General features: G+C 35.4%; 48 protein-coding genes (1 of these 48 running past the window's edge). 16 read left to right on the plus strand and 32 right to left on the minus strand.

Annotated elements, in window-relative coordinates:
• The first annotated feature begins 262 nt into the window (after window positions 1-262).
• A complete protein-coding gene (locus LB465_RS13140; protein WP_224470328.1) occupies window positions 263-649 on the plus strand; it encodes a hypothetical protein in 387 nt (128 codons plus the stop codon).
• A gap of 117 nt (window positions 650-766) precedes the next feature.
• Here the strand turns inward: LB465_RS13140 and LB465_RS13145 are convergent, their stop codons facing one another.
• The 5 genes from LB465_RS13145 to LB465_RS13165 form a co-directional block, all read right to left on the minus strand.
• The gene (locus tag LB465_RS13145) at window positions 767-3865 is read right to left on the minus strand and encodes a P-loop NTPase (protein ID WP_224470329.1); all 3099 of its coding nucleotides are present in this window, start codon (window positions 3863-3865) and stop codon (window positions 767-769) included.
• 194 nt (window positions 3866-4059) lie between these two features.
• Window positions 4060-4272, minus strand: a complete 213-nt coding sequence (locus LB465_RS13150) for an AAA family ATPase (RefSeq protein WP_224470330.1) — start codon at window positions 4270-4272, stop codon at window positions 4060-4062.
• Window positions 4247-7129: a DNA methyltransferase gene (locus tag LB465_RS13155; protein ID WP_224470331.1), complete on the minus strand. Its 2883-nt coding sequence runs from the start codon at window positions 7127-7129 to the stop codon at window positions 4247-4249. The genes LB465_RS13150 and LB465_RS13155 overlap by 26 nt, the downstream gene beginning before the upstream one ends.
• Complete coding sequence (locus LB465_RS13160) at window positions 7119-7691, minus strand: recombinase family protein (RefSeq protein ID WP_224470332.1); 573 nt, start codon at window positions 7689-7691, stop codon at window positions 7119-7121. Before LB465_RS13160 ends, LB465_RS13155 begins: the two co-directional genes overlap by 11 nt.
• A gap of 188 nt (window positions 7692-7879) precedes the next feature.
• Window positions 7880-8101, minus strand: coding sequence for a helix-turn-helix domain-containing protein (locus tag LB465_RS13165; RefSeq protein ID WP_224470333.1), 222 nt, complete (start codon window positions 8099-8101; stop codon window positions 7880-7882).
• A 67-nt stretch (window positions 8102-8168) separates the two neighbouring features.
• On the opposite strand from LB465_RS13165, the gene LB465_RS13170 reads away from it, so the two are divergent.
• The 3 genes from LB465_RS13170 (at window position 8169) to LB465_RS13180 (ending at window position 16345) form a co-directional block, all read left to right on the plus strand.
• A complete protein-coding gene (locus tag LB465_RS13170; RefSeq protein WP_224470334.1) occupies window positions 8169-8741 on the plus strand; it encodes a hypothetical protein in 573 nt (190 codons plus the stop codon).
• A 526-nt stretch (window positions 8742-9267) separates the two neighbouring features.
• A complete protein-coding gene (locus tag LB465_RS13175) occupies window positions 9268-15714 on the plus strand; it encodes an NACHT domain-containing protein (RefSeq protein WP_224470335.1) in 6447 nt (2148 codons plus the stop codon).
• The gene (locus tag LB465_RS13180) at window positions 15668-16345 is read left to right on the plus strand and encodes a hypothetical protein (RefSeq protein ID WP_224470336.1); all 678 of its coding nucleotides are present in this window, start codon (window positions 15668-15670) and stop codon (window positions 16343-16345) included. The genes LB465_RS13175 and LB465_RS13180 overlap by 47 nt, the downstream gene beginning before the upstream one ends.
• A 160-nt stretch (window positions 16346-16505) precedes the next feature.
• On the opposite strand, the gene LB465_RS13185 is transcribed toward LB465_RS13180, so the two are convergent.
• Entirely contained in the window at window positions 16506-16997 is a 492-nt protein-coding gene (locus LB465_RS13185) for a DUF4251 domain-containing protein (RefSeq protein ID WP_224470337.1), read from the minus strand.
• A 250-nt stretch (window positions 16998-17247) separates the two neighbouring features.
• Here LB465_RS13185 and hpf point away from each other — a divergent pair, with 250 nt between their 5' ends.
• Window positions 17248-17553 (plus strand): ribosome hibernation-promoting factor, HPF/YfiA family, encoded by a 306-nt coding sequence (hpf, locus tag LB465_RS13190; RefSeq protein WP_224470338.1) that lies wholly within the window; start codon window positions 17248-17250, stop codon window positions 17551-17553.
• Between the two features lie 130 nt (window positions 17554-17683).
• Here the strand turns inward: hpf and LB465_RS13195 are convergent, their stop codons facing one another.
• From LB465_RS13195 to LB465_RS13260, 14 genes are all read right to left on the minus strand, one after another.
• Window positions 17684-19705: an aconitate hydratase gene (locus tag LB465_RS13195; protein ID WP_224470339.1), complete on the minus strand. Its 2022-nt coding sequence runs from the start codon at window positions 19703-19705 to the stop codon at window positions 17684-17686.
• 272 nt (window positions 19706-19977) lie between these two features.
• Window positions 19978-20694 carry a hypothetical protein gene (locus tag LB465_RS13200; RefSeq protein ID WP_224470340.1) on the minus strand — a complete coding sequence of 239 codons (717 nt, stop codon included), beginning with the start codon at window positions 20692-20694 and terminating at the stop codon, window positions 19978-19980.
• A 73-nt stretch (window positions 20695-20767) separates the two neighbouring features.
• Window positions 20768-21331, minus strand: coding sequence for a 4'-phosphopantetheinyl transferase superfamily protein (locus LB465_RS13205; RefSeq protein ID WP_224470341.1), 564 nt, complete (start codon window positions 21329-21331; stop codon window positions 20768-20770).
• Entirely contained in the window at window positions 21328-21582 is a 255-nt protein-coding gene (locus LB465_RS13210) for an acyl carrier protein (RefSeq protein ID WP_224470413.1), read from the minus strand. Before LB465_RS13210 ends, LB465_RS13205 begins: the two co-directional genes overlap by 4 nt.
• Before the next feature lie 155 nt (window positions 21583-21737).
• Window positions 21738-23006 (minus strand): beta-ketoacyl-[acyl-carrier-protein] synthase family protein, encoded by a 1269-nt coding sequence (locus LB465_RS13215; protein WP_224470342.1) that lies wholly within the window; start codon window positions 23004-23006, stop codon window positions 21738-21740.
• A gap of 12 nt (window positions 23007-23018) precedes the next feature.
• Window positions 23019-23465: a 3-hydroxyacyl-ACP dehydratase FabZ family protein gene (locus LB465_RS13220; protein ID WP_224470343.1), complete on the minus strand. Its 447-nt coding sequence runs from the start codon at window positions 23463-23465 to the stop codon at window positions 23019-23021.
• A 7-nt stretch (window positions 23466-23472) separates the two neighbouring features.
• A complete protein-coding gene (locus LB465_RS13225; protein ID WP_224470344.1) occupies window positions 23473-24267 on the minus strand; it encodes an enoyl-ACP reductase FabI in 795 nt (264 codons plus the stop codon).
• Window positions 24261-25313 (minus strand): type III polyketide synthase, encoded by a 1053-nt coding sequence (locus LB465_RS13230; protein WP_224470345.1) that lies wholly within the window; start codon window positions 25311-25313, stop codon window positions 24261-24263. The genes LB465_RS13225 and LB465_RS13230 overlap by 7 nt, the downstream gene beginning before the upstream one ends.
• The gene (locus tag LB465_RS13235) at window positions 25310-26029 is read right to left on the minus strand and encodes a methyltransferase domain-containing protein (RefSeq protein WP_224470346.1); all 720 of its coding nucleotides are present in this window, start codon (window positions 26027-26029) and stop codon (window positions 25310-25312) included. The genes LB465_RS13230 and LB465_RS13235 overlap by 4 nt, the downstream gene beginning before the upstream one ends.
• The gene (locus tag LB465_RS13240; RefSeq protein WP_224470347.1) at window positions 26026-27153 is read right to left on the minus strand and encodes an NAD(P)/FAD-dependent oxidoreductase; all 1128 of its coding nucleotides are present in this window, start codon (window positions 27151-27153) and stop codon (window positions 26026-26028) included. The genes LB465_RS13235 and LB465_RS13240 overlap by 4 nt, the downstream gene beginning before the upstream one ends.
• A 75-nt stretch (window positions 27154-27228) precedes the next feature.
• Window positions 27229-27927 carry an OmpA family protein gene (locus LB465_RS13245; protein ID WP_224470348.1) on the minus strand — a complete coding sequence of 233 codons (699 nt, stop codon included), beginning with the start codon at window positions 27925-27927 and terminating at the stop codon, window positions 27229-27231.
• A 15-nt stretch (window positions 27928-27942) separates the two neighbouring features.
• Entirely contained in the window at window positions 27943-28422 is a 480-nt protein-coding gene (locus LB465_RS13250; protein ID WP_224470349.1) for a lipocalin family protein, read from the minus strand.
• 96 nt (window positions 28423-28518) lie between these two features.
• Window positions 28519-28680: a DUF1328 domain-containing protein gene (locus LB465_RS13255; RefSeq protein WP_070055250.1), complete on the minus strand. Its 162-nt coding sequence runs from the start codon at window positions 28678-28680 to the stop codon at window positions 28519-28521.
• A gap of 129 nt (window positions 28681-28809) precedes the next feature.
• Entirely contained in the window at window positions 28810-30816 is a 2007-nt protein-coding gene (locus LB465_RS13260) for an alpha-ketoacid dehydrogenase subunit alpha/beta (protein WP_224470350.1), read from the minus strand.
• Window positions 30817-30943: 127 nt separating this feature from the next.
• On the opposite strand from LB465_RS13260, the gene LB465_RS13265 reads away from it, so the two are divergent.
• From LB465_RS13265 to LB465_RS13295, 7 genes are all read left to right on the plus strand, one after another.
• Window positions 30944-31894: an isopenicillin N synthase family dioxygenase gene (locus LB465_RS13265; protein ID WP_224470414.1), complete on the plus strand. Its 951-nt coding sequence runs from the start codon at window positions 30944-30946 to the stop codon at window positions 31892-31894.
• 3 nt (window positions 31895-31897) lie between these two features.
• Window positions 31898-32248: a translation initiation factor gene (locus LB465_RS13270; RefSeq protein ID WP_224470351.1), complete on the plus strand. Its 351-nt coding sequence runs from the start codon at window positions 31898-31900 to the stop codon at window positions 32246-32248.
• Between the two features lie 26 nt (window positions 32249-32274).
• A complete protein-coding gene (locus LB465_RS13275; protein ID WP_224470352.1) occupies window positions 32275-33204 on the plus strand; it encodes a DUF1835 domain-containing protein in 930 nt (309 codons plus the stop codon).
• Window position 33205: 1 nt separating this feature from the next.
• Window positions 33206-34075, plus strand: a complete 870-nt coding sequence (locus tag LB465_RS13280; RefSeq protein WP_224470353.1) for a nucleoside phosphorylase — start codon at window positions 33206-33208, stop codon at window positions 34073-34075.
• 135 nt (window positions 34076-34210) lie between these two features.
• Window positions 34211-36265, plus strand: coding sequence for a polyphosphate kinase 1 (ppk1, locus tag LB465_RS13285; protein ID WP_224470354.1), 2055 nt, complete (start codon window positions 34211-34213; stop codon window positions 36263-36265).
• Complete coding sequence (locus LB465_RS13290) at window positions 36262-37113, plus strand: substrate-binding domain-containing protein (protein ID WP_224470355.1); 852 nt, start codon at window positions 36262-36264, stop codon at window positions 37111-37113. Before ppk1 ends, LB465_RS13290 begins: the two co-directional genes overlap by 4 nt.
• A 41-nt stretch (window positions 37114-37154) precedes the next feature.
• Window positions 37155-37730 carry a hypothetical protein gene (locus LB465_RS13295; protein WP_224470356.1) on the plus strand — a complete coding sequence of 192 codons (576 nt, stop codon included), beginning with the start codon at window positions 37155-37157 and terminating at the stop codon, window positions 37728-37730.
• Between the two features lie 2 nt (window positions 37731-37732).
• On the opposite strand, the gene LB465_RS13300 is transcribed toward LB465_RS13295, so the two are convergent.
• Window positions 37733-38398 carry a uracil-DNA glycosylase gene (locus LB465_RS13300; RefSeq protein ID WP_224470357.1) on the minus strand — a complete coding sequence of 222 codons (666 nt, stop codon included), beginning with the start codon at window positions 38396-38398 and terminating at the stop codon, window positions 37733-37735.
• A 47-nt stretch (window positions 38399-38445) separates the two neighbouring features.
• On the opposite strand from LB465_RS13300, the gene LB465_RS13305 reads away from it, so the two are divergent.
• Together LB465_RS13305 and LB465_RS13310 are read left to right on the plus strand one after the other, a co-directional pair.
• Window positions 38446-40632 carry an endonuclease MutS2 gene (locus LB465_RS13305; protein ID WP_224470358.1) on the plus strand — a complete coding sequence of 729 codons (2187 nt, stop codon included), beginning with the start codon at window positions 38446-38448 and terminating at the stop codon, window positions 40630-40632.
• A gap of 2 nt (window positions 40633-40634) precedes the next feature.
• The gene (locus tag LB465_RS13310) at window positions 40635-41048 is read left to right on the plus strand and encodes a thiol-disulfide oxidoreductase DCC family protein (protein WP_224470359.1); all 414 of its coding nucleotides are present in this window, start codon (window positions 40635-40637) and stop codon (window positions 41046-41048) included.
• Here LB465_RS13310 and LB465_RS13315 read toward each other — a convergent pair.
• Both LB465_RS13315 and aroC read right to left on the minus strand, forming a co-directional pair.
• Window positions 41045-42391, minus strand: coding sequence for a dicarboxylate/amino acid:cation symporter (locus LB465_RS13315; RefSeq protein ID WP_224470360.1), 1347 nt, complete (start codon window positions 42389-42391; stop codon window positions 41045-41047). The two genes, LB465_RS13310 and LB465_RS13315, sit on opposite strands and share 4 nt — an antisense overlap.
• 28 nt (window positions 42392-42419) lie before the next feature.
• Window positions 42420-43484 (minus strand): chorismate synthase, encoded by a 1065-nt coding sequence (gene aroC / locus LB465_RS13320; protein ID WP_224470361.1) that lies wholly within the window; start codon window positions 43482-43484, stop codon window positions 42420-42422.
• Window positions 43485-43659: 175 nt separating this feature from the next.
• Here aroC and LB465_RS13325 point away from each other — a divergent pair, with 175 nt between their 5' ends.
• Window positions 43660-44454, plus strand: a complete 795-nt coding sequence (locus LB465_RS13325; RefSeq protein WP_224470362.1) for a UDP-2,3-diacylglucosamine diphosphatase — start codon at window positions 43660-43662, stop codon at window positions 44452-44454.
• A 2-nt stretch (window positions 44455-44456) separates the two neighbouring features.
• Here LB465_RS13325 and LB465_RS13330 read toward each other — a convergent pair whose 3' ends face one another.
• Window positions 44457-44675: a hypothetical protein gene (locus tag LB465_RS13330; protein ID WP_224470363.1), complete on the minus strand. Its 219-nt coding sequence runs from the start codon at window positions 44673-44675 to the stop codon at window positions 44457-44459.
• A gap of 408 nt (window positions 44676-45083) precedes the next feature.
• The gene (locus LB465_RS13335) at window positions 45084-48002 is read right to left on the minus strand and encodes an FAD-binding and (Fe-S)-binding domain-containing protein (RefSeq protein ID WP_224470364.1); all 2919 of its coding nucleotides are present in this window, start codon (window positions 48000-48002) and stop codon (window positions 45084-45086) included.
• A 139-nt stretch (window positions 48003-48141) separates the two neighbouring features.
• Between LB465_RS13335 and LB465_RS13340 the strand changes: the two genes are divergently transcribed.
• A complete protein-coding gene (locus LB465_RS13340; RefSeq protein WP_224470365.1) occupies window positions 48142-48642 on the plus strand; it encodes a hypothetical protein in 501 nt (166 codons plus the stop codon).
• Window positions 48643-48693: 51 nt separating this feature from the next.
• Here the strand turns inward: LB465_RS13340 and bshA are convergent, their stop codons facing one another.
• The 7 genes from bshA to LB465_RS13375 all read right to left on the minus strand — a co-directional run.
• Window positions 48694-49827 carry an N-acetyl-alpha-D-glucosaminyl L-malate synthase BshA gene (gene bshA / locus LB465_RS13345; RefSeq protein ID WP_224470366.1) on the minus strand — a complete coding sequence of 378 codons (1134 nt, stop codon included), beginning with the start codon at window positions 49825-49827 and terminating at the stop codon, window positions 48694-48696.
• Window positions 49828-49931: 104 nt separating this feature from the next.
• The gene (locus LB465_RS13350) at window positions 49932-52775 is read right to left on the minus strand and encodes a glycoside hydrolase family 3 N-terminal domain-containing protein (protein ID WP_317198441.1); all 2844 of its coding nucleotides are present in this window, start codon (window positions 52773-52775) and stop codon (window positions 49932-49934) included.
• A gap of 83 nt (window positions 52776-52858) precedes the next feature.
• Window positions 52859-53344 carry an ABC transporter ATPase gene (locus LB465_RS13355; protein WP_224470368.1) on the minus strand — a complete coding sequence of 162 codons (486 nt, stop codon included), beginning with the start codon at window positions 53342-53344 and terminating at the stop codon, window positions 52859-52861.
• Between the two features lie 175 nt (window positions 53345-53519).
• Entirely contained in the window at window positions 53520-54311 is a 792-nt protein-coding gene (locus LB465_RS13360) for a (Fe-S)-binding protein (protein ID WP_224470369.1), read from the minus strand.
• A gap of 79 nt (window positions 54312-54390) precedes the next feature.
• A complete protein-coding gene (locus LB465_RS13365) occupies window positions 54391-55731 on the minus strand; it encodes a (Fe-S)-binding protein (protein WP_224470370.1) in 1341 nt (446 codons plus the stop codon).
• A 6-nt stretch (window positions 55732-55737) separates the two neighbouring features.
• Window positions 55738-56694 (minus strand): MlaD family protein, encoded by a 957-nt coding sequence (locus LB465_RS13370; RefSeq protein ID WP_224470371.1) that lies wholly within the window; start codon window positions 56692-56694, stop codon window positions 55738-55740.
• A gap of 53 nt (window positions 56695-56747) precedes the next feature.
• On the minus strand, window positions 56748-57671 hold the 3' portion of the coding sequence (locus LB465_RS13375) for an N-acetylmuramoyl-L-alanine amidase family protein (RefSeq protein WP_224470372.1). 186 nt of this gene lie beyond the right edge of the window; only the last 924 of its 1110 coding nucleotides appear in the window; the start codon falls outside the window, past its right edge — the gene reads right to left on this strand; it ends in the stop codon at window positions 56748-56750.

Consider the following 57671-nt stretch of genomic DNA (forward strand, 5'->3'; position numbering starts at 1 on the left):
AAGACATCCGGAATCTCTACCCTCAGAACTACAAGAAATTAAAGCAAGCTTAGATCAAGTTTATCCGAGGGGACCCGATAAATAAAATTATGCTAAGTTAGAGGATGTGGTTGGTGGGCCGGATACGGGTGAATGACCTAAAAAAGAAAATAAGTAATTTAGAGAAGGCTATTAAAATGTCTCCCACACCTATCCCTCAACAGGTCTTTCCCGATGGGCACGAAGTAACAAAACCATTATTTTTAAGCAAAAAAAGTTCTGTATGAAAAAAGTTAGAGGAAAAGAATTGGATCTTCTTCTTATAGAGGAATTAAATAAAATGATAGAATCCGGTTATAATATTGCTCCTATCTCCAGATCAACCGTTCAAAGGAGGCTAGGACTAACCAGTAGAGGAACTTTAGCGCTTCCAGAAAGATCGCTACTAATTGAAAATGCTAAAAATTTGCAAATGAAAAATGCCGGTCTAAGCTTAGACGGTAAAAAGAAGCGAAATGGCCTTAAGGAACAAAATGATAATCTAAAACGAAAAATTGAGATTTTAGAAAAAGAGAGGGATGCTTTAATAGAAAAAATGGCGATGATTATAAATGGTGCCCAGGCAAGAGGGTATGATGTGGAAGAGATTATGATGCCTCTTATTAATTAGAATAATATTTATTTTCAAAAAAAAATTCATTCTAGCTCGCTCTGTAAATTAAACTTCTATGTTAAAATTTAGGTACGCAAAACTCTATATATTGTGTATGCAGTAATAATAATTCATTTACTGAGCAATAATAGAAGCTACAGCTCCACTATAATTAAACAATTTATTAAATTTTACGCGAGAATTAAATCTAAGATCTTTTAAATCATTATCTCTATAAAAATATATGGTTTCACCATTTATATCTTGCTTTACAAAACCGAAATAGTTTTCTAGTTTAACAATTGTACCTTCGTAAACTTTTGGAAGACCGCTAATTGTAACTATGCCCTGTGGCTTCTTCTTGAATCTAGAATCTAGTGGTACATCTTTTAAATATTCAAAATAATCTGCATTTTCTTCTTCTTCTAGTAAATATAAAGTTCTAGCATACCAAAACTGAGCTTCATATCTTTTGTCCTTTTTTACAAAAGATTTTCTTAAATAGTGCTTCAGATCTATATAGTTATCTGCGTCCTTCTGCATTAATAATTTGGCATATTTAAAATTTAAATCTTTACTATTAATATTGATATTAATTGAATCTTGCAAAATTGTTAAAGCATCATCTATATTTCCGTTATCAATATAATAGTTCGATAATCTTATTGCCAAATATGGACTTCGTTTGTTCGCTTCAAAAGCAGATTTTAAAGAAGATAAGGCTTGAGGAGAATTATCTAAAAGTTTATTAAAACTAGCTTCCGCATCAAATAGAAAACTTTCATTCGGATAATTTTGCATTGCTTTTGATAAAGTTTTTTCAAACTCTTGAATCTTTTTCTCTATCAAATCAATATTTTCTTCTTCAAGGAAGTTTTCTAATTCTAGAGTATATATTTTTAGTAATGTATGATAAGCGTGTACAATATTTCTATTTTTTTTATTACCAATAATATTTTTACAAATATCTTTAGATGAATTTAATAAAGTTTTTACAACCAAAGGCTGAGTGGTATTAATTGCTTTTCTTAATAAAAATTCAGCCTTAGAATGAGAAATAGAAGTGTTTTTAGGTTCTATTTCGTGAGCTCTATTTAATAGTGTATTGGCTTTTTCTAAATCTCCCTTTTTATGGCTCATTTCAAATATTGATTCTTGCTGCATTAGAGCGGCTTGCTCTCCTATATTTTCATAAGCAACATTATAAAGTTCCCTAATCTTTTCAGGGTCTTTAAATGTTTCCATTAACTTTTTAGCATTTGTTAAAGCAATAAAAACTTGTCTATCGCTGTCATAATCTATATCTAGTTTTGAAATAATAGAAATGTATTTTTCGAATCGAGATTCTTGATCAACCAATACTTGTTCAAAAACCAATTCAGCTATATGTTGATGCCTTGTTGTAAATACATAATCATTTATCACATAATTTCTTTGATTATAAACTACAGATTCTAGTGGCTTAAAAAGTTTATCTTTAAAATAGGAAAAATTAATTTGGTGTAACCTAGAAATAATTCCTGCTCTTGCATAAGCTCCTATCCTATGGAAAACACATATAGATAGATATAAGTTTTGAGCTTCTTCACCAGGTATAGATTTAAATTCATTCATTACTATATCTGCAAATGGTTTGCCAGCTGTAGCTTCATATAAAGCTACTAACAGTTCTCTCCCAGACCTTTCGGAAAGTGCGGTTCTTTGCTCTTCAATACTTTTTCCTGTTAAGTAACCTAATGATTTATGTTTTTGCAATAAACTGATTAAATCATCTATCTCTTTATCATTTAGATATTTCAAAGTATAATCCTGGATTAAAAAAGTATTCAATCTGTCTCCGCCTACGTTCCATACATTTGTTCTTTCAGAGCAAATAATTGTAATCAGGATATTATCCTTTTTTGCTTTATTCAATAAATATTCAATATCTTCCGATCTATCTACAACTCCATCTACGAATAAATAAATACGCTCTTTAACTAATTGATATAATTCAGCAAACCGATTGTATTCTAAAGGAACATCCGATTTATAGTACAGGCATAACTTCTCAAAAGTTATAGCAGCATCCCAAGCAATCCTATGCATTAAAACAGTTTTTCCAGAGCCGGCATTGCCTTTAACCAAAAATAGTTCTTGTTTAATTAGTCTCTCTTCTTCTTCTACTAAAAAGACATCGGACAAAATAGAATCGGTTACTTTTCTAGTTACATCATAATTTTTTAGGATTGGATCCCAGCCATTAAAATAACCTTTATAAAATACTTTTGGTTCTGTATCTTTTTCCGCAAGGTTCGAATGCAAAAATGTCACATCTCTATTTAGAAACTCAATTAATCCTTCGGTTGGCTCACTTACGTTTGCTTGAAATTTTGCCATGATTGGATGGGTAAACTCTTCCCTAACAATACTACTTAAAATTCGTTCATTTTCTGTAATACTATTATCAAGCTGCTCCATGAAATCCTTGAATGAAAGCTTAATAGAAGATATTTTTTTCCCATCCCAATATCTAGCTTCCTCATCGGTGATATATGGTCCGATCATGTAAGACCTAGGTCTGGCATCACCTTTTTTATTCAGTCCTTTTAATGTATATCTAATATCCAAATCAGCAAAACTAAAACCAACGTATAAAATTGGATATTCAAATGAACTTTCCTTTAAACGATCAAATAGACGACTTCTGTTCTCTCGATGGTCAACATATTGATCTGGTGTTAAGATAAGAGGTAAGTTTTCGTCAGAAATATCTGTAATTGACCCGTGTAATTTGTTATACATTACTGAATTAGGAACGCTCATTTTATCTTGTATTCTTTCTCCATTTTTAATAAATGTGGCAAGAACTTGTTGTCTATTCCTTATCTTATCATATGAGTCTTCAATCAATAAATCATAATTAGTTGTATAGATTGAATGCCATTTATATAAAGGAATTCTTAAATGATGATCACCTGGTTTAAACTTTTTAAATATTTCAGAAACAAACTTTTGAACTGTAAATAGATCTGTTTCACTAATTGCTAATTCCGAAACATATTGTAAATCGTTATCTACATAATTTGGGCCTAAAAATTTTTCACTTATTAAATTTGCTAACTGCTTGCCAGTTGGTGGTTTTTCGCCTTTAGGATGTTTAGAATCAAAAGCGGCTCCAGCTCCTAAAAACAATATTACTTTCCCTTCTTTAATCTTATCTAATAGAGGCTTTGGTATTTTTGCTTCCTGCATGTTATGTTTTTATTGTCAAATTCAAATTTAACATATTATTGTAATTTTAAATTATGGAAAACCTCAATCCGGATTGAAATCCATCATTACGCGACTGATATTCGCAAGATTATCAGAAATATAATATTTAATGAGCAATTGTATTTTAATTCCTAAAGGAACAAAATCCTCATAGCGAATCTTTTCGCCCGTGACTAATTCCTTGATATATTTTTTAGGTTAACATTGAAATCATCAAATGAAAACTTCATTTGATTAGAACTGTTGAGAAACTTGTTCATAACAGTCAGAATAGATGTTTTTCCTGTGTTATTTTTTCCAACAACTAAAGACAATTCATCTTCAAAATCCATTGAAAAATCTTTCAATAATCGATAATTCTTAACTGATATTTTCTCTATTTTCATCGATAATCATTTTAATACAATCTTTACTCACAAATTCTTTTTTATTTTTCACACATCCAGGTAAACCTGGAGATTCCACTTCATCTCCTCTTTCTATTTTCTTCGCTACGTCGAAATTGAGCTCCAATAATTGGGTTAGTATATCTTTTCGTTTTCCAAAGCCGTAAGCACCCAAAACTGCTTCATCCAATTTTTGGTGAGCATTTTTCAACGGATTGGCTCCTGGTTCTTCCAAAATTTGGTAAATCTTACGTAATGTATAATTGTATTTGTTCATCACTTCATTTCTCTTATCCCTTAATTCCTTTGCGGCATTAGCTATCTTCTTGACCTCTGTCAGTTTTGGGTTTTGGGGAAAGGGAAAGGTATCCCATATTGTGTTTGGTGTATAACTTGGATCGCCTTTCAAAGTAGCTCCTTTTTCGTGATACCAAGCAACATGAATAGAAGATTGAATTATTCCAAAGGTATAGTCGTCTTCATATGCAAAGACCATAACTGAGTCGTTAGGATTAATATCTGATGAAACAAATTCAAAAATGGGTCTTGCGGATACTCTTGAACATGCAACAAATCTGCTAATTTTTAAAAGTTCATCTTTCATATCTTTTCTTCCATAGGAAAGTTGCCACCAACTTTTAAGAAAATTAATATGATGTTTGTTTATTTTAGCTTTAGGATTTTTTTCTTTTAACTCTTTATTTATTACCTCTTGCTCATTTGCCCTTTTTTCTCTGTCAGGAAGTACAGCCGCTTTAATCCTATTAAAAGGACCAGAATAAGTTGATGCTTCCAGTATGTCGACTCCCGTAAAATCAATCACATAACGCTTGGGTTGACTTCTTTTCGAAGAAACAAGCTCTCTACCAATAAGAATTGGTTTTAAAACATTATTATTTTCAATAGATTCCTGTAAAATCGTTTTGGCTTCTGCTACTGATAATAAAAAACCAGCATGTCCATGTGTTTGACCCTGGAAAACTCTTTTAGGCTTTCTATTAGTTTCCAAAATCTTTGCTGCTGACACATCAAAATTTAGAGAAAGACTACTGTTAATTATAGGAACTTCATATTCAATCTGTTCTCCGTTTTTATCTTCAACAAAGAGTTTTTTCTTACCGTCAAATTTTCCTTTAGTCCAATTTACTATAGAAATAAATACTACTGCATCACCAGACCATGGTTGTGAAGAAACGGCATTAAAAATAATTCCGTTATTTTTAGTGATATAGTCCAAACCACCTTCTCTACTATAATTTTGTCTTATTGTATTTGTTCCAATTAATCCAGCAAATCCTCCTTCTTCTAATAATTTGTGAGCCTTATAGAACCAATACACACAATAATCTGCACGTCCAGGTACTTCGGGATATGCACTATGAATTTTATTTACATATTCCCCTCCATATTCTTCCTGCATATTTTTATTAGATTGATAAGGTGGATTACCTATAATAACATTTGCTTTTATCCAATCTGTAAATAGAGCGTCTGCAAAGAATATATTATCATTCATATTATCCAATGGCAAAGTCTCCTCCATTTGGAAACCAATTCCAATTTGCATAGTGTCTACCCATTCGCGTGTTTCTTTGATTGCAATTTCCTTTGCGAGCATTAGAGTTACTTTTGCTAATTCTACTGCGAAATTATTATAATCTATACCGTGAAACTGTTTAATACTCACAATAGATTGAGTTCCAATTTCAGAAGCACTTTTTGGAAATTCTATATGTATTTTGTTGAGCAATTCCATTTCAATTCGCTTCAATTCACGAAAAGCGACGTAGAGAAAGTTTCCACTACCACAAGCAGGATCAAGTACTGTAAACATTGACAACTGCTTACGTAGTTGCTTCATATCCTTTAATGTTTTTGCCTTTTCAATCTTTTCACGCCATGGTTGAATAATTGTTGGATGAACAATTTTTAGAATATCAAGTTCGGTTGTAAAGTGTGCGCCAAAGGCATGTCGGGCTTTTTCACCCATACTACTCTGAAAAATAGTTCCGAATATGGCCGGGTTAACCTTATTCCATTTCTGCGAGGCGGCATTATGTAACATAAAAAGCTCATCACTAGTTAGCTCTATTGCTTCAGGTTCAGTAAATAATCCTCCATTGAAATATTGAACCTCTTTAAATCGTCCACCCCTAGCCTTTTCTTTGCTATTCATTTGTTGAAACAATGAATGAATCAAATCATAGGAATTACCTTGACCATTTTTACAATCTAGCAAAATTTGAGTGAAAATATCTTTTGGTAAAAGCTGGTAATCTTCCGCAAACATGGTGAAAATGGATTGGAGGATAAATTTTTGAGCACGGTCTCTGTCCTCACCTCTTTCTAGTAAAGAATTGAATAATTTAGCGACTAGATCCGCAGTTTCTCTAGTAACTTCCTCAAGATTATTCTCAAAAATTGGTGTTGCTGCCTTTGGTAACATAAAATTAAAGGCAGTATAACGGTCTGGAAGCTCTTCCAGGTTTATACGATCAAGCGGTTCGTCCTGTATAGCAAAATCATAAATAATAAACTCATTGAAGTTACAGAGGATGGAATATTTTGGCTGATTTGGTCTTAGTTTCCACCAATAATCAAAAATCTGTGTTCGGTGACTTGGAAGCTGTGCACCTTTTTTCTTCATTTCAATCAATACCCTGTCACCCCAGAGCAGATCTGCAAAATTAGTTTTCTTTTTTGATTTCACCCTAAATTCAAGAGTAGCACCAGCCTCTTTGTAACCATCGTGTCCAAATGCTTGAAAAAATCTATCACAAAAAACTTGTGCTTCTCCCTTTTCATCACCATCTAAGGATTTAGAGTATTCAATAAACGATTTTAATTTATTTATCATGCAATTTATTATCTATTCTATAAAATGTTGTTTTACTCACTCCTGCCCTTTTACACGCCTCTTCTATCGGTAAATTCTGGTTATCATATAAATGCTTTGCATATTGATATTTTTCAATTGTATTCTTTTTAAAACCTTTCGGCCGACCTAGAAGCTTTTTGCGTTTTCTGGCGTTGTTCAATCCCACTTTCGTACGCTCGCTAATAAGATTTCTTTCAAATTCTGCTACAGCAGCAAAAATTTGTAGAAGAAATTTACCATTTGCAGATGTAGTATCAAATTCAGGTTCGCTAATACTTTTAAAATGAACACCTCTTTCATTAAAGGTATCTATGAGGTCTATCATATTCTTCAAAGATCTGAATATTCGATCATTCTTATAAGTTACAACTGTATCCCCTTTTCGTAAGAATTCAAGCATTTCTAATAAACCCTTTCTATCTTCCCTAACACCACTACCTACGTCCGAGTAAATTTTATCACATCCCTCCTTCTCCAATAAATCTATCTGAGATTCTAAATTTTGATCTTGAGTAGAAACTCTTGCGTAACCAACCAGCATATCTTGTTCCGAAAAAGGTTATTTTATAAAACTATTAAATAAAACGGAAAATAGTACTAATATCAGATAGTTTTCGACCAATGACTAACATACCCGAAAAACGACCGTTTAAAAGAACTGGAAAATTAAGTTTTTTAGTAACCGTATTAAAGATTATGAAAGGTGAGAAAAGCTGATGTGATTAAATTTTATAATTTTTCGAAAAATTCGGAAAGATTGAGATCAAAGTAGTCGCAAAGTGCAGCAAGAGTACTAACAGTAATATTTACTTTACCGGTTTCAATCCTAGATATATGAATACCAGTATCATTATAAACATCTTCTTGGGTAAGTTCCTTCTTTTCTCTATGCCGTTTTAACTGGATAGAAATTTGTTGTAGTAATTTTTCATTTTTTAAACGACTTCCCATAAGATTATGAAAAGTCCAAAGAATTCATCATTTTTGTAATGACTTAAATGTCATTATTTATGCAGGTATGAACTATCAAATTATCATAGGAAGTTCTACACCAGAAGAACTGCTGGTCCCAATATCTCAGTATTGGTCATACAAAAATGGCTGTTTTTCACCCTTACCTTCGGAATTTTCAGATAAATGGAATTCAAATAAAATTGATATTACAGATATACTAAAAAACTCCCATTGCGTTTTGCACTTAATGCCCTGTGTGTTATGCCAAATGACGATTAAAAAGGAAGTCAATAGTAGGAATGAATTTCGAGAGGCAGTATTAACCTCTAAACTTGTTTGTGAAAATTGTAATGATTTTTCACCTTATTTAGAAAGAGGACTTCCCCTACCCGATTCTCCAGAAAGCAGTATTAATAAACTGAATATTGAGGAGTTAAGAGTTCTTAGCGGAATAGTTAAGCTAAAAACCAAATTTAAAATTTATCGCCATATATTCAATAATAACCTAAATGATTATGATACCTGGGCTATTATAAATAATCTACAGAAAATGAAATTAATTTCGATTGAGAGGGATGCATCCTGGAAGATAAAAGCGTTCAATTATGATCCATCAATTGTTAGTTTTCTTGAATAATTCTACAAAATTGTGTAATTATCAGATACGATATTTTTACACAAAAAACTCGTTCATATATACATTATGATAAATCTTAACTGATTTTGTCTTTAAAATACGACCTGTTTTTTAATCCTCAACAATTTTCTTTACTGAAAAAATGTTTCTATTAGTGGTTTCAAATTGTAATCTTGTCATCTACCGATAGGTTTACGAAGTATAATTACTACTGACATAATTCTTAAATTGTCTAGTGTTTTTATTATTAAAAATAATATTAAAAGCACAAGGGATTCAGATACTAAAAGAAACTAATAATAACTCAATACGTTAACTTGCAAAAAATTAATAAGTATTCAACCATGCTCAGGAACTTGGAACGTGGTGAGGGATTCTTTCGGAAACTTGAACTAGATGCTTTGGTAAAAAATTGTTATTCAACATAATAGAATTTTTATACAAACCAATAAAAGTTTTAAGAAGAATAACCATAAGACAACAAGATTAAAAAGAAGCTATATAGCAATCCATACTGTTGAATATCATGGAAATTAAAAAAAGAAAAATACAAGACGCAGACATATCCAGTGCAGGTGACGATTTTCATATCCTCTGGACAATAAAGAAATCTCTAGAACTATTAAACTTTGATGATTTTGGAATAAAGGCAATAAATATTGAAAGTGTTGAATTGTCCGAATCAGAGCAGTTGGATCCAACAGGAAAAAATTTGCTAGGGGTAGATTTAAGTGAATATTATGGCGCGGATAATTATAATGAGGCAGAAAAGGTTGTTATTTCACAACTAAAATACAGTACTCTTAGAAGAAATAAGAATTACACAATTGGCGAATTATATATAGGTAAAAAAAGTAAATCTACCGAAGGGTCTTTAATACATAGATTAGCTAATATATTTAAGCTTTATTTGGACGAATTCGGTAGAGAGTCCGTTTTGAATAAAGTACGTATAAAGTTAGTTACTAATAGGAGTTTTAACCCGAATCATCTCAAGTCTATTAATAATATAAAAACTTATCTTCTTAAAAAGAAAGGGAAAATAAGCTTTAATGTTGTGCTTAAAGATAATCCGCAAAATAGTACCTCACTAGAAAAGTTATTTTTAGCTTCAAGACTAAAAGTGACAGAGTTTACCGATTTTATTCGATTACTTGATCTTGAAGATTGTGGGACAGATTCGAGACTTAATTTAAAATTTCAACTATACGAAGCTATTTCTAGAACAACATACACATCGAAAATTCAGTACAATCAATTACGAGAGTTGGTTTCTGATAAAATGATGCCTGAAGCTAGAAGTAGAAGAAAAATAACAGTAACTGATATTATTGCAAGTCTAGGCTTTAACGACGGCAGTATAGAAAATTTATTTCCTGTTTCTCAAAATTTAGAGGATAATAAGAATAGTATTATAAGAGAACAATTAGAATCAATAATATCTAAAATAGCAGTAAATACAGATTTTATTCCCATATGTCTTCACGGCGGTGCTGGTATTGGAAAATCAACTATAGTTCAACAAATACAGAAATATTTACCAGATAGTAACGAATGTTTGATCTTTGATTGTTATGGTTCAGGTTCATATCAAAACGCTGAGGATAGAAGACATTTACATAAAAATGCGCTTTTACATATTTCCAATGAAATTGCAAAAAAGGTAGGCACAGACTTTTTAATAATAAATATCCCCCAGCAAAGTGATGTTTATATAAAAGAATTTAGAAAAAGAATTGTAAGTGCTATAGAAATTCTAAAGCAAAGAGATGTTAATGCTACTCTTACCATAATTATAGATGCAGCTGATAATAGTATAACAGCAGCTACTAATAATGGAGATAAAAGTTTTGTTCAAGATATTTTAGATATGAACATTCCAGTCGGATGTAATCTAATAGTGACCACTAGAACACATCGAAAAGAATCACTCAATTTACCCGAAGATTACATTGACATTGAATTAGAGCCATTCAGTCTAGCAGAAACAACTCAGTTTATTAAAAAATATTTTCCGAATATTTTAGAAAAAGAGATTAAAGATTTCCATAAGTATACTCACGGTATTCCAAGAGCTCAGTTTTATTCAATTGATTTAAAGAAAAATGGAATAAAAGAGGTTATAAATTTTTTAAAACCAAATGGAAAAACTGTTGAGTCGTTAATTCTTGATAAAATAAAAGAAGCCAAAAGAAAAGTATCTAAGGAAGAAAAAATCATAATAGATGATTTTTTTAAACTTCTTATTGCATTACCCAGACCTGTTCCTATAAATTACTTATCAGAAATCCTAAATGTCAGTCAAAGTTTCTTGTTCGATATTTCTTCGGAAGTCTGGAATGGTTTGATATATGAAAATAATAGTTTTGAATTTCGTGATGAAGATTTTGAAAATTATATTAGAGATAATTATTTATTAAGACAAGAGAAGTTAAAAGAAGTAACTGAATTTTTTTTTAATAATGCAGAGAATGATAGTTATGCTTCAGTTAATTTAGGAAGCTTACTTTTTCAATCGAAACAAAATCAATTATTAAAAGATATAGTATTAGAAAGAAAGTTTTTGTTACTCCCAGAGGATCCGATAAAAAACAGAGAAACTTATATAAGTAGAACGAGATTAGCAATGAAGGTTGCTAACAGTGGGGATGATAATTTAACTTATTTTAAACTAATATTTATAGCTGCTGAAGAAGCTAAAAAGGAGAAAGCACTAACAGAATTATTAATTAATTATCCTGATTTAGTAGCTGTGTTTGGAGACGATACTTCACTTAATAAACTAAAGCTTAATTCAGACGAAAAATCATGGGCAGGCTCATTTCATATGAAATTAGCAGGTGTGTATTCAAGAGAATCAAAATGGCATAAGACAGCATTAAAGCATTTAAAAACAGCTAAAGAGTGGCTTAACTGGAGAAGAGACTCAGTTAAAAAAGAGGATTTACATAAATATCCTATTTCAAGTAAGGATATAGCTTTTTTTACAGAAGCTGTTTTAAGATTAGTTGGTGCTGATGAAGCCTTAAGATCTATTAATAGTTGGAGGCCTAAAGATGTCCGTTTATCTGGAGGAAATTATTTAATTGAAAACTTATTTTTATTTAGTCATAAAACAGAAATTGATAAACTGTTCCAAATAGAGTTATTAAGAATTGATGCCAAGATATTTGTAGTCACTAAAGCCTTCAAGCATAAAGTACCTCAGGATTTCGAACTAAATATAATCGCTAGTGAAATTGAAAAAATATTATGCAAAAAAATAATTAAGTTCAATATTGCGTTTAGGCTAATAATAGTGGATTTCTGTGAGATATTGATATTTAATGATATTGATAAAATATTGGTGAAAAGTATTCTTAACCATATTAAATATGAATCACCAAAATATGTTCCTAGCTTTTATCGTACGCATGGTAACGATGATGAAGCAAACAAATTAAATTTATATTTAAAGGCTAAATCTTTAAAAGCTTTTCTTGATAATGAATTAATATCAGTCGAAAATATACTTCCAGATAAATTTCTTGAAATTGATAAAATTAAAGATCGAGAGAAACAAAACTCATTAGAAAGTGAGAAAAAAAAGTTCTCTAGTTTCTATAATCATATTCTACCCATATTTCAATTAAACATAGATTTTATATCTAAAAAAATAACGATTGACGAAGCAACTAAAAAGTTTACTGATATTTGTGAACCTTTTTCTAAAGATTACAGCTTTAGATACGAAAATGGTCATAGTTATAAAGAGAAACTAAATTATTTTGCTAGTCTATTAGCAAATTTCGTTGTAAAAATCAACAGAGATGATTTAATAGAAGTACTGATAAAATCATTTGATATTAACGCCGCCAAAATAGCAATGAGATTTTGGATTCTGGAAGAAACAATACACGTAAAAGACTTTCTAAATAGAAATCTCAAAATACTTAATGAAATAGAAGAACTGATTAAAACCGATTCAAATCCTTCATCACAAATAATTGAAAGTTATATAAAATGCGCATTAATAAGCAGAAAAATAGACTTTAATTCTGGCAAACATTACTTTAATGAAGCTATAAATGCAACGGAGGAAATCGATTTTGAAGCATTTTCTAAAATCAGTTGTTTATCAGACTTAGCAAAGGTAGGTTTTGAAAAAAATGATCCCAAACTTGCTCATCAATATTCCAGGTTTACAGAGTACAGCGATTTCATGTTGGACGGTTATGATAAAAAGCATTTTCCATATAAAGATGCTTTGCTTGGAATTGCAGATATACACTTTAATTCAATGTTTACTACAGCGTCTAGATGGCACCATAGAGATGTAATTAATATATCTAAACACATCGTGGCAATTTTAAAAGTTTCCTTAGAAAAAGGGAATATAGACCATAATGTGGCAGCTTCATTAATCCCGATGTATCAATATAAATACTATACTGATGAATTGATGAAACTCTATGATTTGATTTTGAGTAAATATGATGAATCAAGAGATTTATTGGGTAAAACTAAATTTATTGAACTAGTTTATAGAAATTGTTTGCTGCATAAAGATAAAGACACATTGAACCATGTTTACAATGCTATTAAGTCAGGAGCATTTGTGGAATTACAGATAATTCAAAAAATAGAATCATACTTAAACTTTAGGAAAACGGTAGAAAAAGAAAAAGAAGGCAAGTATACAAATGATTTCAATAAGGAGAAATTTAGTCATGAAATAGACCTTAATAGTGTTAATCTTAATTCTACAAGAGATTTAGAGAAAGCTATTAGTACTATAATTGAAAATAATGATAGTTATTCTAATAGATGGAAAATAGATAATTTTCTGTCAGAGATAAAAAATAATTGTTTGCCTAAGGATTATGTAAATCAATTGGATGCTATTGTGGACATAGATTCTGAGCTCTTAAGTTTTTATTCATTCGAAGATGCAATAAGAGAACGACTAGAGGAATGGAGTTATTATCCTTCTCTAAAGCAATGGAAAAAAGAGAGATTTAGATATGTTGTTTTAACATGGTTTGAAAACTTTGATTACGGTAATTCTCTTAGTATAGGCAAATTACTAGAGTTTGCTAAAATGTTTGATTTTGATGAAATTCAATTAGGAGAAGTTATTCTCAGCGTTTTACCAGAAAAAATTGAAATTTTAACTGATGAATCTATATACAGCGTGTTTTTCTTGATTAAACATAGATTAACAAAAAAAGATAACACCGAAATTTTTAAATGGGTTTTACCTAAATGGAATAAAAACATAAAAGTTGATTTTAGAGATGGTTTATGGAATGAAAAGTTACTACCACCTTCCCATACTGATGAAGCTATTGCTAATATATTAAGACTGTATTTGGGATTACCCGATAAAGAATTAAGATGGGAAGCAATTCATTGCATAAGGAGACTAGTAAATCTCGACAATAAAAACATTCTAAAGAACCTTATTGAACTTCAGAATAAAACGAACTGTATTCCATTTCAAAATGAAGAATTTATTTTTTATTGGATTTCGGCTAAATTATACCTTTGGATTGCAATAGATCGACTAAGCGCTGAAATTCCTGAAAAGCTAATTGATTTAAAGGAGGAATTTTTCAAAGAACTTCAAAATAATAAGTTGCCTCATGTATTAATCAATTTTTTTATAAAACGGACATGTCAAAATTTATTGAAGTATGATGAGAATGTGTATAATGAGGAGGAATGCGAAATAATTCAAGATATCCTAGTCAGTAAACTTGATAAAGTTAAAGAAGATTCATATTCAAGAGAACAGAGAAAGTACAATCCAAATCCGGATAAAAATTGGAGATTCGATTTTGATAGTATGGATGTACTACCTTATTGGTATAGTAATCTCGGAGATATTTTTAATTTATCTCAATATGACATTGCGGACATTGCTGATAAATATATCGTTGAAAAATGGGGATACACAGGAGACATAAATAAAGATGATTACACTCGAAATTATGATTGGGGCTTAAGAGATAAAAGGCATGGAACTAACCCACAAGTTGAAAGTTTAGACACTTATTTTGAATATCATGCCATGTATTGTGCTGCAAATGAGTTGTTGGAAAACGAACCACAATTAGTAAATTATTATGACGATGAAGATGATTGGGATTCTTGGCTTAAATCGAAGGCAATAACATGGGATGGTTTTTGGATTTCAGATTTACGAGATCCTTTGCCTCTATTGGATAAATTTTGGAAAAATGAATACAGAGAATTTAACAAAGGTTGGAGAGATACAATAAATGAGGAAAAATTTGATCGTGAAATAGGTTTTTCAGAATTTTATAATGATAGATTTATAATACCTCATGGTGGATTTACTCGCTATATAGGGGATAACAGTGAATCGGTCTATATTCGTTCAGCTTTGGTCTCACTTAAAGGTTCAGAAGCTCTTTTGAGAGCTTTTCAAAGCGCAGAAGACCAGCATGAGTATGGATTCCCTATTGAAAATGATAGAGAGCGTTTTGAAATTAATAATGATGGTCTAATCTATAAAAGCTGGTTAAAAGAAAATAGAACAGATTATGATGGTTTAGATGTACATGATTCTCTAGGAAAAAATGGAAGTAAAAGTATAATCACATTAGGTGCTGATTTACAAAAGTCTTTCCAAATAAAATTCAGTAAAAATTTAAAGATAGGTAAGCAAAATCACAAGGAAATATCGTTATTCGAACTTTGGGATGAAACAAATGACAGCAGATATAGAAATATTAAAAATATTGAAAGTTCCGGCGAAATACTTAAAGTTGATATAAATTTCATATTAGAAATGTTGAAAAATGAAAAGATGAATATGATCTTAAAGTGCCAAATAACCAAACAACTAAAGGATAGTGAATACAGAGTTGATAACAGAAAGCAGCCTTGGGAGCATACAAAAATTTATTTATTAAAAGCGGATGGAACAGTCAAAACACTCAGAGGAAGAAATTTTAAGATTAGGTAAAAAAATAATAAAAGAATTAGAACTAGTCTATACCGTAAATACATTAGCTCGATGGCTGGGTCACTATTTGGCTGAATTAATGGATAATATAGATAATTGCGATTCAGAAGTAGAAAAAAGCGAGCTTCAGAAGGAGTGTTGCAGTGTAATATTAGAAATATGGGAAAAAAGAGAAAGAATACCAATTGAGAAACCTACTGAAAAGTTAAAGCCAATAATTGATGTTATATCGTTACTCAAAAAAAACGAACACCCTTTTATTAGTCATAGATTTTTAAGTAATAATAATTTAAGAAATAAAAATTCAAATTGGTTTAGCTTTTTGGAGATTGTAAAAAATAATTCCGAAAGAATATATCGCAAATCATTAATCTCCATGATAAGTGAAGAACTTTTGGAAAAGGATAAAAAATGGATTGAGGAACATGGCGTTTTTTTATCTGACGACGAAAAAAGCGTAGTAGAATATCTAGATTCAATAAAAGAAATTGAAATTTCATTTGGAGAAAAAAAAGATAAGGACTCTTCAGAAAATGAAAAATTAAAAAAATTATTTAATGAAATTGAAAGTCTAATAGATGAGCAGAAATCATTTTTAATGAGCCTGAAAAAAGAATTTTTGAAATCGTAATTTTTTTAACTAAATATGAACATTCGATATGAACACTTTTTTTTCGTTTTTACTTAGTATACAATATTAATAGTGCTTTAAAGATCATATGAACATATTACATTGGATACTTGTAAAATAGAATATTTTAGAATCGGAAGAATGCATTATCATTTTGAGTTTATTCATTTTCTTTTAGCTCACCTATTTCTCCCTGATAAGATATAAAAGAACGCTGGCTGCTATTTACCCGAGTACTTACATCTCCTTCAGGATAAATATTTATAATAAAGTCAAGACTCTCTGTATTCTGGTCAGTAGAAAATTTTAAGACCTGCGAATTATTCTTACCGCTACTAATTTCAAAATCCTGTAGCGGACCCTCGTAAACAATGCCTCCTTCGCTATTATAACCACCGCCTGAAAATCTTTCACCAAAAAACGGCAGGAACAAATTCACAGAATCCTTCTTAAATCGAATAAAATTAGGATTTCCTATTAGGTTAATTCGTCCGCCAGACATTGGGTTTAACCAATCGTGTTGAATTTCAAATTCCTTGCTTTCAATTAATGCTTTTGTTTCAGCTATTCTCGCAGTATCGGCACTACTACCGCAACTTTGCATTAAAAATAGCGCTATAACAGTATATAGGTATTTGAGTTGTAGTTTCATTGGTGTTTTGTAAGATTCTTAGCTTAAGATACAATGTTTAGCTTGTGTTTAATCTTAAAAGACCTTTAAATTCCCGAAACGAAATAAAATTATGAAGATTTGCCCGGTAATTGTAATGGAATAATCCTTTCAACTAAAAAATAAGTTTGATTGCTTAAAAATATTCTTAAAGCTTTCCTAAGAATCACTTAATTGATTTGGGTAATAATAGAATTATGGGTTTCTTGTCAGTACTAAAATAAACTTATTTATGGAAGCAATATATCAGTTCGTAAAACTCGATAAAAGTGAACAACTACAAGATTTCGCTCAAAAAAAATTAGATAAACTGGAAACAAAATATGACTGGATCGTAAAGGCTCAGGTATATTTCAAGAAGGAAGAAGCTCAGGATCCAAAGGGTTATATCTGCAATATTAAACTGAGTGCTCCCGGTCCTCAAATTTTTGCTGAATCTAATGAGAATTCTTTTGAATCGGCGACTGCAGAGACCGTTAGAGATCTAGAACGCCAGTTATCTAAAAGAAAAGGCCAAATGAAAACTCATTCTAATTAAGAATAATTTTTCAGTTTAAATCATAAAAACCCTGATGTCAATAACATCGGGGTTTTTTGTTTAGAGAATCCCGAAGTAAATTCGGGGATAAAGTCTAAAACAATCCCAAAGTCTGGGATTGCTTTATATTTTATCTTCTATCGGCTTCTTCCGCATCTTTGGCCTGGCCTTCACCAAGTTCGTTGGCTTCAATACGTTCTTTAAATTCATTAATTATTCCACCTTTCAATAAAATATTAATTTGCCTGTCACTCATACTGTGTTTGGTTTCAAATTCCAATTTGTCACCATTCGCTTTTTTGACAATTACCTTAATATTATTTCGGTTTATAATGTCTTCACGCAGGTTTCTAAAAATCACCTGATCATCCTGCTCTATTTTATCATAGTCGGCAATATCTATAAACTCTAAAGGAAGAATTCCGAAGTTCACAAGGTTTTGCCACGCAATCCTTGCATAACTATTGGCAATTACCGCAACCTGACCTAAGTATTTTGGTGCGATTGCCGCGTGCTCCCTACTAGAACCCTGGGCATAATTATCTTTTGCAACTACAATATGGCCGCCGTGTTCGCCTTTGGCTTTCATAGCACGATCATAAAATGTCTCGTCAATAACTGTATAAGAATATTTACTGATTTCTGGCAGATTACTTCTAAAAGGTAGCACCTCTGCTCCTGCTTTCAGGATTTCATCGGTAGAAACATTATCTCCCATTTTCAGCATAACAGGTACACTATATTTATTCTGCATAGGTTCAATATAGGGAAGCGATTTAATGTTTGGACCTTTTTGAAGTTCAACTTTAGAACCATCTTCTGGCGGAGCAACCAGCATATCTTCTTTAATAATTTGAAATTCAGGATATTCAAACTTAGGATATTTCATATTGTACAATTTCTCCATATCCCTTGGATCTGTAATTTTTCCGGTTAAAGCTGAAGCTGCAGCAGTCTCCGGGCTACACAAATGCACCTGATCGTCTTTTGTACCTGAACGATCGGGGAAATTTCTTGGCATAGTACGTAAACTAATAGTGTTGGATGCCGGTGCCTGTCCCATACCTATACAACCCATACATCCTGATTGGTGAAAACGCGCTCCTGCCTTAATTAAGTTAGCAAACGTCTTGTTTTCAATCATATTCTGGATAATCTGTCTTGAAGTTGGATTTATATCAAAAGAAACATCACTACTAATAGCTTTATCTTCTACCATAGCTCCCGCTATCCAAAAATCACGTAAACCGGGATTTGCCGAAGAACCAATAACCACCTGGCTAATTGGTTTTCCTGCTACTTCACTCACCGGAACAACATTCCCGGGACTGGTTGGCAGTGCAATTAATGGAACAAGTTCGTCTAAAATAATTTCTTCGTGAAGATCGTATTCGCAACCTTCATCGGCTACTAATTCTCTCCAGTCGTCTTCACGTTTCTGAGACTTCAGGAATCTCTTTGTTTCTCCATCACTTGGGAAGACGGTTGTGGTAGCACCAAGTTCGGCGCCCATATTTGCAATTACGTGGCGGTCCATAGCGCTTAAATTCTTAAGACCGTCACCATAATATTCTATTACTTTTCCTACTCCGCCTTTAACATCATGGCGGCGTAGCATTTCCAGGATCACATCTTTAGCACTTACCCAGTCTGGTAAATTCCCGGTAAGTTTTACTCCCCAAACTTGTGGCATTTTCACGAAATATGGTTGCCCGGCAATTGCCGCCGCCACATCAAGTCCGCCGGTTCCAATGGCCAGCATTCCTAACGAACCCGCTGCGGGGGTGTGACTATCTGAACCAACCATTGTTTTTCCTGGTTTCCCGAAGCGTTCCATATGCACGGGGTGGCTTACTCCATTTCCGGGTCTACTATACCAAAGTCCGAATTTTTGTGCTGCCGAAAGTAAAAACAAGTGGTCATCGGCATTTTTAAAATCGGTTTGTAGGAGGTTGTGATCTACATACTGTACGGCTACTTCAGTTTGAGCTTTCTCCAATCCCATGGCTTCCAGTTCCAACTGTACCAATGTTCCAGTAGCATCCTGAAGCAAAGCCTGATCTATTTTTATTCCTATTTCCTTTCCGGGAATCATTTCTCCCTTGAGCAAATGTTCTTTAATTAATTTTTGAGTTACGTTTAATTTAGACATAGTTGGTTGCTTTTAGCCATTAAAATATTACAATTTATAATAACAAGGAGTGTGTTTAACAATATCTTATATCTTAATAATTAAGCTTAACTCCTTATGGATAAAATGATAATGCAAAATTATAGCATAAAAAAAGCCACAAATACAGAAGCTTCTTCTTCCTTATTTATGGCTTCTTCTAAAAAAGCTGTTTGAAAAATAACCTTTACAATATTCTGAACCTTAGTTGGGAATATTCAGCCAGTTACTTTCGAAACAGCTTAATTAATCTTCTAACTTCTGCTTAATGCATTTAAAATATCGGTTTGTTGACCTTCTTCAATATTGAAACCTGGTTTTCCTTTTCGCGGAAATAAATAAGTAAATTCTTCATCAAAAGCGCTCCAGCTTCCTGCCAATCCAAAATCGTCATTAGATTTATCCATTTTTGGCCTTTTGAAGGTATTCAAATCAGAATCGTATGGAGAGCCTTCTGCATCTTCACCCGGGAATAACATTCCATCATTAATTTCAGAATAAATTACTACTGAAGCTCCGCCGTTTCCGGGCAGATCAAATACTTTTAAACCGAAATCTTTTAGAACTCCTTTTCTTTCGGTAATATCTTTAGTTTTAAAACTGTCTTTAAAATTGTTTCGTGGATGTGCGAAAACCGGTGCTCCACCGGCATCTTCAGAAATGGTTTTTAAATCGGCATAGGCATCTTTTAAAATACCATCACAAGTAATTAAAATACCTTTTATTTTATAGCCATCGGTTACCAGTTTCTTTACGGCATCTTTTGTAGACTTTTCTACTACATCTATTAGTAGAATATCCTGCCTGTTTATATGTCTTATGGCATATCCCTGGTTAAAAACACCATCTTTTTCTTCTCCCTTAATAATAAATGTGTCGGGAATTAACTTTAAAAATTTACCGCTTTCACCTTTTTCAACAAATTCGGCACTTTGGCTGTGTAGCACTTCCATCTTATCAACAGTCTTCATAATCAAAATCGTTTTAAATTAGTTGATTCAAGATACAAATAAGGCTAAGCTTTCACAATACTGAAATCGGGTTTTAGGACATATTTAACGAGACTGCGTAAGCCGAATAATTTCCGTGATGGGAAAGGCTAAACGGAATTTGCAGATTATCACCACGGTAAGTTAAAAATGGGATTCCCTGCTTGTCTTTACTAATGTTAAGGGATTCTAATGGAATGTTTTTCTGCGCAGCAATTTTCTGAAGTAGCCTGAGTCTCGAATTTTTATTTTCTGAAATCAGTGAGAACTCAGTGTTTGCAGTAGAAGTATGGATCATAGTTGGAAAAAAGATCGAATTGATTTGAAAAACGTCTTCCTCGAAACACACTACTCCCCTCGCCTTTCCCAGTTTAATTTTAACCTGCTCGCAAACAAATCGTTTAGGATTATAAAACCGATCCAGCTTGTATTTACGCTGAACTGCTTTATAAGCCGCTTCTTTCATACTCCACAATAACCAGACCTTCAGTTCAGGATCCTTTGAATTCAGAATAAAAGCCTGTTCTTTTTCTGTAAACAGTTTTTGAAGAAATCCCTGCCTTTGCCAGTTACTCTGGTTGCGAATCAGGTTTAGGTCTATGATATCGTTTCCAATCACGCTGAGGCCAGTTTACGCTCAATGATATTCTTTGCATCGCCAACGGTTAACATCCCTTCCATAGAATCGTTGTCAATTTCAATATTAAACTCGTCTTCCACATCAAGGATCACATCTACCAGGTTAGCTGAATTTACTTCCAGATCTTTAATAAAATCGGTTTCTTCGTTAAAATTCTCCAAACCTTCCTTTCGCTGTGTGTAAGGCGTCACAATCTTTTTTATGGAATCTAGTATTTCTTTATCGTTCATCATTTTTATATAGTACTATATTTATTTTGAAAACCTAAAGTTTTCTATTTTAATCGGTGCACAGTTTTCTGTAACAAGGTGATCTTATAACGGGGTTACGTTGTTTTATATTTACACAACTCTGTTACATCTTCACTGTATTACTTCATGCTTGATCACTTCATTACTCGTTTAAAAATAACCACGGAATTCACATCTCCAAAGCCAAAACTTGATTTAGCTAAAATATTAATCGGTTTTTTTAACGTTTTGCGTGGGATTTTCTCTTCGGAAACTAACTCAGAAATTTCCGGATTCAATTCTTCGCAATTCACATTTCCGAAGATAAAGTTTTTATCCATCTGAAGCACGCCTGCCACGCATTCTATACTTCCCGAAGCAGCCAGGCAATGCCCCGTCATTCCTTTTAAAGAATTTATATACGGAAAATCCTCCCTTTTGAGCGCTTTTTTCCAGTTTTCAATTTCCAGGGCATCTTTAGTGGTAGCGGTAAGATGCCCGTTAATCGCATCAATTTCTTCCGCTGAAATTTCAGAAAAACGAAGTGCTTCTTTAATACATCTAACCACTGCTTCGCTGTTTGCGGCTGTCATACTGCCACCACCTCTTTGGCCGCCACTATTTACAGCGCCTCCCAAAACTTCAGCATAAATTTTAGCTCCTCGCGCTTTAGCAGATTCATATTCTTCTAATACTAAAGCTCCTGCTCCACTTCCCGGGACAAAACCACAGGCCGTTGTACTCATTGGCCGGGAAGCTTCGGTTGGGTTTGCATTATATTTTGAAGGCAAAATTCGCATCGCATCAAAACCGCCCCAAATATATGGTCCATGATCACTGCAGCTGCCAACCAGCATGCGTTTTGCTTTTCCGGCAGCAATTCTTTCAAAACCCATCAATAAAGCTTCGGTTCCCGTAGTACAGGCCGAAGAATTGGTAGTCACCTGATTTCCACAACCTAAAATACCGCCTAAATAAGCGCTAATTCCGCTTGCCATAGTTTGCATAACGCTGGTGCTTCCCAACCTTCTGGTTTTCCCCGCATCAATAAGATTGATGGCTTCTCTAAACTTATCTACACCCAGAATTCCGGTGCCAAAAATAATCCCGCTATCCCAATCTGGTGATTCGTTTCCTTGAATTTCAAGTCCGGCGTCCTTCCACGCATCAGTACCGGCGATTACGCCATAAACAATTCCGCTGGAATTAAGACCTCGTAGTTGCAAGGGAGTAAAATATTTAGCAATTTTTTCTTCTGAAACTTGGGGTTTTCCGGCAATCTGACAACTAAATTTTAAATGTTTCAGTTCTTCTTCAAACCTAATTCCGCTTGTTCCTTTACGAAGCGCATCTTCAAAATCGGCCAGGCCTACTGCATTTGGTGCAACGACTCCCATTCCGGTTATGACTATTCGTTTTTTCATCAAAAAAGCTTTCTAAGCAGATTCATTTTTTATCATCCCGGCGATCTTTCCGCGGCAAATCAGTTTGTCTTGCTTATCATACATCCTTACTTCACATTTCAATTTATTAAATCGATAAAACAGTTTTTCGGAAACTACTTTTACCGTTTCCCCGGGAAAAACCGGCAGATAAAAATCTATTTCCGAAGAACTTAACGCAAGTTTTATATCATTTGATTCGGTTTTTTCATTTTCAAGAAGAAAAATTCCCAAACAAACCACACCAATTTGAGCCATACATTCGGTTAAAATAACTCCGGGTGTGACGGGATTGTCTTTAAAATGGCCTTTATAGAAAAAGGAGTTTTCTGGAAATGTATAAATCCCTTCCGCAGACTTTTCGTTTACTTTCAGCAATTCATCCACAAATAAAAATGGAGATGAATAAGGCAGCTTTTCGAGTATATTTTTGAAATCCAAATGCTAATTACTTTAAATGTTCCCCACCATTTACTGGAATAATAGTTCCTGTAATCCATCCGGCTTCGTCTTTACTTAACAGGTAAACCACGTTAGCTACATCGTTAGGAACGGTAAGCCTTTTAAACGGATTATGTTTTAGCGCGTGCACACGCAAGGTTTCGTTGCCGGGAATCATCTGGAAAGATCTCGTAACAGTAACTCCTGCCTGTATACAATTCGCACGAATACCGTGTGGTGCAAATTCCAGGGCGATGCTTCGGGTTATAGATTCCAGCGCAACTTTTGCTGCAGAAACCGCCGCATAATTAGCCCAGGCTTTTTTATTGCCTTCGCTGGTAAAAGAAATAATTCGGGCATCTTTAGCAAAAATTTTAGCCTTAAAAATGGCTTTTGTCCAGTCGTAAAGACTAATCGCCATCGCATCTATAGTGATTTGAAAATCTACGTTGTCTAATGTAGGTTCCTCACCGGTCATTGGTTTCAGGTTACCTTTAGCAATACTATGCACCAGCGTTCTAATTTTACCTTCTGGTCCTATAATTTTAGAAATTTCTTCAATTAGATTTTGACGTTTTTCAGCATTGGTAGCGTCTACATTAAAACTTTCAAACTGAACATCGTGTTCCCTAATATCTTCAAAAGCTTCTTCTATTTCAGCAATATCGGTTCTTCTATCACGATGTACAATAATTATATTCATCCCGTGATGGGCGAGTTTCCTGGCAGTAGCAAACCCAAGGCCTGTACTTCCGCCTAAAATAATTGCCCAGTAATTGCGATCTTTAAATTCTGTTACCATTCCAATAAAATTCTTTGTGCCGAAAATCCGGGCCCAAAACTCAACATTAAGCCTTGTTCGCCGGGTTTTGGCTGTTTTTTCATAAACTCCTCCAATACATACAATACGGTGGCACTGCTCATGTTTCCGTAGCGCCTAAGTACTTCACGGGTTTCGTCTATATTCTTTCCTAAGTTACCAAAAAGATCTTCAACTGTTTGCACAATTTTTTTTCCACCGGGATGAAATATTAGGTGATCTACCTTTTCTATATTGGAGTTAAGTTTTTGCAGGAATGGATGAACAATCTCAGGAAAATGCGAGGCGATGGTTTGCGGTACAGCTTCATCTAAGATCATTTTGAGTCCGTGGTTGGTGAGATCAAAACCCATTAGATGGGTAGCTTCATAAAAATGATACATTTCTTCTCCCAGTATTTTTGGGCCGGTTGAATCTTCTTCCGAAGAAAGCAATACACAAGCAGCACCATCACCAAAAATAGCCGCGCTTACCATATTGGCCATAGAAAAATCGTCTAATTGAAATGTAGCCGTAGGGCTTTCAACAGCGATTACTACTGCACGTTTCCCGGGATTGGCCTTAAGAAAATTTGCCGCATAGATTATCCCAGATATTCCTGCCGCACAGCCCATTTCGGTAATCGGGAGTCGGGTAATGTCCTGGCGCATTTCCAGCTCATTTATAAGGTATGCATCTAAAGAAGGAATCATAATCCCCGTACAGCTCACAGTGATTATAAAATCTACCGAATTTGCTTCCCACCCATTACTCTGCAAAGCTTTCTGTAGAACATTTTTACCAAGTTTCTTGACTTCCCGAACGTAAATATTGTTCTTATCTTCAAAAGAAGTCGCGGTAAAAACTTCTTCGGGGTCCATAATGGAATAACGTTTATCCACACCGGCGCCTTCAAATATCTTTAGCACTTTTCTCCGATAGCGATCGTCCTGATCTGCCAGCCAACTTTCTACCATCGGCAGAATATCTTTGGTTTCCCTCGCAAACTCAGGTAATTCTTTTTCTACGCCTACAATTTTTACACTCATATTTTTTCTTTCTGAATAATCCATCGGTAGCGAAAAGCCCACTTCCAGGTTATTTGATGATTTGCTTGCGGAATTTCCCCGGCAAAATCCATTAATTCGTCTTTTTTGAAACCTCGTAATATGGAAGTCAGTCCGTCTTTCCTGGCAATCTCATTATTGATAAAAACCGCACAAAAAGCCTGAAACAATCTATAAGCAAGTTTGGAGCGATGCAAATCGTTAATCACCACGCCTAATCGCGATTGGCTGTTGAATAAGTTTAATAATTCTAAAATTTCCCGGTTTTTAAAGTGATGTAGCGTCAAGGTACACAATATGATATCACAATAAAAACTCCTGAAATCTTCGCTAAAAATATCTAAAGCTCGAAATTCTATTTCTTGAAACCCGACGGACATTTTTTCACCAATTCTTACAGCGTGGGTATTGGCATCAATTCCCGTAAGTTTAAGTTTATAGCCATTTTTTCTTCCCCATCTCGCGATTTCCCGAAGTACGGCGCCATTCCCACAACCCACATCTGTAATATGAATCTCCTGTGTTTTAGGCTGATTTCTTACAATACTTTTTACACCCTCTAATGTGATCTTGTTTCCACCGAGCCATTTATTAATATTATCCAGGTCACGCAGGGTTTTGTCCAGTTCTTTTCCCTGGAGGTCAAAATCGTCCATAATCTCAACTGCGCTTGTTCTCTTTGAGGTATCTATTCTCATATAATGGGTTGCCCGTGGGTTTTACTGATAATTTTCTCTAACAAGTACGGGAATTTTTTGACCAGATTTTGTGAAGTTGAAGCCAAAAAGGGATTGATGAGAATTTTTTGTAAAATTCGTCCCGTTCTTAGTCTATTCCTGAAATTATTATTCCAGTGCTTTCGGTATTCATTTTCAAGATTTTTCCGGTCTAAATTATTTCCGCGGAAATTACTTAAAACAGCTTCTGAAGCGATTTTTGCAGAATGAATAGCCATTGCCATTCCATTCCCGCAAAGCGGATGAATTAAGCCGGCCGCATCACCCAGCATTAAAATATGATTATTGATAACCGATTTTTCCTGAAAAGAGATTTGGGCAATACTCAAATCTTTTTCAAAAATTGGTTTAGCGTTTTTAAAAAATTCTTTTAAGTAGGCATTTTGAAACATTACTTTCTCTTTGAATTCTGCTGTATTCCTATACTTTTTAAAACTTTTATAAGAAACCATATAACAGGCGTTCACTGCCCCGGTTTCAGTTTTTGATAAACCACAATAACCTCCTTCAAAATTATGAAGCGCCACTAAATCCTCCGGAAATTTAGGATTTTCATAATGGCCTTTTACCGCAAGCCAGGAAGATTTTTCCTGAATAAATTCCCGTTCCAGGTCTTTATCAAGATTAGAGCGTTTTCCAAATGCTCCCAACACTAAAAATGCCTTTAATTCTTTGCCCGAAGAAAGTTTCAGCTTAAAACTATCATCTTTAAAATTTATATTTTCGACTGAATCAATTAGAATTTCAGCGCCGTTTTCTTCAGCTTTATTGAAAAGAAAATCATCCAAGGCATAGCGGCTTAGTCCCATTCCTCCCAGGTGTAGAGGAGTTTCATTAGATTTAGCATTCTGGGTGCTGTAAAGTAGTTTGTTAATTTTTACCGGTTTTAAATCTTTTTCAAGATCAATGTCAAGGGAATTCAAATAAGGAACTATTTCGTTGGAAAGGTATTCCCCGCAGACTTTATGCCTTGGATAAGCCTTTTTTTCTATAAGCAAAACTTTTTTCCCTTCACGGGAAAGATGAATTGCAGCCGTTAATCCCGCCAGGCCTCCACCCACTATAATTACTTGAAAATCTGCCATCCGTTGAAGATAAATAAAAGCATAAAAAAATCCCGGAAAATTCCGGGATTTAATAATTGTTTGAATGGTTAAAAGTTAATTTTTTTCTTCTGCCTGTTTTTTGGCTTCTTCTACCATTTCCTCGCTTGCAACAATCGCCAGCTCTACCCTACGGTTTTTAGCACGGCCTTCAGCAGTTGAATTATCATATTTTGGCTGAGCTTCGCCATACCATTTCGTATTAAATCGTCCGCTGCTTAGTCCCTGGCTTGTTAAATAATTAGTCACGGCCTGAGCCCTGTTTTTAGAAAGCGTAAGGTTATAAGTTTCACTACCGGTATTATCGGTGTGTCCCTCTACAAGGATATTAGAATCTGGATATTCTTTAAAAATATCGGCCAGCTTATTTAAAGTTCCCTGAGATTTAGCATTGATATTATATTTCTCTGTATCAAAATATACCCCGCTACTTTCATCAAAAGTTACGTTTATACCTTCACCAACTCTTTCAACTTCAGCACCAGGAATTTCCTGTTCTATTTCTTTGGCCTGTTCGTCCATACGGTTACCAATAATGGCTCCGGCGGCTCCACCTACAACTCCACCAATAATGGCACCAAGTGCGGTATTTCCATCGCCGGTATTGTTTCCAATAACACCGCCAATAACCGCTCCACCGGTTGAACCAATTACGGCTCCTTTTTGTTTATTATTAGCATTTTTTGTGGCTTCACAACCAAAAAGCAAGGTAGCCGCAAAAAGTACCGCAAACATTCTATTTATAATAGTCTTCATAGTAAATTTATTTATTTAAAGTTTAGAAAAATTCATTCTTATCACAAACGGAGAACCTTCAAGCATCACAGATTGCTCCCAAACCATTTGGGTTTCTGAAAGTGATTTTAAATTCATTCGGAAACCCTGGTCTCCGGTTGTTGAGTTATAATCTTCATCGGTTGGTTTCAATAAAAAGTCAAAGATTCCTTCCGGTGTATTTTCTTCATCTATAGACCAGATAAAATAACGTTGCCCGCCACTGCAGTTAGTTCCCTGAACGTTATATGCTCCTCTATTATTATTAGAAACGAAATTCCAGGTACTGTTCTCAAAACAGGAAGCATTAGCATCATTTAATAAGGTTACATCAAACTCACCAGAACTATTTGGGTAAGTTACACTGGTAAGTGTCCAGTTACCATTAAAAGTTTTTCTGGCTTCTTTTGCAGTTTTACTGGTTCCGCAAGCTGCTAAAAGCACGGCTACAAAGCCAAGAATAAATAATTTTTTCATTAGTTAGTTATTTGGGTTATACATAAAAACCCAATGTTTGCCGATTATCACCTGGCGCAATACATTGGATTTTGTCCTTTATATTTATTAAGTTTTTTATCTTCTAAAAAGCCTGCTTACTAATGAAATCACTAATAATACCAGGAAAATGTAGAAAATTATTTTTGCAATATCTGCAAAACCTTCGGCAATTCCACCAAAACCAAAAATGGCAGCGACCAAAGCAATGATCAGAAAAATAACGATTAAACGTATCATAATAGTACAGTTTTTGATTAGTTAAATCTAAATTACAGTAGGTGTAGTCCTAAGACAAAAGATTATTAATACTTTAACAGCAGAACTGTTAAGGATTCTTAAAATCTGTAATTTTTGGGCGACTTATTATTAATAGTCTATTAATTGCTGTAATTTTTCCTTTAATCTATTCTTCGGAAGGTAACCTTCTTCGAGTGCTGAAGCAAACGGAATTGGAGTTTCCCCACTGCCTAATCGCATTACTGGAGCATCTAAATACTCAAAACATTCTTCTGAAATAATTGCTGAAATTTCTGAAGCCAAACTGCCAAAAAGGGAATCCTCAGTTAATACCAGTACTTTCCCTGTCTTTTTAACCGAATTAATTATGGCCTCTTTATCTAAAGGTTGCAGGCTGCGAAGATCAATTAACTCTATGTTTTCTAATCCTGTTGCTTGTAAAGTCTCTAAAGCCCAGTGAACTGCTGCGCCATAGCTAATAATGCTGAGTTTTTCTCCTTCTTTTAATACGGAAGCCTTCCCGAATGGCAAGGTGTAATAATCTACCGGTACTTCTTGGCGAATGCTTCGGTAAAGGGCTTTATGTTCAAAAAACAATACCGGGTTTGGATCGTTAAAAGCGGTATTCAACAAACCTTTGGCATCATACGGAAATGCTGGATAAACCACTTTTAAGCCTGGAACCTTGGTAAACCAGGCCTCGTTTGTCTGACTATGAAATGGACCTGCTCCCACTCCTGCGCCGCAGGGCATTCGAATGACTACATCGGCATTTTGATTCCAGCGGTAATTGCTTTTGGCCAGGTAATTTACGATAGGATTAAAGCCGGAACTCACAAAATCTCCAAATTGCATCTCTACCATAGCTTTCAATCCACCAATAGAAAGTCCCATTGCGGTTCCCACGATAGCAGATTCACAAATGGGTGTATTTCTAACCCTATCCTTGCCAAATTCTTCTAGCAATCCTTCGGTGATTTTGAAGACTCCACCGTATTCTGCAATATCCTGTCCCATTAAAACCAGGGAATTATGCTGTTGCATAGATTGTTTTACGGCTTGCGAAATAGCGTCTATAAATCTTATATTTTCAGTTTCTGAATTGTATTTAAATTCCTGATATATAAACTCTTGATAAACATCACTTAATTCTTTAGTTTCATCGTATTCTGAAGCAGCTTCTTTATTTACCTTTCTTAAATTCTCGTCTATTTCAGTTTTAATTTCATTTTTAAAATGAGCATCCTGCTCTTCAGAAAGTATATTTTCATCTACTAAAAATCTCCTGTAGTTTTCTACTGGATCTTTTTGTTGCCAGAATTGCATTAATTCTTCAGGAACATATTTGGTACCGCTAGCTTCCTCGTGGCCACGCATTCTAAAAGTTTTAAATTCCAGTAAAACTGGCCGTGGCTTTTCTCTTATACTTTTAGCGATCTCTGATACTTTGGTATATACTTCTATAACATTATTCCCGTCTATAATATGAGATTCCATTCCATAACCTTGAGCACGATCAGCTAAATCATTACAACGATATTGTTCGTTTGTTGGTGTGGAAAGTCCGTAACCGTTATTTTCTATGCAAAACAAAACCGGCAAATCCCAAACCGATGCAATATTAAGGGCTTCGTGAAAATCACCTTCACTGGTTCCGCCTTCCCCGGTAAAAACTGCGGTAACTTTGTTTTCTTTCCTCAGCTTATGGGCTAAAGCAATTCCATCGGCTACACCAAGCTGAGGGCCCAGATGAGAGATCATTCCAATAATCTTATATTCCTGAGTTCCAAAATGAAAACTACGATCACGCCCTTTTGTAAATCCGTTTTGCTTGCCCTGCCATTGTGAAAACAGGCGGTCTAAAGGAACGTTTCTCGATGTGAACACTCCCAGGTTTCGGTGCATCGGTAAAATATACTCGTCGGCATTCAGAGATTTGGAAACCCCTATAGAGATCGCTTCCTGGCCAATTCCGCTAAACCATTTTGAAATTTTTCCCTGTCTAAGCAGAATTAGCATTTTTTCTTCAATTAAACGGGGCTTTAAAAGCGCTGCATACAGGTCTAATAACTGCGCTGAAGAAAGTTTATCTTTTTCAAAATATATGGATGATTCTGTTGTAGAATTTGGTTGCATAATATGTGATTGTTCACCAAATGTAACCAAAAATATAAATGCTAAGAAATATAAAAACCCTCGTCAACTCCGTATTTTTATTTAACTTTGTGTGTTAAATTCTCAAAAAACAAAGCATATTATGGCGATGAATAATATTCCCAGCGTAGATCTTGCCGATTTTCTATCTGGAGATCCAAATAGAAAACAAAAATTTGTTGATGAAATTGGTAAGGCCTACGAGGAAATTGGTTTTGTAGCCTTAAAAAACCATTTTCTTGATAGTGAGCTGGAAGAAAATCTATATAAAGAAGTAAAAGGTTTTTTTGGCTTACCATTAGAGGTTAAGAAAAAATATGAAATTGAAGGCCTTGCGGGCCAGAGAGGTTATATTTCTTTCGGAAAAGAACACGCTAAGGGTAAAAAAGAAGGTGATCTTAAGGAATTCTGGCATTTTGGTCAGGAACCGGCTGAAGACGCTAAGCTTACCGAAGAATATCCTGAAAATGTTCAGGTTTCTGAACTAAAGGATTTTAATAAAGTTGGAATGGAAGCCTATAGAATGCTGGAGAAAACCGGTATTTATGTATTGCGGGCTTTAGCTTTATATATTGGTCTTGAAGAACATTATTTTGATCACTGGGCCAGCAACGGGAACAGTATTCTAAGACCTATCCACTACCCTCCAATTACCGAAGAGCCTAAAGGCGCGGTTAGAGCAGGCGCTCATGGAGATATAAATCTTATTACTTTGCTAATGGGAGCTTCTACCGGTGGTTTACAGGTGTTGAGAAAAGATGGTGAATGGATTGATGCTGTACCACAAGAAGACGAGTTGGTGATTAATGTGGGAGATATGCTAGAAAGACATACGAACAATAAGTTGCGTTCTACGATTCACAGGGTAATTAACCCACCAAAAGAAGAATGGAGCAAACCCAGATATTCCATACCTTTCTTTATGCACCCAAGAAGTGAAATGCGACTTGATTGCCTGGAAGAATGTATAGATGAAGAAAATCCAAAACAATACGAAGATATTACTGCCGGTGATTTTTTACACCAACGCCTGGTAGAAATCGGACTTCTAAAAAAATAAATTATGGCGAAGAAAAAACTCGGGCTTGAAGATTTAGGCGGTTTTGTTTTTTCTACAAATGATGATTTTGAAGGAAATGAACACCAGGAAACCGATGAAACTTTAGATCCCGAAGATCAACAACTTGAAGCACATTTTAGCAGTAAAGGTCGCGGTGGTAAAACCGTAACCATTATTAAAGGTTTTCAGGGTACTAATGATGATTTAGTGGTGCTTGGAAAAAAGCTAAAGAAGAAATGTGGTGTTGGTGGTTCGGCTAAAGATGGTGAAATTATTATTCAGGGAGATGATCGTGAAAAGATTATGGAACTGCTTAGAAAAGATGGTTATAATGTTAAACGTGTTGGTGGTTAATTTACACCTACTTTTAAATTCCCCCAATGGATAGAGCCCTGCATATTGTAAATGGTGATAGTTTAACCGAACAGGTTGAAGAACTCGACCTTCCCGGTCAAATTATTGTATGGAGGGAATTACTATGCGAAGGGCCGAGTATTAAAGAAGTTGGATCTTCAGAATTTATTAAACAACGTGAGAAGTTTTTAAAAGAGACCTACGATATTTCTGCAGAAAACTATCAGGAGCGCTTTGTTTCTCAGCTTAAAAAATTAAAGGCGGCTAAAGATTACGATCACGTGGTACTCTGGTTTGAATTCGATCTTTTTTGCCATATAAATATGATAGCGACGATAAGTTTTTATCATGAACATAAACCAAAGGTTCCTTTTTATCTGGTTTGTAGTAAGCGATTAAAAGGCGAAGACGAATTTTTACCACTTTCCAGACTTTCGGAAAAGCATTTGCTAAACCATTTTAAGCATAAAATTCAGTTACAGGAAAAAGACCTGGAGATTGCCACTTTAGTTTGGGAACTTTATTGCGGTAGCGATCCTATGAAACTCAAAAAACAAATAAAGAAAACTTCAAATTTTGAATATCTTTCCAGTTGTATCAGGGCTCATATAGAACGCTTTCCTAATAGTAAAACCGGTATTAATTCGCTGGAGCGAAATGTACTTAAACTGGTAGAAAATCAGAAAATCACCTCAAATAATCAGTTACTGGGCTATGCCTTGCAATACCAGGGTTATTATGGATATAGTGATTCTCAAATGGAAAGAGTACTTAAAAAATTAGCTATTTTTTATACCCTGGAAGGCGAGCGCGTTGTATTGACAGCTAAAGGCCAGGATGCTTTAAATCAAAAGAAAAATTTTTACCAGGAACTTAAAAACGACGATTGTTTGGGAGGAGCTCGAGTTTTTGATTTTTTATATGATGCAGAATCCCATAAAGTTTTAAAATTATAGTATGCCAATAGAAGCTTCAGAATTTATACAAAACAGTGATGGTAGTGTCTATCATTTAAATTTATTGCCAAAACATCTCGCTAAAACCGTGATCTTAGTCGGCGATCCCGATCGTGTTGAAAGAATTACAAGACATTTTGATAGGATTGAATTCAAAATAAAAAAGCGGGAATTTAATACTCAAACCGGATATTATAAAGGGAAACGCATTAGTGTAATGTCTACGGGTATTGGTCCCGACAACATTGATATTGTGTTAAATGAGCTTGATGCGCTTGTAAACATAGATTTTGATACCAGGGAACTTAAAGAAGAATTAACAAGTTTAGATATTATAAGAATTGGAACCACCGGCTCTATTCAGAAGGAAATTCCGGTAGATTCATTTTTAATTAGTGAAAGTGCTATTGGTTTTGACGGACTTCTACATTTCTACGAGAGCGAACATATTCAGAATTCAGAATTTGCCCAAGCTTTTAGTAAACATTTAGACTGGTTCGAAAAGAAAGCCGCGCCTTATGTAATTGACGGGAGTGAGAATCTTATCTCCCATATGGAATCGTCTCGAGTTCATAAGGGTGTTACCGCCACTAATATTGGTTTTTACGGTCCACAGGGAAGGATTTTGCGCTTAGCGCTTCAGGATAATAAAATGAACGATAAACTGGCTTTATTTTCTTTCAATAATAGAAAAATCACGAATCTTGAAATGGAAACTTCAGCAATTTACGGCTTGTCTAAATTACTTGGGCATAATGCGATTTCAATGAACGCAGTAATTGCCAATAGAGCCGCCGGAACATTTTCTGAAAATCCTAAGAAAACCGTAGATGGGCTTATTCAATATAGTTTAGAACAGTTAGTGAAGTAGATTATTTCAGTATTTATAAAACAGAAAATAGAACATATTACTTTAAAGCATTAAATTCTCCTTATCGCATTTAACAGAAAATTAAAAGCAAACCTTTGCTCATATTCGTATTTTTAATTAAACCACTAACCAATAATGCAGGAACCACAAGAAATTCCATTAAGGCATAGAGACCTTAACTGGTTGAGCTTTAACGCAAGAGTCTTACAGGAGGCAGAAGATAAGATCAATCCGCTTTACGAGCGGATTCGTTTTTTAGCTATTTTTTCTTCCAACCTCGATGAATACTTTAGGGTTAGGGTTGCGCAACTTCGCCAAATGAAACGCGTGGAGAAAAGCATTCGCAAAAAACTCGCTTTAAAACCCACAAAAACCACAAAAGAAATTCTTGAGGAAGTTAAGCTTCAGCAACATAAATTCGGGGAGATTTATAAAATGCAAATCTTACCGGAATTAGCCAAAAATGGTATCTATCTAATAGATGCTGAACATTTTAATAAGGTTCAAAAAGAATTTGCGGGAAACTATTTTCAGCAGGAGGTAAAAGATCATATTAAACCTGAAATCATAGATCTTGAGGAAGAAAACGAACTGTTCCTACAAAACGCCGAATTGTATTTGGTGGTTAGTTTTACTAACAAGGAAAAGCTTGGGATTGTAAATATTCCCGTTGATGCCTGTGGAAGATTTGTAAAGCTGGAGGGCGATGGGGAAGAAAATTCAATTACCTATCTGGACGAAATTGTAAGGAGCCAGGTTAGTTCTATATTTAAAGATCAAAGTATTGAAGGGGTTTATGAAATTAAACTTTCCCGTGATGCCGAGCTTTATATCGAAGATATTTATGAAGGGGTTTTAGCTGAAAAAATCTACGATTCACTCGCCCAAAGAACCGATGGGCAACCCACGCGTTTGCTGTACGATGCTGAAATGCCCGATTTTCTTCATAAAAAAGTTAGAAAACTACTGAAGTTGGGCAAGATAGATATGATGCCGGGAGGAAAATATCACAATTTCAACGATTTCTTTTCTTTTCCCGATCCTACCAATAATCCCGAGCTACATTACGAAAAGCTTCCTGCAATAGAACATAAAATTTTATCGCAATCAAAGAATTATTTCGATACAATTTCAGAAAAAGACCAGGCGGTGCATTTTCCTTATATGTCTTTCTCCTATTTAGAAAATTTCCTGGAACAAGCCGTAAGCGACAAAAGCGTAACGGCAATAAAGATCTCTTTATACCGCGTTGCAGATGAATCCCGGTTAACAAGTTTACTTTTAAAAGCCTTAGAAAACGGAAAACAGGTTACCGTTTTTGTAGAAGCAAAAGCCAGGTTTGATGAGAAGAACAATATTATTTGGGGTCGAAAATTTGAGGAAAAAGGTGCCAATGTAATTTATTCATATCCAAAAATTAAAGTACATTCCAAAATTATGCTGGTGCAGCGTATGGAAGGCGAAGATTTGGTTAACTATTCCTATATAGGGACTGGAAATTTTAATAGTGAAACTTCAAAAATATATTGTGATCACGCTATTTTGACTTCTAACAAACAAATAACGAAAGAATTATCACGATTATTTAAAGTCCTGGAAGGAGAATTGATTATTCCGAGGGAAAAAAACCTTTTGATCTCCCCATTTTCGACACGACAGGAATTTATAAAACTTATCTATAACGAAATTGACTACGCACTGAAAGGTAAAAAAGGGAAGATCACGGCCAAAATGAACAGTCTTGAAGATCCCGAAATGATCGATCTACTTTATAAAGCCAGTAAGGCAGGAGTAGAGATAAGATTACTGGTTCGAGGCTTTACCTGTTTAATTCCGGGAGTTGAAGGTTTAAGTGAAAATATTTATATTACCAGTATTGTTGACCGCTATTTAGAGCATGGAAGAATTTACATTTTTGAAAATGGTGGCGATGAAAAAATGTATTATGGAAGCGCCGATTGGATGTCGCGTAACCTTTCCCGCCGTATAGAGGTGCTCTCCCCTGTCCTCGATAAAGATGTGGCGCAGGAATTTAAAGAGATCCTGGAGATTCAATTAAACGATAATGTAAAAGCAAGAGTCCAGGATGCCGATGAAAATAATGTTTACGTAAAGAGGAAGGAAACCGAGAAACCGGTGCGATCACAATACGAAATTTATAATTATTTAAAGAAAAAACATAGCAAATGAAAACTATAAAAGTAGGCGGTGTACCGGAACATTTTAACCTTCCCTGGCATTTATGTATAGAAGAAAAACTTTTTGAGACTCGTGGTCTAAACGTTATTTGGAAAGATTTTCCCGGTGGCACTGGTGCTATGAATAAAGCGTTGCGATCTGGTGAAATTGATGTGGCAGTAATTTTAACCGAAGGGATTTTAAAAGATATAATTTCCGGAAATGAAAGTAAGATTATTCAAACTTACATAGGTTCTCCTTTGGTTTGGGGAATTCACGTTGCTGCCGGTTCTAAATATAAATCGGTTGAAGAGCTTAAAAATACTAAGGCGGCGATTAGCCGTAAAGGGAGCGGCTCACATCTTATGGCTTATGTAAACGCTCAAAATCATCATTGGAATACCGAAGAGCTTCATTTTGAAATAGTTAAAGATCTAGATGGCGCGGTAGAGGCTTTACGAGATGATAAAGCCCAGTATTTTATGTGGGAACATTTCACCACCAAACCTTTAGTAGATAACCATACTTTTAGAAGACTTGCCGACTGCCCTACTCCCTGGCCGTGTTTTGTAATTGCTGCCAGAAATGAAAGTCTAAAGAATGAGCCGGAACGCATTAAGACAATGCTTGAGATTCTAAATACGGAAACCAGGCGTTTTAAAGATCTTCCGAAAATTGCCGAAAAATTAGCCGAAAAGTACGATCAGCGAATAGAAGATATCGAAAAATGGTTGGATATTACACATTGGAGTCAGGAGCAAATTTCTGAAGCTGAGGTAGAAAAGGTGCAGGACAAATTATTGGAGCTTAATTTAATTTCGAAAAAACAACGATCTTCCGAATTAATTCATAATTTGTAAGCCTAATAATCATCAATCATTACTCATCAATTTCTACTTTAATGAAAAAACTATCATTATTATTTTTAGTATTTATTTCGTCAGTTACTTTCGCACAAGACTCTCAAAACAATCAAACGACCGCACCCGATAAAAGGGATATTACCCAAAACGAATTAAGTATTGGTGCACTTAATCTGGTTGCTTTTGGTGCTTTAGACCTCACTTATGAGCGTATTATAGACCAAAATTCCAGCTGGGCAGTAGAAGCTTTTATTAAAGCATTAGATCGCGACAACGAGAATATCGACGATGCTTTTTATAAAGATTTCTCCTTAACCGGAAAATACAAATATTTCTTTGGTGACCGTTATGCCCGTGGATTTTACGTACATGGTTTCGGGATGCTTTCCAGTGGAGAATACGACGATAACTGGGTTGTAGATTCTGAAGGTTATGGCTATTACGAATATGAAGATTACACCGATTTTGCCCTTGGATTTGGCGTAGGTGGAAAATTTGTGTCTAGCGGAGGTTTCTTTTTAGATCTCGGTGCAGGAATTGGTAGAAATTTATTTAGCGAAAAATCTCCTACCATTGTCGGACAGTTTAATGTAAACCTTGGATTTAGATTCTAAACTTACCAGTCTATAGGCTGTTTCCCGTTTTCCTTTAAATAAGCATTGGCTTTACTGAAATGTTTATTGCCAAACCAGTAACCACGGTTTGCACTTAATGGTGAAGGATGCCCACTAGTTAGAATAAGATGTTTAGAGGAGTCAATTTTGGCTCCTTTCTTTTTCGCATAACCGCCCCAAAGCAGGAAAACCACGTTTTCTTTTTCTTCAGAAATAATTTCAATCACTTTATCAGTAAAATGTTCCCATCCTTTTTTTTGATGTGAACCCGCCTGGTGGGCTCTAACTGTTAGCGTGGCATTCAGCAATAAAACGCCCTGATCTGCCCAGCGTTCTAAATTACCGGTATCAGGAACCGGTTTACCTAAATCTTCCTGAATTTCTTTAAAGATATTTTGAAGGGATGGCGGAGATTGAATTCCATCATTTACCGAAAAGCAGAGTCCGTTGGCCTGCCCTGGACCGTGATAAGGATCCTGGCCTAAAATTACAACCTTTGTGTTGGGAAAAGTGGCGTGTTCAAATGCCGAAAAAATATCTTTGCCTTCGGGATAGCAGGTGTTTTCGGTATATTCAGTTTTTACGAATTCTGCCAGGTTTTTAAAGTAATCTTTTTCAAATTCTTCGGCCAATTCTTTTTTCCAGCTGGGGTGTATCTCTACCTTCATTTTAATTGAGTAAATTTGCAGAACCTCAAAAGTAGGGAAATTTATTTATGATTAAAATTGCATCAAAAAGCCTTATAGACCTTGAGTTCCCTGTAGTTTGCCAACAAATATCAGATTTGTGCATTACGGGACCGGGAAAAGAGAAAGCTTTAAACCTTCAACCTTATAAAACGGGAAAAAAGACACTTTTCGGACTTCACCAAACCAATGAGTATGTGAGTTCTAAAACCCGGGATAGCCGAATTCCCAATCACGGCTTCGATTCTATTAAAAATGAATTGCGCACCCTGGAAATTGAAGATTCTATCCTGGAAATTGGCAGTTTCCGAAAGATTTCCAGTCTTTCAGAAACCGTAAATACTCACATCAAATTTTTTAGAAAATTCGAGGAGTATTATCCTAGTTTGTTCGAAACTACTTCAGAGGTCGAATACACTACAGAAATCGTAGACAGTATTGGTGCAGTTATCAACAAATTCGGCGAATTGAAAGATGATGCCACACCACATTTACAACAAATTAGACAATCAATTAACCAGGTAAAAGGTCAAATTAACTCCAGTTTTGCTAAAGCGCTTACCACTTATCATTCTTACGGATATTTAGATGAAATAAGGGAAAGTGTGGTAGAAAACGTTAGAGTTTTGGCGGTTACCGCAATGCACCGCCGTAAGGTTAAAGGCGGAATTTTAGGAAATTCAAAAACAGGAAGCATTGTTTATATTCAGCCTGAAGCCACTTATCAATACACCCGGGAGCTAAATAACCTTGAATATGAAGAAAAAGAGGAAATCAAACGGATTTTAAAAGAGCTTACTAATAGATTAAGACCATTTAAGCCACTTTTAATAGATTATCAGGAGTTGCTTTGTGAGATAGATGTTATTGCGGCAAAAGCTAAATATGCTGAAATGACGAATGGTTTATTGCCAAAGATAACCAAGGAACGTGAACTTCAATTAAAAGATGCTTATCATCCTCTACTCTATTTAAGCAATAAGAAAAAGGGCGATAAAACGTATCCGCAAAGTATTGAACTCGCGAAAGACAATAGAATTATCGTGATTTCAGGGCCTAATGCCGGCGGAAAAAGTATTACCTTAAAAACCGTGGGCTTACTGCAGTTAATGCTGCAAAGCGGAATTTTAGTTCCGGTACACGAGTATAGCAGAATGTGTTTATTCGAAAAAATCCTTACCGATATTGGCGATAATCAGTCAATAGAGAATCATTTGAGCACGTATAGTTACCGACTCAAGAATATGAATTATTTCCTGCGGAAATGTGATGATAAAACTCTTTTCCTAATCGATGAATTTGGAACCGGGAGTGATCCCGAACTTGGTGGAGCTTTAGCTGAAACTTTCCTGGAAGTTTTTTATGAAAAAGAATCATTCGGGATTTTGACTACCCATTATGCGAATTTAAAGAAACTGGCCAACGAAATGCCGAATATGAGCAACGCCAATATGCTTTTTGATTCCAACAGCCTGGAGCCAATTTATAAACTTCAGGTTGGGGAAGCGGGAAGTTCGTTTACTTTTGAAGTCGCTCAGAAAAATGGGATTCCCTATAGCTTGATTAACCGTTCCCGTAAGAAAGTTGAAAAAGGAAAAATCAGGTTTGACCGAAGTATTGCGAAACTTCAGCAGGAACGCTCAAAACTTCAAAAAACTACCGATTCACTTAAGACCAAGGAGCAAAAAGCGGCTATAGAAAAAGATAAGCTGGAAGAAACCAACACCAGGATTCAACAGAAACTGGAAAGCTACCAGGAGTTGTATGATAGCAACCAGCGTCTCATATATATGGGACAAAAGGTGAATGAGCTGAGCGAGAAATATTTTCAGAATAAAAAGAAAAAAGAGCTCATTGCCGAATTCCTGAAATTTGTGGAAATTGAAAACTCCAAACGTAAAAAAGAATCGGCGAAGCAGGTGAAAATTCAGAAAGAAAAAGAGAAAAAAGTTCAGCAGGAAGTTAAGAAGAAGGTTGATGTAATTCGGAAAAAGAAAAAAGAAGAAAAGGAAAAAATTACCGAAAAAGAGCGTCAGGAAGCAAACAAACCAAAAATTCCGCCAAAAATTGGAGACAGAGTAAGATTAGAAGATAGCCGCTCTGTAGGTACTTTGGATAAAATCGAGAAAGGAAAAGCAATAATAAACTACGGAATGTTCACTACGCAGGTAGATGTTGAGAAACTGGAACTGGTGCAGGCAATGAAAAAGAAATAACTATGGAACTTCCAAAAGATAAAAAAATCGTCCTTTTTGATGGCGTTTGTAACCTATGCAATAACGCTGTGACTTTTATAATAGAGCACGACAAAAAAGATGTTTTTCGTTTTGCATCACTACAAAGTGAAATAGGTAAGAAACTGGTAGAAGAACGCGGTATGGATCCTGAAGAGCTGGATTCTATTGTTTTAATTGATCCCGGTGTTGCTTATTACCGAAAATCTACTGCTGCCCTGGAAATTTCTCGTGAACTTTCAGGTGGATATTCGTTACTTAAAAATTTCAGCTTTATTCCAGAGGGATTGCGGGATGGAATATATAATTTCGTTGCCAATAATCGCTATAAGTGGTATGGAAAAAAAGAATCCTGTATGATCCCAACTCCAAAATTAAAATCTAAGTTTCTAGATTAAGCTTTTTCCTTTTTCTTTAATTCAGATTCAGTATTATCAGTATCCGGGTCATAATGATCATCCCATTCCTTTACATTTGGCGGACCCATTTTATCAACCGATTTAGCGACCATTAATGAAACTGCTGCGTCACCTGTTACATTTACCATAGTTCGGCACATATCTAAAGGCCTGTCTACCGCAAAAATAAGCGCTAAGCCTGCTTCAGGAATACCGGCCTGGGCTAATACAATAACAAGCATTACCATCCCCGCTCCGGGTACAGCAGCTGAACCTATTGAAGCTAAAGTCGCCGTAGCAATAATCCCTAATTGCGCTCCAACACTAAGATCCATTCCAAAGGCTTGCGCGATAAAAACGGCTGCAACAGCCTGATAGAGGCTTGTTCCGTCCATATTTATTGTAGCTCCAATTGGCAGTACAAAACTGGAAACTTCACGACTTACCCCCATATGTTCCTCTACTCTTTCCATAGTAACCGGTAAAGTAGCGGCACTGGAACTGGTTGAAAATGCTAATAATTGCGCGGGTGCTATTCCATTTACAAAGAAAGAAGGCTTGTTTTTAGTTACTACCCAAACCAAAAGAATATAAAATCCTATCATTAAGGCTAAACCAATTAAAACTGTTACCCCATACATAGCAAGGGCTGCAAAAAGATCGGTGCTGGGAGATTCTACGACCAGGGCTGCCAGTAGTGCAAACACACCATACGGCGCTGCAAGCATAATTAGATCGATCATTTTCAGGATTACCTCGTTAAATCCGTCAAAGAAATCTTTAACCGGTTTAGCGGCTTTTTCGGGAATTAAAATCAAACCAATTCCGAAGAAAATAGCGAAGAAAATTACCTGAAGCATATTGGCATTATCACCCGCTGCTGCAAAAATATTTTCAGGTACAATATCTTCTAAAGCCTGTAATGGACCTGATTCTCTTTGTTTATCGGCATTGGCTTTAATCCCTGATGCATCACCTTCATAACTTGCAATAAGATCTTGCTGGGTTTCTTCGGTAATTGCGTTTCCCGGTTTAATTAGGTTAACCATTCCAAGACCAATGGTTACCGCAACAATGGTGGTGAAAATATAGATCCCGATGGTGCGCGCTCCCATTTTTGAAAGCTTAGAAATATCTTTAAGATCTGAAATTCCCTTTACCAAAGACGCCAAAATAAGTGGCACTGCAATAAGCTTCAGGGCATTGATAAAAATATTACCAAAAGGTTTTATCCAATCGCCAATAAACTCTGCTCCCCAGCTAAAATTGGTAAGAATAAGGGCAAAAATCACCCCGGCAGCCATTCCAAGTAAAATCTGCCAGTGCAGTGCAAGTTTTTTCATGCTAAGTAAATTTCAGGATTTAAATCAATTAAATTTTTGAACTTTTATTCTGAAGGAAATAATCGGCGATTACTAATGCGGCCATTGCTTCAACAATAGGCACAGCGCGCGGTACCACACAGGGGTCGTGCCTTCCTTTACCCTGCATTTCAACATTTTCCCCCTGTTTATTTATCGTGTCTTGTTTTTGCATAATTGTAGCCACAGGTTTAAAAGCTACATTAAAATAAATATCCATTCCGTTAGAAATTCCACCCTGTATTCCACCGCTTAAATTTGTTTTGGTGCTACCATCTTCATTAAAAAGGTCGTTATGTTCGCTACCTTTCATTTTAGTGCCTTCAAAACCGCTACCATATTCAAAACCTTTCACCGCATTAATAGAAAGCATAGCTTTACCCAATTCGGCGTGAAGTTTATCAAAAACCGGTTCTCCCAGGCCTTTAGGCATATTTCTAATCACACATTGCACAGTTCCACCAACGGTATCCCCTTCTTTTCTAATTTGCTTAATGTAATCTTCCATTTTTTCTGCGGAAGCAGGATCTGGACAACGAACTGCATTGGTTTCAATAAGACTGAAATCAAGCTCTTTTATATTCTTATCCAGCTCAATTTTACCCACTGAAGCTGTATAGGCATTAAACTTAATATCTTTTAAAAATTGTTTTGCTACAGCTCCGGCCACTACTCTACAGGCAGTTTCACGGGCAGAAGATCTTCCACCACCACGGTAATCGCGGACGCCGTATTTTTCATCGTATGTATAATCGGCGTGGCTGGGACGGTAGGCGTCTTTTATATGCGAGTAATCTTTAGATTTCTGGTTTGCATTTTTAATCACAAATCCAATAGGAGTTCCCGTAGTTTCTCCTTCAAAAATTCCAGAATAAAATTCAACGGTATCGGGTTCTTTTCTTTGGGTTACAATGGCCGACTGACCGGGTTTTCTGCGATTGAGTTCGTCTTGAATCTCTTCGAGATTAAGTTGAATACCGGCCGGGCAACCGTCTATAATTCCTCCAATGGCCTGCCCGTGGGATTCTCCAAAAGTGGTGAGTTTAAAAAGTTTTCCGAAGGAATTTCCTGCCATTTTAGTGATTTTGAACAAATGTAATTTTTTCAATCAATATTTGAAAATGTAAGTCCATTTAATATTACGTTAACAAATCCCAAACTTATTAATGATTTGATAAATATTCAATAAACCAGATTAAAGGTTTCTAGACTTTAAATTCCTGTTATTTGTACTATAGAACCTCAAGCAATTGTCCAGAAAGAGAAAGCCGGAAATAGTCGTAATTTCAGATGTACATCTTGGCACCTTTGGTGCTCACGCTGCAGAACTGATGGATTACCTGGAAAGTATTCAGCCTAAAAAACTGGTGCTAAATGGAGATTTTATCGATATCTGGCAGTTTAGAAAAAGTTATTTCCCAAAATCACATCTTGAAGTAATTAAAAAGATCATTGATCTTAGTACTAAAGGTACTGAAGTGATTTACATTACCGGGAACCACGACGAATTCCTGCGGAAATTCAGCGATACACAAATTGGCGATTTAAGAATTACCGATAAACTGGTTCTAGAACTGGATGGAAAAAAAGCCTGGTTTTTTCACGGCGATGTTTTTGATGTTGGAATACATAAAGCAAAATGGATAGCTAAGCTTGGCGGTTGGGGATACGATTTATTGATTCTGACTAACCGCTTATTAAACTGGGTTTTGATAAAAATGGGCAAAAGGAAGTATTCGCTTTCGAAAAAAATTAAGGCCAGCGTAAAAAATGCAGGAAAGTTTATCGCCAATTTTGAAAAGACCGTTTCAGATCTTGCCATCGAAAATGGCTATAAATATGTAATCTGTGGTCATATTCACCAACCCAAAATAATACGGAAAACGAATAAAAAAGGTACCTGCCTTTATTTAAATTCTGGCGATTGGGTAGAAAATCTAAGTGCCCTGGAATATGAAAATAAAAAATGGAACCTTGCTTATTACCATCAGCTCAAAAAACAATCTGAAAAAACCTTTCTCGCAGCGATAACCGTTGTTAAATAATATTAGTCGGGCAGTTCTTCTGCAAAAAAACCTTTTTCAGCGATTAAACTAATAATACACTCCTGACAAACATCATTATTAAAAGATTCGATTCTAAGGATATTATCGCAATCTTCCAGATCAAAATTAGCTATATAGTCACTAAAATTTAAGTGAATAGAATCAATAAATTCATTTGCCAACTTGTAATCGGTAATATTGGTTTTAAATACTCTAACCATCTTTTTTCATTTTTTGGTGAATGGTTTCAAATCAAACTTATTTTAAACTTTATAATTAGTAGCAATCTTAATGATAAGTTACTTTTTCTTAGGTTAAATTATAGTAATAAGAAAAGTCTTTTTCGCACGTCCAGTTTTATTTTTGATTTTCACATTCCTTCGAAATTTTATCTGCAACTTCTTTCCCCGGCGGCATCTCTTTAAAACGCATCAAACTGGAACACATAGAGTATAAAAATAGAAGCTGCCAAACGAAGCCTGGAAACTTCCCGTGAAAATGTGGGCGAAGTAATGTTTGAAGTAGCTATTCTGACGAAAAAGTATTTCGAAATATATTCAAGAAAATAACCGGAATTTCCCCGGTTCAATACCGAAATAAATACAATCGAACCAGAGCAAGCATTTAATTTAAACTAAAGCTTCTCTTAGAATGCTCACCGGATGCTTAGCATTACGTTTTGTGCCATCAAAAATCTGGTGACGACAACTAGTCCCATTTGCAGAAATGATTGTTTCTTCAGAAGCTTTTCGAACAGCCGGGAATAAAGTTTGCTCCCCAATATTCATGCTCACTTCATAATGTTCTTTTTCGTAACCAAAAGAGCCCGCCATCCCACAACAACCCGATGGAATAATACTTACTTTAAAGTTCTTCGGAAGATTAAGTACATCAAAAGTTATCGCTGTATTTGAGAGTGCTTTCTGATGACAATGTCCGTGAATTTTAATTGTTTTTTCTTCTGAAATAAATTGTTCTGAATTTATATTCCCGAGAGCGATTTCTTTTTTCAGAAATTCTTCAACGATAAATGAATTTTTCGCCAGGTTTTCAGCATCTGTTTTATTATTTGCCAATCGTAGATATTCATCCCGAAAAGTCAAAATCGCCGAAGGTTCCAGGCCGATTAAGGGAGTTTCTTCAGAAATAATATCTTTAAATATGCTGATATTCTTATTGGCAAAGTCCTTTGCTTCTTCCAAAAAACCTTTAGAAATATGGCTACGGCCGCTTTCTTCGTGTTTTATGAATTCTATTCGATAGTTGAGTTGATGCAATAATTCCAACGCATCAATTCCTATTTCTGAATCTAGGAAGTTCGTGAATTCGTCATTGAAAAAATAAACGGTTTTTATAGGATTTGCAAGCTGAAAACGCTGTTTGTTTTTCTTATAGTAATTAGCAAGCGTTCGCTTTGCCAAAATAGGCAAACTCCTTTCCGGTGCAACGCCCATCATCTTTTTAGCAATGCTGGAAGTCAAGGAATTTTTAAAGAAAAAATTAGCAATTCCGGGAGTTTTTGAAGCCAGGCTGTTCATTTTTCCATTATTGGCAAAGGCTTTGCTACGTAAACTCTTTCCGTTTGCTTTTTGATATTGATACTGAAATTCAGCTTTTAACGCTGCCACATCAACGCTGGAAGGGCATTCGCTTTTACATCCTTTACAACTAATACAAAGATCGAAAGCCTCCTTAATTTCTTCGTGATTAAATTGGTTGCTTTTATCTGAATTTGTTAAAAACTCGCGAAGTGTATTTGCCCGCGCACGAGTGGTATCTTTTTCATCTTTAGTAGCGCGATAGCTTGGGCACATGGTACCGCCCGCTTCAGCAGATTTTCTACAATCCCCGCTGCCGTTACATTTTTCAGCGAGTTTTAATATACCCTCAGATTCCGAGAAATCCATTAAAGTTGAAATTTCCAGCTCTTTTCTATCTACTTCATACCGAAGCGAAGTATCCATTGGTGCAGTATCTGTGATTTTTCCGGGATTAAAGATATTATCAGGATCAAAAGTGAATTTAATATCTCTAAGGATCTGATAATTTTTAGGGCCGATCATCACTTCAATAAACTCTGCCCTTACCCTACCGTCGCCGTGCTCACCGCTTAAAGAACCGTTGTATTTCTTTACCAGTTTGGCAACATCAGTGGTAATGCTTCTAAAGAGTTTTACATCTTCAGATTTCTTTAAATTCAATATAGGTCGTAAATGGATTTCCCCAGCGCCAGCGTGGGCGTAATACACCGCATCCTGGCCGTAGGTTTTCATAATTTCAGCAAATTCAGCAATATAATCTGCTAAATATGGGATCGCTACCGCCGTATCTTCAATACAGGCAACCGCTTTTTTATCCCCCACAATATTTCCCAACAAGCCAAGACCCGCCTTACGCAACTCCATAGCCAGTTCTATTTGTTCGCCCATTAAAACCGGAAAAGCATAACTTAAGTTGGATGATTTTAAAGTTTCCAGTACACGCTGACTTTGCTTCTGAACTTCTTCAGCGGTGTTTGCCCTAATTTCCAGCATTAAAATCGCTTTAGGGTCGTCCTCAATAAAGAAACGGTTTTCTTTGTATTTCAGGTTTTGTTTGGTGCAATCGAGGATGGTTTTATCCATCATCTCGCAGGTGAACAGCGAATGCTTCATCACCGGTACCACGGCTTGCATACAGCTTTCTATACTATCAAAATGAGCTGCGATCATTGCTGCTTCCGGTGGTTGCAGATCGTCGAGTTTCAGCGTGATTTCAGTTGTGAAAGCAAGTGTTCCTTCACTTCCACAAAGAAGTTTGCATAAATTTAAAGGCTCGGTAGAACCATCAGAGAAAACTTCAGCATAAAGTAATTCATCTATCGCGTAACCGGTACTTCTTCGGTGTAAACTTTTAGGGGGATATTTTTCAATCAGTTCCTGTCTGTTTTCTTCAGAAGATAAGTGTTTATGGATATTCCTGTAGATCTCGCCTTCCAGATTTTCGAGTTTTAATTTTTTCTGAAATTCTTCCGCTGTAATATCCTTAAATTCAGCTTCGCTACCATCGCTAAGAATCGTTTTTAAAGAAACCAGCTTCTCCCGGGTGGTACCGTATTTAATTGAGGTAGTCCCGCTGGAGTTATTTCCGACCATTCCGCCAATCATACAGCGGTTGGAAGTTGAAGTATTTGGCCCGAAGAAAAGTCCGTATTCATTTAAAACCCGGTTTAGATCATCGCGAATTACTCCCGGTTGTAAAGTTACCGTCTTAGCTTCTGTATCTATTTTTAAGATTTTTGTAAAATGTTTAGAAACATCTACTACTATCCCATCGCCCACACACTGCCCTGCCAGAGAAGTTCCGGCCGTTCTTGGGATTAATGAAGTTTTATGTGCTTTTGCAAATTTTATAAGCTTCTTTAAATCGTTTTCACTTTTTGGATAGCAGACTGCTAAAGGCATTTCACGATAGACAGAAGCATCGGTAGCAAAGATGGATCGCCATAATTTATCGTCATATAACTGACCGTCAATTTGCTGGGATAATTGGTTAAGTTTCTCTTTCATAATAATGGGTTAAAAATAGAAAAATTTACTTTAAGCGCTTAACAGATTTTTAAAGAATATTAACAATAGATTGGCTTGGCATAAGTTATAGGTGAGGTTTTAACATTTAAATTTGCCAACAAATCTAAAAATGCTAACTATGAAGAAATTAATTTTACTTGCCGTTTTTGTAATCGGCGCTACGTTTTATAATCAGGCTGAGGCCCAAACTATATCAGATAACGCTTTAGGACTTAGATTTGGTGGCGGAAATGATGTAGGGGCTGAAATCTCATACCAAAGAGCTGTTGGAACCAACAATAATCGTTTGGAATTAGACCTTGGATGGCGTGATAACAGCGATTATGATGCATTTAAGCTAACCGGAATTTACCAATGGGTTTGGAATATTGAAGGTGGTTTTAACTGGTACGCCGGTGCTGGTGCAGGACTTTTAGGAGTTGATGCTAACTCGGAGTTTCGTGATGAAGATGATGGAACTTATTTATTCCTTGCCGGAGATATAGGAATAGAATATAACTTTGATATTCCTTTATTGATTTCGTTAGACTTTAGACCAGAATTTGGATTCTTTAGCGATAATAATGTATTGAATGAATTTTCACCGGATATCGCATTAGGAATAAGATACCAATTCTAGATAAAATAGAATTTGAATAGATAAAAAAGAGGCTGTAAAAAGCCTCTTTTTTTATACAGTAGTTTGTAAGGCCCTTTGGTAAATATCTTCGTAAAGTGGCATTACATTTTTTATATCAAATTTTTCAGCAACTTTTCTTGCGCCGTTTTTGAATTTCTCCAGGGTTTCATCATTCTCAAGGATTTTTAAGGCATTATTAGCCATTCCCTGTACATCCCCAACATTACTTAAATATCCAGAAATTCCCTCCTGGTTAACTTCGGGAAGTCCGCCGGTGTTTGTAGAGATTATAGCTACCCCATTTACCATAGCCTCCAGGGCTGAAAGACCAAAACTTTCTTTTTCTGAAGGCAATAAAAATAAATCAGAAAAACATAGAATTTTATCTATTTCGTGACTCTGGCCTAAAAACATTACTTTATCTGCAATGTTAAGTTCATCGGCTAGATCTTCTGCCATTTCTTTTTCAGGACCTTCGCCTACCATCATTAATTTGGCATCGATTTTCTTCTGAATTTCATAAAAGATTTTAATAACATCGTCTATACGCTTCACTTTTCTGAAATTACTAATATGCGTGATAATTCTCTCTTTATTATCAGCCATCATTTCCCGCTGGCAATCGGTAAAAGCCTTATTATCGTATTTACTGCAATCGATAAAGTTGGGCACCACTTCAATTTCATTTCTTATTTTAAAGAATTTTAAGGTGTCTTCCTTTAAACTTTTAGAAACCGAAGTCACCACGTCGCTATTATTGATACTGAAAGTTACCGCAGGTTTGTAAAAAGGGTGATTTCCTACTAAAGTAATATCGGTGCCGTGAAGTGTAGTTACCATTGGAAGACTAATACCTTCTTCAGCTAGCATTTTTTTTGCCATATAACCGGCATAAGCATGCGGAATCGCATAATGAACGTGTAAAAGATCAATATCAAATTGCTTTACAACATTAACCAGTTTACTGCTTAATGCAAGCTCATAAGGCTGATAATGAAAAAGTGGATATTCCGGTACATGCACCTCGTGAAAACGTACATTACTAGAAAGCTGATCTAAACGAACAGGATGACTGTAGGTTACAAAATGTATTTCATGACCGCGCTTAGCAAGGGCTAAGCCTAGCTCTGTGGCTACCACTCCACTACCACCAAAGGTAGGATAACAAACAATTGCTATTTTCATTAAAATTGATTTACTCACTAAGTGAGAATATACCAACGCAAGCGCCGATTTTTGTTATTTTTAAAATAAAATCTCTCGAAATTTTCCAAGACTTTTTTAACTATCTAAAAATCTATAGATTCATAAATAACTTCCTGTATTCTGGATCTTACATCTTCCCTAATTAACTTCCTGTTGGTAGAATCGGGGAAAGTACGATTAGACAAAAATACATAAACAATTTCTTCTTCGGGGTCTGCCCAGGTAAAGGTGCCCGTAAAACCACTGTGTCCAAAACTTTGCATCGACAGGCAATTACAGGTTGGCCCTGAACTTCCCAGCTGGGGTTTGTCGAAACCAACACCACGTCTTACATTTTTTTCGCAATAATAACAGGTATTGAATTTTGAGATGGTTTCTTCTTTAAGATATCTCTTACCGCCGTATACTCCATTATTAAGGTAAACCTGCATTATTTTTGCAACATCGTTAGCGTTACTAAAAAGACCAGCGTGACCACCAATGCCGCCTTGTAGCGCTGCACCCTGATCGTGAACCACCCCGTGAATTAATTGTCTACGCCATAGTTTATCGAATTCTGTAGGAACAATTTGTTCTAAAGGGAATCTTGAAGTGGGTAAATACCCGGTATGCGTAGCTCCTAATGGCTTATAGATTTTCTCCTGGGTAAGATTATGCAAAGTTTGGTCATAATATCCTTCCAAATAATATTTTAAGATGTAAAACGGAAGATCACTGTACTTATAATCTAAACGCCGCTCTAAGTCGCTTTCCTTAATGATATTGATAATCGTATCCTGCATATCATTTCTAAGATACATCTCGTTTGCAACCCTGGTATTAAATTCGGCTGAAGGCGTTTTATGAAAATAATCTTCAGAAGGTAGTCGGGTTTTTCTGTCTATAGTATTTATATGAAAAGGGATCCAGGATTTTAACCGGGCGTAATGCATAAGCATATCCTGTAATCTAATATTTGCTTTATTCGAATTCTGAAAAACAGGCATCATTTCTTCTAACTTAGAATCAAAGCTTACAATGCCTTCTTCTTCCTGCTCCATAATAAGCGGTAATGTCGCCAGGATTTTGGTTAGCGAGGCCAAATCGTAAACTGAAGTGTCTGAAACCGGGATTTGCTTATCGTAAGTATGATGACCAAAGTTTTTATTATAAACTATTTTTCCTTTTCGCGCTATTAAAATTTGAGCGCCGGGAGTCATTTCTTTTTCAATAGCTTCAGTAATTATGCTGTCAATTCTGTTTAGTTTACTCGAGTTTAAACCAACACTTTCAGGCAATCCGTAAGCTAATCTATCTAAGTTCTTCGTTTGATAGCCGGTGCCCTCGGGAAAATTATTTCCTATGCTTACCGGAAGTTTTCCTCTAGCTTCAATAGCACCAAAGATTAATTGAGCAGCTTTTTCCTGTGCTACTGTATGATTTTGATAATTAACCAAAATCCCGTCCAGTTCGTTGAGTCCGCGGAGTTCCCTTAATGCGTACGGACTCGAAAAAAGACTTAAAATCGTTTTATTTTCTTTTGAAATTTGATTGATCCAGTGTAATTCTCCCGACGAAAATTTATAAGAAGCCCAGGGGCTGCTATTTGATTTATGGTAACCTAGAATAACGAGATCGTATGCTTCTAATTTCTTTTGTAAATCGTTTAATCGTGTAGCAGAAACCCAATCTATGTTGGTGTATTTTTTTAATTCATTTAAAAAAGTACTACCATCGGCATCTCCAAAATTTACATAAGCAATCCTGGTATCGGCAATATCTTTAACCGGTAAAACAGCTTTATTGTTTTTAATTAAGGTAAGGGCATTTTCAAAGAGCTCTTCTAATAAAGCCTGATCGCGAACAGAGTTAAGTTCTTCGGAAAGAAAATTTTCCTGTACTCTTTGTTGCTGATGCAAACCCGCCTTATATTTTGCCTGAAGTATTTTTTTTACAGAATGTGCCAATCTCCCGGGACTGATAATATTATTTTTATAAGCATTAATTAAAACTTCAGAAGCAACTTCAACTTTTTCGGGCATTAAAAGCATATCATTTCCTGCTAAAAATGCTCTTAACTCGGCATCACCGGCTTCAGCGTTATTTGTAAGGCCCTTCATATTAAGCGCATCGGTGAAAATGAGCCCTTCAAAATTCATTTTTTCCTTTAAAAGATCGGTTATTACCGCTTTTGAGAGTGAAGATGGCGTATTTCTATTTTCCTGAATTGCAGGAACACTTAGATGGGCCACCATGACGCTGTTAAGTCCGTGGGCTATCAAGGGATAATAAGGATATAATTCTAAACTATCCAGCCTTTCTCTTGAAAACGGAATAGTTGGTAAGGTTTTATGCGAATCGGCATCGGTATCGCCGTGGCCTGGAAAATGTTTTGCGCTGGATAAAGTACCAACCCGGTGCATACCTTGCATAAAGGCAAGCGATTTTTTAGCTACATTAATTTTATTCTCTCCAAAACTTCTATTTCCAATAATAGGATTATTTGGATTTGTATTAATATCTACGACGGGTGCGAAATTAATATGTACACCCAATCTTTCGGCATGTCTGGAAATTGCAGCGCCGGCTTCTTCAATTAAATTGTTATCCTGAATAGCACCCATCGTCATATTCCAGGGAAGTGCAAAGGTGGAATCCAGGCGCATAGCCAAACCCCATTCAGCATCCATTCCTATAAGAAGTGGAGTTTTTGAAAGTTCCTGAAACTCATTGGTTAATCTTGCCTGTCTAAGAGGACCGCCTTTAGAAAAAATTACTCCCCCAATATTTTCTTCAGTAATTTGTTTTCTCGCTTTTTCAATATAAGCATCTCCACTTTCTGAAGAAACGCTAATCATTAGCAACTGCCCTACTTTTTCTTTAAGGCTCATTGCATTATAGGAACTATCTACCCATTCCTTTTGTGCTAAGGGATCTTCTGCCAGCAAAGGATTATTTTGGGCAGAAAGATTGGAGCAAACAAAAAGAAAACACGTTAAGATAAAGATTTTCGGAGCGGAAGTGAATTTCATTAACTAACAAAACGCTTATGCCAACTTTCAGAAGCAGGAACCTCCCAGTCTGAAAGAAATTCAGCTTTATTATTTACAAGATTATTAAATACAATAGTTTTAGATGATACAGCCTTTTCTTTAGCCATTTTTCTAAAATCTGAAAGCGTTTTATAGGCTATGAATTCTCCCTGTTTGTAAGATACATTCATTTTATCTAGAAGGTCTACATTAAATTCTTTCTCCAATTGCTGAATAAAATGCACAGAAGCATCTATAGAACAACCGGTAGCTGCATTCATTTCCTGATCTAATGCCAGAATAATAAACCTTTTATATTTAATGAGGTAACCGGCTTGTAAATCGGCTCCATGAGCAGTCCATTGTGTAACGAACTGGTCTAAACGAGATTGTATTTCTTTCAATTCATCTGAAGTAAAAGAACGGTTTGCCTGGTATATCCAAACCCTTGAAGAATCGGGTAGACTTTCGAATGGTACTAACATATATTGCTAAAATTATATTTTTACAAAACTAATTGATTTGGTTAATGTCTCAAGTATAGTTTTGCCTTTTAACGTTTGGTATTTAATTAAAAAATAAAATTTAAAAAGTCAAAAAGCCTGAGTAAGAATCTCAAGCTTTTTTAAACAATAATTTTATTTAATTTTGAATGATTTACTATAGATCGTGGGCGTTTGCGATTAGTTCTGCCACGTCCATTACTTCCACACTGTCTTCTTTGTTTTTCCCTTTCACCCCATCTGTCATCATTGTATTACAAAAAGGGCAACCAGCAGCAATAACTTCAGGTTTTACTTCCATAGCCTGCTCAGTACGCTCAATATTTACGTCTTTATTTCCCGGCTCGGGCTCTTTAAACATTTGCCCACCACCGGCACCACAACAGAGTCCGTTAGATTTACATTTTCGCATTTCTACGAGCTCTACTTCCAGTTTTCTAAGTAAGTCACGCGGAGCTTCATATTCTCCGTTAGCACGGCCTAAATAACATGGATCGTGAAAAGTGATGCGCTTTCCTTTAAATTTTCCGCCTTCAACCTTTAATTTTCCTTCATTTAAAAGGGCTTTTAAAAATTGTGTATGGTGCATTACTTCGTAATTTCCACCTAAGGCAGGATATTCGTTTTTTATAGTATTGAAACAGTGTGGACAAGCGGTAACCACTTTTTCTATTTCATAACCATTAAGAACTTCGATATTTGTCGCAGCCTGCATTTGGAAAAGAAACTCGTTCCCGGAGCGTTTTGCCGGATCTCCCGTACAGCTTTCTTCAGTTCCTAAAACAGCAAAATCAACTCCAGCTTCATGTAATAGTTTCACGAATGCCTTGGTGATTTTCTTTGCCCTGTCATCAAAACTACCGGCGCAACCAACCCAAAATAAGACTTCGGGTTTTTTACCTTCTGCCATATACTCGGCCATGGTAGGTACTTTTAATGCTTCTGCCATATCTAATTTCTTTTAATTTTATTCTGAAGACTTTCAGGTAGTCTTGTATTCAAAAATATTTTTTTTGCTATTGGAGAAACTAATTTTCCTTAGCCCAATTTAATCGATCTTGTTGGTTGTAAGGCCAGGGTGCTCCATTGTTTTCAATATTTGTCATTGCAATAGCCAGCTCATTTGGAGCAGCGCTTTCTTCCATAACTAAATAGCGACGCATATCTAAAATAATAGAAAGCGGATCTATCCCAACCGGGCAGGCTTCTACACAAGCATTACAAGTGGTGCAGGCCCAAAGTTCCTCTCTTAAAATAAAATCGTCGAGCAATTGCTTGCCGTTATCTTCGTATTTTCCTTTAGTATTGATGATCTCCCCTACTTCTTCCAGCCTATCACGGGTATCCATCATAATTTTTCTGGGAGAAAGTTTTTTGCCAGTTTGATTTGCAGGACATTCTGCAGTGCATCGTCCGCATTCGGTACAGGTATAAGAATTTAATAACTGAACCTGGTTAAGATCAAAAACATCTGAAGCTCCAAATTTATCGGGTTCGGCACCTTCCTCTTCTTCTGCCGGGGCAGCAAAAGGATCGGCATCGGGATCCATCATCAATTTAACTTCATCGGTTACCGATTGAAGGTTGTTCATTTCTCCTTGCGGCTGAAGTTTTGAAAAATAAACATTTGGAAAAGCCAGTAGAATATGTAAATGCTTAGAGTAGTACAGATAATTTAGGAAGAAAAGGATTCCTAAAATATGTAACCACCAGGCTGCTCTTTCAATAATGATGAGTGTTGCATTACTCATTCCGTCAAAAACAGGCAGTAAAAACTGGCTAATAGGAAAACTTCCTGTTATTCCTGCTTCACTCGCATAATGAGGGGCTCCATTTAGCTGAAGCTGATAGTCTGTAGCATTCATTACCAGGAAAAGTACCATTAGTACCATTTCAAAATAAAGAATATAATTCGCATCATTTTTAGGCCAGCCTTTTAATTCCCGACTTAAAAAACGATAAATGTTTAAGATATTTCTTCTTATCCAGAATACAATCACTCCAATTAGAACCAACAATGCCAATACTTCAAAAGAAGCGATAAGAACATCGTAGAAGCCGCCCATAAATGATAGCACACGGTGAGTACCGAATAAACCATCTATTATAATTTCAAGAACTTCAATATTTATAATTACAAAACCTACATAAACAATAACGTGCAGAAATCCTGAAACCGGTTTTTTAACCATTTTACTTTGGCCAAATGCAATCCTGGCCATTTTCGCAAAGCGTTCTCCCTTATTATCGTTGCGGTCTATCTCTTTTCCTAATTTTATATTTCGTAATAACCTGCGAATGTTGCGAACAAAAAAACCGATTCCTACCGTTAAGGCAACTAAGAATAAGACCTGGGAAATAATTTGCATAGTTGGTTATTTAATTGAATCCTTTTCCTTTGGTTCCTGATAAGGTTTCGGATTTTTTCCGAAGACAGAGAAATGTACGTATCGTTTAGGATTCAGTTTTACGTCTTGTAGTAATTGTTCCAACTGTTTGGTAGCGTTGTCCAGGTTATTATAAACGGCATCATCATTAATTAACTTCCCTGCGGTACCTTCTTTATTGTTTAATTTATCTGAAATACTTTCAAAATCGGCCACTACTTTTTCAAGGTCCTTGGTGATCTTCCCAATATCCATTTGTGTTAAAGTATCTGAAAAAGAATTAAAATTGGTAGTCATTTCATCCAGATTGGTAAATGTTCTATCTAATTTACCTGAATTCCTTCCTACAATTCCCTCTAAAGTATTTGCGGTAACTTTAAATGAAGCCACAGTAGCATTAAGGTCTTTAAAGGTATTTCGAATATTATACCGGGTGCTGTCGTTTAGAATTTTATTAACCGCTGTAACCAATGAATCTGCACTTACAATTGTATTTTCAACTTTCTCCTGAAGTGGTGTCAACCTATCATTAACCAATTCCATGATACCTTCTTCGGTATCACTTTTTAGAGTGTCTCCGGTTTTTGCCATATCCCCCATTTCATACTTCGGGAGAATAGCCAAAGATTTTCCGCCAATAATATTCCCACCATAAATTTGAGCAACACTGTTTTCGGAAAATTCAAAATCATTTTCTACCGTAAAGCTCACTATAAGAGTGCCTTTAGCATCTAGGAAGCCAATTTTGGTTACCTGGCCAACCTTAAGACCGTTTATCGTAACGGCAGAGGAAGGTGAAAGCCCTTCTACATCGTTATAAACTGCGTGAAAAGTTCTGCTGGAATCCAACAGGTTTTTACCTTTTAAGAAACTATAACCAAAAATTAATAAGAGAATAGCAATTATTGCTAGTACTGCAGTTTTTACTTCACGTGTAAATTTCAAAAGCTATTTTTTTAGGATAAGGACAAATTTAGAAATAAAATAGAAAAGAGGCGTTAATTAACCTTAGATTTTAACGCGTCATTAACTGTAATCTTGCTGCCATCCTTAAAAGCGACAATATAACTTGAAGGATATCCATTTTGTTTTGCCTTATTGTGAAGCTTATTTATTTTAATATAATCTGAAGTAGCACCGTAATAATATTTATACAACTCATCTTCCCTTGCGCGTTCTACATCTTCTAAGCCTTTAAAATTATATGCTTTAGTCTCTAAGCGCTTAGAACCCGCCGCCAGTTGAATTTTAAAAGTAATGCCTTCGTAAATCTCGCTCTGATTCACATTATTGTTGGAAGAAGAAGTTGTCTCAATACTTTCTAGATTAGATAGGTTAATGGTGTTAGCATATTTTCCTATTGCCTCTACAATAGCTGCAGCCATTTTATTTTGCCCGCCGGTACTGTTTAAATATGGCCCTTCGTGGTTATTAGTTAAAAAACCGGTTTCAATTAGTACGCTGGGCATGACTGCATTTTTTAGTACCAGAAACCCTGCTTGTTTTACACCACGATTTTTTCTTTTTAATTCATTGGTGAAGTTTTTCTGTACAAAATCGGCTAAAAGAATACTTTGGTTTAGGTATTCTTCCTGCATTAAAGCCATTCCAATATAAGATTCAGGAGAATTGGGATTAAAACCGCCATAGGTCACCTCGTAATCTTCCTCTAAAAAAATCACCGAGTTCTCTTTTTTCGCTACTTCAAAGTTTTCTTCGGTTTTATGAAGTCCTAAAACAAAGGTCTCTGTGCCATAAGCCTGAGAGTTGTGAGAGTTGCAGTGTACCGAAACAAATAGATCTGCGTTTGCTTCATTGGCAATTTGCGCTCTTTTATCTAAAGGAATAAAAACATCAGAATCCCGGGTGTAAATCACTTCTATCCCGCCTTTTTTCTCTAGAGCTTCACCAATTTTCAAAAT

Source organism: Salegentibacter lacus (assembly GCF_020164555.1).
GTDB classification, from domain to species: Bacteria; Bacteroidota; Bacteroidia; order Flavobacteriales; family Flavobacteriaceae; genus Salegentibacter; species Salegentibacter lacus.

Excerpts from the sequence above, each read along its gene's own strand:
- aroC (WP_224470361.1), bottom strand. The coding sequence starts at position 43,484 with ATGGCAGGAAATTCCTTCGGAAAACTTTTTAAACTCACCACTTTTGGA.
- LB465_RS13145 (WP_224470329.1), bottom strand. The coding sequence starts at position 3,865 with ATGCAGGAAGCAAAAATACCAAAGCCTCTATTAGATAAGATTAAAGAA.
- ppk1 (WP_224470354.1), top strand. The coding sequence starts at position 34,211 with ATGCAGGAACCACAAGAAATTCCATTAAGGCATAGAGACCTTAACTGG.
- LB465_RS13185 (WP_224470337.1), bottom strand. The coding sequence starts at position 16,997 with ATGAAACTACAACTCAAATACCTATATACTGTTATAGCGCTATTTTTA.
- LB465_RS13260 (WP_224470350.1), bottom strand. The coding sequence starts at position 30,816 with ATGCAACCAAATTCTACAACAGAATCATCCATATATTTTGAAAAAGAT.
- LB465_RS13160 (WP_224470332.1), bottom strand. The coding sequence starts at position 7,691 with ATGCTGGTTGGTTACGCAAGAGTTTCTACTCAAGATCAAAATTTAGAA.
- LB465_RS13140 (WP_224470328.1), top strand. The coding sequence starts at position 263 with ATGAAAAAAGTTAGAGGAAAAGAATTGGATCTTCTTCTTATAGAGGAA.
- LB465_RS13180 (WP_224470336.1), top strand. The coding sequence starts at position 15,668 with ATGGAACAGTCAAAACACTCAGAGGAAGAAATTTTAAGATTAGGTAAA.
- LB465_RS13235 (WP_224470346.1), bottom strand. The coding sequence starts at position 26,029 with ATGAGAATAGATACCTCAAAGAGAACAAGCGCAGTTGAGATTATGGAC.
- LB465_RS13290 (WP_224470355.1), top strand. The coding sequence starts at position 36,262 with ATGAAAACTATAAAAGTAGGCGGTGTACCGGAACATTTTAACCTTCCC.
- LB465_RS13255 (WP_070055250.1), bottom strand. The coding sequence starts at position 28,680 with ATGATACGTTTAATCGTTATTTTTCTGATCATTGCTTTGGTCGCTGCC.
- LB465_RS13150 (WP_224470330.1), bottom strand. The coding sequence starts at position 4,272 with ATGAAAATAGAGAAAATATCAGTTAAGAATTATCGATTATTGAAAGAT.
- LB465_RS13155 (WP_224470331.1), bottom strand. The coding sequence starts at position 7,129 with ATGATAAATAAATTAAAATCGTTTATTGAATACTCTAAATCCTTAGAT.
- LB465_RS13355 (WP_224470368.1), bottom strand. The coding sequence starts at position 53,344 with ATGTTAGTACCATTCGAAAGTCTACCCGATTCTTCAAGGGTTTGGATA.
- LB465_RS13215 (WP_224470342.1), bottom strand. The coding sequence starts at position 23,006 with ATGAAAAAACGAATAGTCATAACCGGAATGGGAGTCGTTGCACCAAAT.
- LB465_RS13200 (WP_224470340.1), bottom strand. The coding sequence starts at position 20,694 with ATGAAGACTGTTGATAAGATGGAAGTGCTACACAGCCAAAGTGCCGAA.
- LB465_RS13175 (WP_224470335.1), top strand. The coding sequence starts at position 9,268 with ATGGAAATTAAAAAAAGAAAAATACAAGACGCAGACATATCCAGTGCA.
- LB465_RS13295 (WP_224470356.1), top strand. The coding sequence starts at position 37,155 with ATGAAAAAACTATCATTATTATTTTTAGTATTTATTTCGTCAGTTACT.
- LB465_RS13165 (WP_224470333.1), bottom strand. The coding sequence starts at position 8,101 with ATGGGAAGTCGTTTAAAAAATGAAAAATTACTACAACAAATTTCTATC.
- LB465_RS13360 (WP_224470369.1), bottom strand. The coding sequence starts at position 54,311 with ATGGCAGAAGCATTAAAAGTACCTACCATGGCCGAGTATATGGCAGAA.
- bshA (WP_224470366.1), bottom strand. The coding sequence starts at position 49,827 with ATGAAAATAGCAATTGTTTGTTATCCTACCTTTGGTGGTAGTGGAGTG.
- LB465_RS13270 (WP_224470351.1), top strand. The coding sequence starts at position 31,898 with ATGGCGAAGAAAAAACTCGGGCTTGAAGATTTAGGCGGTTTTGTTTTT.
- LB465_RS13335 (WP_224470364.1), bottom strand. The coding sequence starts at position 48,002 with ATGAAAGAGAAACTTAACCAATTATCCCAGCAAATTGACGGTCAGTTA.
- LB465_RS13315 (WP_224470360.1), bottom strand. The coding sequence starts at position 42,391 with ATGAAAAAACTTGCACTGCACTGGCAGATTTTACTTGGAATGGCTGCC.
- LB465_RS13300 (WP_224470357.1), bottom strand. The coding sequence starts at position 38,398 with ATGAAGGTAGAGATACACCCCAGCTGGAAAAAAGAATTGGCCGAAGAA.
- hpf (WP_224470338.1), top strand. The coding sequence starts at position 17,248 with ATGGAAGCAATATATCAGTTCGTAAAACTCGATAAAAGTGAACAACTA.
- LB465_RS13365 (WP_224470370.1), bottom strand. The coding sequence starts at position 55,731 with ATGCAAATTATTTCCCAGGTCTTATTCTTAGTTGCCTTAACGGTAGGA.
- LB465_RS13265 (WP_224470414.1), top strand. The coding sequence starts at position 30,944 with ATGAATAATATTCCCAGCGTAGATCTTGCCGATTTTCTATCTGGAGAT.
- LB465_RS13240 (WP_224470347.1), bottom strand. The coding sequence starts at position 27,153 with ATGGCAGATTTTCAAGTAATTATAGTGGGTGGAGGCCTGGCGGGATTA.
- LB465_RS13305 (WP_224470358.1), top strand. The coding sequence starts at position 38,446 with ATGATTAAAATTGCATCAAAAAGCCTTATAGACCTTGAGTTCCCTGTA.
- LB465_RS13245 (WP_224470348.1), bottom strand. The coding sequence starts at position 27,927 with ATGAAGACTATTATAAATAGAATGTTTGCGGTACTTTTTGCGGCTACC.
- LB465_RS13210 (WP_224470413.1), bottom strand. The coding sequence starts at position 21,582 with ATGAACGATAAAGAAATACTAGATTCCATAAAAAAGATTGTGACGCCT.
- LB465_RS13170 (WP_224470334.1), top strand. The coding sequence starts at position 8,169 with ATGAACTATCAAATTATCATAGGAAGTTCTACACCAGAAGAACTGCTG.
- LB465_RS13250 (WP_224470349.1), bottom strand. The coding sequence starts at position 28,422 with ATGAAAAAATTATTTATTCTTGGCTTTGTAGCCGTGCTTTTAGCAGCT.
- LB465_RS13280 (WP_224470353.1), top strand. The coding sequence starts at position 33,206 with ATGCCAATAGAAGCTTCAGAATTTATACAAAACAGTGATGGTAGTGTC.
- LB465_RS13225 (WP_224470344.1), bottom strand. The coding sequence starts at position 24,267 with ATGGTAACAGAATTTAAAGATCGCAATTACTGGGCAATTATTTTAGGC.
- LB465_RS13310 (WP_224470359.1), top strand. The coding sequence starts at position 40,635 with ATGGAACTTCCAAAAGATAAAAAAATCGTCCTTTTTGATGGCGTTTGT.
- LB465_RS13275 (WP_224470352.1), top strand. The coding sequence starts at position 32,275 with ATGGATAGAGCCCTGCATATTGTAAATGGTGATAGTTTAACCGAACAG.
- LB465_RS13195 (WP_224470339.1), bottom strand. The coding sequence starts at position 19,705 with ATGTCTAAATTAAACGTAACTCAAAAATTAATTAAAGAACATTTGCTC.
- LB465_RS13230 (WP_224470345.1), bottom strand. The coding sequence starts at position 25,313 with ATGAGTGTAAAAATTGTAGGCGTAGAAAAAGAATTACCTGAGTTTGCG.
- LB465_RS13330 (WP_224470363.1), bottom strand. The coding sequence starts at position 44,675 with ATGGTTAGAGTATTTAAAACCAATATTACCGATTACAAGTTGGCAAAT.
- LB465_RS13340 (WP_224470365.1), top strand. The coding sequence starts at position 48,142 with ATGAAGAAATTAATTTTACTTGCCGTTTTTGTAATCGGCGCTACGTTT.